This window comes from Neobacillus mesonae (assembly GCF_023715155.1).
GTDB lineage: Bacteria > Bacillota > Bacilli > Bacillales > Cytobacillaceae > Neobacillus > Neobacillus mesonae_A.
In genome coordinates this window covers 1-57,671 of the sequence record NZ_JAMBNQ010000021.1, presented here as the reverse complement: position 1 = coordinate 57,671, position 57,671 = coordinate 1, and the positions used below count along the sequence as shown (strand labels likewise).

The following is a 57,671-nucleotide window of genomic DNA, read 5'->3' as shown; positions in this document are numbered from 1 at the left end:
GGAGAATTAGAAAAAATGACCGATTGAAAAGAGCTGGAAGGCATCTCCCAGCTCTTTTCAATCTCATTTCTCTTCTTCATTTTCAACCATATATTTCAATATGGAAAGCTTGTTGCTCCAGAATTGCTCATAAAAGCGGCGAAGCTCTATTAACGGTTCCGGGTGAAGCCGATAAATTTTTTCTCTTCCCTTCTTTTGGCCGCTCACTAGCTCTGCCTCTGAAAGAATACGAAGATGCTTTGCGATGGCTGTACGGCTCATTGGAAAATGCGAGGTTATCTCCGAAATCGGCAAGTCTTTTTCCGACAGCAGCTTTAGTACTTCTCTCCGGGTTGGGTCAGCAATCGCCTGGAACACATCATGCTTATGCACAGGCTGTGACACTTACCCCTCCACAAGCTTCTTCAGCTTTTGCAGGATGCCTGTCCAGCCTTGAGACATCATATCGCGAATTTCTGAAGACTTTCTGTGAGCTTTTTCAATCATTTCATCAGGCTGTTTCCAACCGCCATGGATTAAAGTAAATTCCGTCTTTCCCCCAAGATCTTTTAAAATAAAGGAAGCAAACCAGCCCTCCGTATCCCATATAAAGGATAGCTTGTTAGGCGGGTCAAGCTCTGTCACTTTACATGGCGATGGGCCAAATGGTGATTGTAAATGAAACTCATATCCAACTTCCGGCTGGAAATCATTTGGCATAAACCATGAGGCGATTCCCTCTGAGGTAGATACCCTCTCCCAAACCTTCTGAATTGGTGCTTCAATGACTATTGATTGCTTAATATCTGGTAACGTCGTTTCCATATATTCTCCTGCTTTCTTTTTAAAATATATAACCTTTTGGTTTTACTTTAATAGTATATAAAACCATTTGGTTTCATGTCAACGCAAATCTTCTCCTACTCAGTATTCCATTAAAATAAAAGACTATGTTAAACTTTGCTGTTGATTTTCGCTCCAGGCACTTCGCTTTCCGCAGGCGTTCCGTGGAGTCTCCTCGCGCTAACGCCTGCGGGGTCTCCCCTTGATACATACTCCCGCAGGACACTGAATTTACATCATTGAATCCGCCCACGCACGAAGGAAATGCGTTAGCATTTACGAGGAGTCTTCGTGCCTTCCGCTGCAATCAACAGGGTTTTAAAAAATCAACACCACTCTTTAACAGCCAAATAAAAAAAACATCCCCTCACCACATAGTGAGGGGAATTCACATTAATGTTCTTCCTTTATAGCTGTTTTTCGAACATAACATGTTCCAGCAGTAAACATAAAATCAATCCGACAATCAATCCATTAGATACAATGTTTCTAAGCCATGGAGCAACACTTTCAAAGCTTTCAGCCGGCATAAACATGATGCCGACACCAACGATCAACGACAGCCCGATGACAAGTAAATTCCTGTTAGAAGGTTCTCTTCCCATTAAGTCACGAATACCAAAGCCCATCATTTGGGCAAAAGGGATAAATAATGAGGCATAAGCCACTTCCATCGGCAGAGTAGCTAAAAATCCGCCAATATACGGAAAGAAGCCTGCCGCCATAATCAAAACGGCCCCAATAATCAAAGGACGCATTTTTTTAATACCTGTCGTGCCGATAAACCCTGCACCAACTGAAAGAGGCACAACCCCGACAACAGAAAACATTCCGGAAAAAATTAAACCTATACCGTTCCCAAAAAGCCCTTTCTGGTATTGTTTTGATGTGATCTCCCTCTCCAATACAATACCAACTACTAAAATACTGGCAATTACATTAGAGATCAATACAATGGAAGTTATAACGGAAGTCAATATAATACCTATATTAAATTCAGGCATTCCCCATGCAAAAATCTCTGGAAGTTTGAACCAGTTTGATGGTTCATAGGTCTTTCCAGACTTAATTAAACCAAAGAAGTGAAACAATACCCAGCCGGCAATAATTCCGATTAACGGGCCCATGCTTTTTAAAATACCGTTTGCTTTTAAAGATAAAGTTAATATAATGATAATTTCCAATAAACAAATGAAAGTAATTTTTACATCGAGATGGCCTGTGGCCGTAATTCCAAGGAGGCTCTGAAGAAAAGGACCACTCATCTGGCAAACTAGTAAAATTAAATAAACCCCTGTGACAATCGGGGTAAAAAGGCCGCGGATTTTCTCAATAATCGGCAGCAGCCCTAAGATAGCTAAGAAAGCTCCAGCAACGATCAAACCAAGCTCCAATTGCTGCAGCAAATGGCTCCGTTCTCCTGGAACACTTATGGTCCCAAGAAGAATAAAAATGGCCCACCACATTCCTGCTGCACCTTCGACTATCGGAAGCTTGTGACCAAAAAAGATTTGAATTAAAGTGGCAGCACCGGTGATAAACAGCATTCTTTCCATAAAAGTTGAAATTTCAGCCGGCGACATATGAAAGGCCGCACCTACGACAACCGGGACAGCAATAATGCTGGTTAACATAAAGACAGCCCACTGAATGCCTTGCAATCCGGATAACCAGCCGCTTTCTTTATGGTTTAATTCCGTCATAAAATGAAAATCCCTTCTTTCTATAATGCAACAGATTCACGTTTTTCCAGCCTTTTATTATAATATCTCGCAATAAAGTGTCCAGCTAGGGATGCCAGAACCTGCTGAAAGAGCATTCCAATCACAACCGGAACCGCAACTGCAGATGGGAAATAGGTTACACCTATTACTGCGCCGGCACTGATGTTTCTCATGCCGCCGGAAAAAGTCATAGTAATGACTGTATTCCGTTCTTTTACCAAAAACTTTCCAATAAAAAAAGAAAATAGATAACCAGTTAGCGCAAGACAAAAGACAACGAAAGCAATTCCAACCAATTTTAAATTAATATTTTTTAAATAAGGTGCCACTACTGCCCCGTTCAGCATCACCACAAAGCCCAGGAAAATTTTTGAAATAGGGGCTAGGCGGGACCCCAGCTGTTCGTTTATTTTCCCTTTTGTTAGTTGATTTAACATCATCCCGATAATCGAGGGAATTACCACCATTCCCATTAGTCCCATCATGATGTCAAGGTAATCCATTTCAATTTTTTGACCCATGAAAATCGACAATGAATAGGGGACAATGAATGGAGAAAGGAATGTATCAATTAAGATGACAGATAAAACGACCGGAATATTTCCTTTATAAATCGATACCCAAATAAAGCTGGTGATTCCTGTTGGAATGACCATGGCCAAAATAAGACCGGTAATCGTGTAGGCATCACTTGGGTAAATGATATGCCCCACTCCCCATGCCCATACCGGCATCACAACATGTAAAATCATCATCGCAACAAAGATTGGAAAAGGATGCAAGATGACATCTTTTAATGATTGAAAATTCGAGTTTAAACTTCCCGCAAACGTCATAAAGGCAAAAATCCAAGGAATTAAAAACGAATAATCCTTTATATAAGTGCTTAATAAAACGCCTGCAATAACACTTACGGGCGTGATTAAGGGCATGATTTTTTCCAGTTGTTTATTTAGTTTTTTCAGCATACTGGGCAACTCCCACCATTTTCTTAAAGTGTTTAATTTCTGGAACTTTCAATGACTATCATAACATGGAATGAATAGTTTCGGGTATCGAATATATTATTCAAATACGACTCAAGTCGTATTTGGAATTCATTCCCTGGTGCATAGCTCTATGACAAAGGATTTTGTATTCTATATATAAGAGAAAACAGGTAAGGGGATGTTCATAAATGAAGAGGATTTTGGTTCTTTTTTTGGTGATTACTGGAGTATATATACTAGTTAATCAATCGTTTCAATCAGGATGGTTTGGTCTTGGCAATGAGGATGGAAAGGCGGCCGTTACCAATAATGTGAAAGTCATTAAAGTGGATGTTGAAAATGTTAATACAGAGATCATTCCTGAGGACAGAACAGATTTAAAGGCTGTCTATCACGGAAAACAAAAATTGATTGTTACGGAACAAGGGAATTTGGTAGAAGTTTCACTTAAAAAGAAATGGTTTGACTGGTTTAACTTTCCATCATTTTCACAAAAAAACAGGCTGAAAATCTATATTCCGGAAGATTATGACAGAAATATGGCACTTGATTTAGGATCAGGGAATATTAATTTTTATGGTCCAGAAAAAAACAAACCAATGAATTTGGATGTACTAGATGTTGAAATTGACTCCGGAAATTTGAACCTTAGCAATATGAAAGTGAAACAATTTAAACATGATGTTTCATCAGGGAACGCGGCAATCACTTCCCTAACAGCAAAATCCAGTAATATTAATATTGACTCAGGCAACACCACTTTAATACATTATTCCGGAGCAATCAAGGCAGATATTTCCTCTGGGAGATTAAAGGTACAGCTTGATAAATTGAATGATGCTATTGATGTTGATGTAAGTTCCGGGCTCACGGAGCTGGATTTACCCGATGATGCTGACTTCACCCTTAATGGAGAGGTCAGCAGCGGCTTTATTAAAAATGATTTTCCGCTATCATCCAATACAAGCAGCAAGAAACACATAAAAGGGATTCATGGTACTGGGAAATATAAAATTGACCTCGATGTATCGAGCGGAATTCTTAGAATTTATTAATGTCAAAACCGCCTGGATCTTCTCCAGGCGTCATTTCTTTTTAATCAAAAACTTCTCCGTTCATGTTCCTCCTCGTTCCATTTTCTGTCCCCTGCACGATAAGACATCCATTGCATGATTTGCGCTCCGGCATAGACCCTTGCTTCACTTACAATAGTAAACAATGCAGTGGCAATGGCAAGATGGAAGACAGCCCATGGAACCGCAACGAATGTCTTAATCACTACCGCGCCAATGATCATTTGCAGCACCACCATCAAGGTGCAGAACATCAAACGTCTGCGCAGGCTTCTTCCCCACCCCTTTGAATAAGACAAGTATGTCAATAGCAGAATATGGACCGCTGAAATAACTGCTAAGCCGCGGTGAATGGATTGGAGCAGTTCGGGGACAGCTGCGGGCAAAAATGATTGTTTGCAGTCCAGCCATCCGCAGGCTAGTCCATAGGTTTCATGTTTAATATAGGCCCCAAAAGCTAGTGTCAAAAATAGAAGAAACAATAATATATTGAGGTGCATTATGACTTTACGATGTTCTTTTGCCTTTAAGGGCTTCATTGCTGATTGTCCCTCGGTCTCTGAATATCTCCAAATCCAGATTAAGCAAGCCATAAACAACATCGCTGTGAGTAAATGAATCGTAATGATGATTGGTGGCAAATCAAGTACTACCACAACTGCTCCCAGAAGCACCTGAATGATTAAGAGCCCAAGCATCATCACAGAAACAAAACGCGCCGTATAGCCTATTTTTCTCCGCATCAGCTTAATAAATAATATGAGGGACATAATCCCAAGAATTGCCCCAATCCCCCGGTGTAAAAATTCAATTAATGTTTCTCCCCTTAGTGTTGGAAAGACCTTTCCATTACATAAAGGCCACTCTGGTCCACACCCCATCCCCGATTCAGATGAGGCAACATAACCGCCAAACACAATCAGAAAATAGGTTAGGATAATGCATATAAATGCCAACCGCCTAATTGTCACCCTTTATCCCCCTTAATTTTATGAATATTTAGAATCTAATATCAAATTTATCAGAATTGGACGATTATTTCGGTGATATGTATCACGTTTCTTTGCAAAAGTACAATGTACCAAACAAGTCCTCTAGTCATACCGTATATTGCCATGTGTCTTTTAGAATGGAAGGAGCATGATCATTAATGTATTACAACCCTTATCATTATCCTGCTGCTCCTTATTTGCAGCCATCTCCGGCCTATATGATGGGCGGCCATCTGCCTCGTACCTATCCTCCAGTCAATACGGAAATATTCTCGAAGTCGATTAAATCGTTTAAACTTTTAATAGATCAAGGAGCAATATTGCTGGACCGATTGGGGAATCTTAATTTTTCAAAAAAGCTGATGAATGCCGCCCAGCAAGGAAAACAAGCAGAGGTTGATCATTTAATAAAATCCCTCGGCTTAAAGGTACCTGTAAAAACGACATACTCCCCTTCTGGTGTAAAATTTGAGCTATCGACCAATTCTGACCCGGGTACAAATATTAGCTGCTGTACTTTGAATATCAACATGAAATGGGGGCATTAACTTTAGAAAAGTGCAGACGAGCCAATAACCTTTACCATAAGAATCTGTTATAAAATAAAAGACAAGGGGCATCCCCCTTGTCTTTTACTATACTAATCTATCATTTTTTCAGGCAAAACAAGCTTTAACTATTTTATCAGGCTTGTTTCAGCAGTAATCCTTCTACCTCCTCCGCAGGCAGCGGTCTGCTGAATAAGTAGCCCTGTCCTAGATGGCAGTTGTTTTTTTGTAGAAACTTAAGCTGTTCATCGGTTTCAATTCCTTCTGCAATCACTGTAAAGTTAAGATTGAGGCCCATATCAATAATCGTCTTTACCATCAGCCTTTGGTCAGTGGCCTGGCGGATGTCGTCTACAAAGGATTTGTCGATTTTAATTTTATCAATCGGAAGATGTTTTAAATAGCTTAGAGATGAGTAGCCTGTTCCAAAATCATCTATGGCAAGATAGACACCCATTGCTTTTAATTGATTCAAAGTGTGGATCGATTGCTCGATATTTTGCGTAATCGTTTCTGTTATTTCAAGCTCCAGATGATGGGGTTCAAGTCCCGTTTCTTCCAGAACCTCGCTAATATAACCGACAAACTTTTCATCCTCAAACTGGCGTGCAGAAACATTCACGGCAATTGGAAAATCGCCGGCTCCTTTTTGTTCCCATGCTTTTTTCTGTTTGCAGGCCTGTTTCACCACCCACTTACCGATTGGAATAATCAGCCCGGTTTCTTCTGCTAATGGAATAAATTCACAAGGCGGGATAGACCCTTTTTCCGAATGATTCCAGCGAATCAATGCCTCTGCCCCTGCAATCTCTCCAGTTGATACGGAGACCTGCGGCTGGTAGTGCAGCACTAGTTCACCTTTCTCCATCGCTTTTCTTAGGCCATTTTCCAGTTCCATTTTCCGGACAGATATCCCATTTAAACTGGAGGCATAAAAGACAACTTGATTCCCCCGTTCTTTTGCTTTATACATAGCCGTATCTGCATTTTTAATCAGTGTTTCTTCATCTAATCCATGGTCAGGGTAAAGACTGATACCGATACTAGGGGTGACAAAAAACTCCTGGTCCTCTACATACAATGGACTAGCAAATTCATTGATAATCCGGTCTGCAATTTTAACTGCTCTTTCCTTATCTGTATCTTCCAGGACAATAAGAAATTCGTCACCGCCTTGCCTGGATACAAGACCTGCAGTTTGAACAGCTGTTTCCAGTCTTTTGGCGACTTGCTGCAGTACCAAATCTCCCACTGTATGTCCCTTTGTATCATTAATGATTTTAAAACGGTCAACATCCAAAAATAAAACAGCTAATTGTTTGTCCCCTTGATTCTCCAAAATTTTATTCAAGTACTTTTTAAACTTATTTCGGTTCGGCAGTCCCGTCAATGAATCATAGTAAGCCATTGTTTTAATCGTCTTTTCTGCTTGCTTCCGTTCAGTAATATCTCGTCCGACCACTTGAACAGCAAATTTCCCTTCATATTGAATAGGTGTAATCGTCATTTCCACATCAATCGTATCACCATTAAGTTTTTTCACCTGGAACTCCATACTCAGTCTTTCACGGCCTTTATTTAGGTGGTTTTCCAGCCTTTTTTGAATCATTTCTATCAAGTTAATTGGTACGAATTTTAATGGAGATTGTCCAATTAAATCACCCATACATGCGGCACCAACCAGTTTCCAGCCTGCTTCATTAATATATTCGATTCGTTCACGGCTTACCACGGCTATAATATCAGGTGATGTTTCAACTAAACTGCGATAACGGTCCTCTGTTTCTTTCCGGTCCGTAATATCAAACAAGACGCTGGTAAAAAAGACAAGATTTCCTTTGTCATCTAAAGTTGGAAATCCCTTATCGAGAATCCAGCGGACATCGCCATTCTGCCGAATAATCCGGTACTCCGTCGTAACCGCTTTACCTATCGCCGTCTTTTTCTCTCTTTCATCAATCATTGGCAAATCCTCAGGAAAAATTACTTTTTTCCAAAGCGTTGAATCCTGATAAAAATCCGTCAAGGCATACCCATATAGTTTTTCAATTCCCGGAGTAATCAACAGTGTATTGGTCTTAAGATCGTGAGACCAAATTGCAACATCGAGTGTGTCAAAAATTTTATTTAAATTTACTTTGTTTTGTTCAAACTCCAAATCCTTTAATCTCATTCTTTTCACGGTAAATATGAAATATGGAATGATGGCGATTAGGATGATAATGGCTGAAAACCGAAAAATATTTACAGTTGGAAAAAGGAATGAGGCTGTTACGTCTGACAATTCCATAAGAACCAGCAGACAAAATAATAGAATCCATATAAATTTATGACTTAGTGCTTTCTTTCTCATGCGATATACTCCTTTTCCCGGGGCAAATGAACCTAGTTATCTTTAACATATCAAAATTAAATTTAATACTCAATTCTATTTTTATACATTGGGAAAGTTCTGTTTAATTAAAAAATGGAGCAAGAAAAAGTCAAAGGTATGCAAAGTAAAAAAGACGATTAATGTTCTCGTCTTTTTTGCATGATTTATTTTAATAAATATACCCTTGTTTCATAAGGCTTTAGGGTGAATTCTTTACACAGCTTTTTATGAGCTGTCTTATAATTATTTAGAACCAGCTCTGACCTTTTATACGACACGCTCGATGGCAAACTGAACCGTGTTTCTTTTGCACTGAAATTGTTGAGGATTATGGCCTTTCGTTTTCCTAAACTTCGCATATAAACAAACAGCCTTGTATGGTTTGGGAGCAGCAGATCATACGTGCCATAAACAAACAATGGGTAATCCTTGCGCAATTGAATTAACTTTTTGTAAAAGTTTAATATAGAATCTGGATCATTTAGTTGGTTTTCAACATTAATCTGCGGAAAGTTTGGATTCACCCTCAGCCACGTATGACCTGCAGTTGTAAAGCCCGCCATCTTAGAAGCATCCCATTGCATCGGAGTCCTGGCATTGTCACGGCTTTGTTTCCATATGACTTCCATAATTTCATCATGCGGCCGGCCTTTTTTCTTTTCAATTTTATAAAAATTAATCATACCGACATCATTATAATCTTCAATGGACGGAAATTGGACATTGGTCATCCCGATTTCCTGGCCCTGATAAATAAATGGTGTACCCTTCATCAGAAAGTATAATGCCCCAAGCATTTTGGCACTTTCCTTCCAATATTTCTGATCATCGCCCCAGCTTGAAACCTTGCGTGTATGATCGTGGTTTTCAATGAATAATGCATTCCATCCCTTGCCTTCAAGTCCTTTTTGCCATTTTGTCAGGTTCTTCTTTAAGGCCCGGACATCTGTCCCTCCCTCTGCATCCTTTTTCCAAAGATTTAAAAATTCAAACTGAAAAACCATATTGAAATAGCCGTTTTCTTCTCCTACCCACTTCTCTGCATCATCAAGTCCAACACCATTTGCTTCCCCGACAGTCATCACATCATAGTTTTTAATCGTTTTGCTTGCAAACTCAGTAAGAAAGATCTCAATCCCTTCCACATTCATCATATATGGAAAACATGGTACATATTCCAAACCTTCTGGATTTGGCATATCAGGCAGTCCTGGTTTCTTTTTAATATGTGATATGGCATCAATTCGGAAGCCGTCAATCCCTTTTTCAAGCCACCAATTCACCATATCATACAGCGCATTTCTAACCTCCGGATTCTCCCAATTTAAATCAGGCTGTCTCTCAGAAAAAATATGGAGAAAATATTGATCTGTTTGTTCATCATACTTCCATGCAGGACCATTGAAAATAGACTCCCAATTGTTCGGTTCCTTACCGTCTTTCCCGTCTTTCCCGTCTCTCCAAATATACCAATTCCTCTTTGAATTTTCTTTAGAGGAGCGGGATTCAATAAACCATGGGTGTTCATCGCTCGTATGGTTAATCACAAGGTCCAAAATTAATTTCATACCGCGCTGATGGATTTCTTTCAACAGTTCATCAAAATCAGCCATTGTACCGAATTCATCCATAATGTCCTGGTAATTGGATATATCATAGCCGTTGTCATCATTCGGCGATTTAAACATGGGTGAAAGCCAAATAACGTCAATGCCTAAATCCTTTAGGTAATCTAATTTGGACGTAACCCCTCTTAAATCGCCAATCCCGTCCCCGTTGCTATCCATAAAACTACGGGGATAAACTTGATAGGCAACACATTCTTTCCACCATTTTTTTGTCATATTGCACCTCGTTTTATTAAAAGGAGTTTTTTAGCATCGATTTTTGGTTTCATTCTCATTATCGGTGAATATTTTTGGATTTTATCAACAGTTTTTTATAATATTAGTAAATTCCAAACGGTTATCAGCCTGATTTTATTTGCAGCCCCTGCTTTCAAGATTCCATTACCCATACATATTCACATTTTCGCGAACCATGTATACGTCTTTAGCATAAGGAGGAACTAAGGAAAAACACCATTTTAATGGAATCACTGCTTTAAATTTGCAAGGGGTTAAAAAGTTATCAAGTATATCTACACAGGAATATAATCTGCTTTTAGTACGCGGTTTTTCTTCTTTTCCCTTCTGGCGCGCTCTATGAACTGCTCTTAGTTCGCGGTTTTTCACTTTTTCCCTTCTGGCGCGCTCTATGAACTGCTCTTAGTTCGCGGTTTTTCACTTTTTCCCTTCTGGCGCGCTCTATGAACTGCTCTTAGTACGCGGTTTTTCTTTTTTTCCCTTCTGGCGCGCTCTATGAACCGCTCTTAGTTCGCGGTTTTTCTTCTTTTCTCTTCTGGCGCGCTCTATGAACCTCTCTTAGTTCGCGGTTTTTCACTTTTTCCCTTCTGGCGCGCTCTATGAACCTCTCTTAGTTCGCGGTTTTTCTTCTTTTCTCTTCTGGCGCGCTCTATGAACCCCTCTTAGTACGCGGTTTTTCTTCTTTTCCCTTCTTGCGCGCTCTATGAACCGCTCTTAGTACGCGGTTTCTCTTTTTTTCTCTTCTGGTGCGCTCTATGGGCCGCTCTTAGTACGCGGATTTCCGCTTTTTCCCTTCTGGTGCGCTCTATGAACCCCTCTTAGTACGCGGTTTTTCTTTTTTTCCCTTCTGGCGCGCTCTATGAACCTCTCTTAGTTCGCGGTTTCTCTTTTTTTCTCTTCTGGTGCGCTCTATGAACCTCTCTTAGTACGCGGATTTCCGCTTTTTCCCTTCTGGTGCGCTCTATGAACCCCTCTTAGTACGCGGATTTCCGTTTTTTCCCTTCTGATGCGCTCTATGAACCCCTCTTAGTACGCGGATTTCCGCTTTTTCCCTTCTGGTGCGCTCTATGAACCTCTCTTAGTTCGCGGTTTTTCTTTTTTTCTCTTCTGGCGCGCTCTATGAACTGCTCTTAGTACGCGGTTTTTCACTTTTTCCCTTCTGGCGCGCTCTATGAACCTCTCTTAGTACGCGGTTTTTCTTCTTTTCTCTTCTGGCGCGCTCTATGAACCTCTCTTAGTTCGCGGTTTTTCTTCTTTTCTCTTCTGGCGCGCTCTATGAACCCCTCTTAGTACGCGGTTTTTCTTCTTTTCCCTTCTGATGCGCTCTATGAACCCCTCTTAGTACGCGGATTTCCGTTTTTTCCCTTCTGATGCGCTCTATGAACTTCCCTTAGTGCGCAGCATTTCCTTTTTACTCTTCTCATACGTTCTATAATCCGCCTTAATGCATGCAGTTCAATTTCCCTTTCTAACGTGCTTTATAAAGCTGTATCTGATTTTTCTTTTTTCACACGCCCTATAAATTTACCTAGTTAACCTTCATAATACGATTTTCTCCCAAAATACAGATCTAAATAAAAAAAGATCCCTCTACTTTACAAAGCTTGGGATCTTGCTTGTTATTTTATTCCGGGTCTGGTGTATTAACCATGATTCCGGCAACTTGTGTTAATCTGTCATAAAAAGCCGGCCCAGCTGGATTCTTGTCCAGGCCAATTTCTTCGAATGCCTCTTTCATGCAGCGAAGCCATGCCTTTGCTCTTGTAGGAGTGACTTCATGTGGAAGATGCCGCATTCTCATCGCCGGTGGTCCGTATACCTGACTGTATAGGGCCGGTCCCCCGAGAAATTGTGGTAAAAATAATTTCTGTTTATATTTAATTTCTTCCATATCCCCTTCAAATATTGGTGCTAAATCAGGGTCTGCGTAAACGCGTGGGTAAAATGCCTCTACCAGCTCATCAATTGTATCCAATCCGCCAATTTCATTGAATAATGATTTGAATTCATATTCCACTCTTCTTCACCATCCTCTTTTCATTTTCCCCTATTTTTCTTTATTATAATGGTATTCTAATTTGGTTTTCGTGATATATATCACACTTTTATCACCAAATAGATTTATTTCCATACTTTAGGAGACATTTTCCCTCCGTTGTTCAATACTTGCTTTATTCTAACATAATGTAAAAGTCCTATATTGGAAAATATATTGCTCACCATCAATTTGATAGAGGTGTGAACAGGAACAAAGCTTAATCTTCTTCATTTCGCTTATTTCCATAGATATACACAACACATATGTTGTCTTATAATTTGTTTTATCAGTATTCGTTTTGCAGCCAGGCGTACTTTCTTTGCATCAGTTGAAGATTCAGACACTTTTCTTAATTTTTACTTTCATAAGAGTGCTATATCTTTAAGATTTATTTAGTTCAACCACTCGTAGAAAAGATTCTGCGTTGAAAAAGGAGGGAGTTCCTATTCATTCTGAATAAATAGGAACTCCCTCCTTTAGTCTTATTTAACTAATTCGTGCTTAAATGACGGCTTTTTCCTTGGCTTTGCAAAATATTCATAAGAATATGCCAGCTGAAGAAGTCTTGCTTCATCCAACTGTTTCCCAAGTAATTCTACCCCTACTGGAATTCCATCATCCGTTAATCCACCAGGCATAGAAATGGCAGGCAATCCAGTTTGGGACGCTATTACCGTATTTGTTGGGTAACTAAGTACGGACAGATTACCAGAATGTACTTCCTCTTTTGTAGGTGGTAATACTTGGACATCCGGGAACAGTATAGCATCCAGCTGATGCTCAGCGAATACCTTTTCAATTTCTTGGCGGAATTCAGATTGACTTAGTCTCTGTTCAAAATACCCGGGTACTTCTTCTGGATTTTCCGGCCCTTTTGCAATTTCTATGAAAAGATCTAAGTCGTCATGATATTGCTTAGTTTCATATAGTTCGTCAACTGTCTTATTATAAGGTACATTTTTATTTCCTAAAAAGTCGTTAAAATCCTTTTTAGACTGAATCGTATACATGGATGTCTTTTCTATTAAAGCGGATAAATTTGGAATAGTAACTGGGTCAATAATTTCGGCACCGGCGTCTGATAGACTCTGTATGACTCTATTTGTTACTTGGTTTACTTCTGCTGAACTAGGATCAGAATCTGGACCAAAAGCGTCACGCAGGATTCCTATTCTAGCTCCTTGTAAACCTTTTGCTGTTAATTGTTTAGAATAGTTCCCGGCATCTTTTGCATTTACCGTTACAGCGGTCATACTGTCATTTGAATCGTAACCAACTATGGAATCTAATAAAATAGCCATATCTTTCACTGTTCGTGTCATTGGTCCAGCAGTGTCCTGAAAATGAACAAGAGGAGATGTACCTTTTCTACTAATAAGGCCTGTAGATACTCGCAGACCAAATAAATTTGTAAAACTAGCTGGTACCCTTATAGACCCACCAGTATCTTCTCCAATACCAACAGTGGCTAGATTAGCTGCGATAGCTGCTGCTGTTCCACCACTTGAACCACCGGGATCGCGATTAAGAGCGTATGGATTTTTTGTATCCCCCGTTGCAGAGGAAAACGTAAACCATGCGGTAGCAAAATCCGGTAAATTAGTTTTTGCGAGTATAATTCCTCCTGCCTGACGTAACTTCTTAATTACCGTTGCATCTTCTTCCGGTAAATAGTCTTTATATGCTATCGACCCATATGTAGTCGTTATATCCTTTGTTTCTAATTGATCCTTAACAACAATAGGTATTCCGTGAAGAGGTCCAACAAACTCCCCTGTTTGTTGAAAAACTCTATCTAATTCTTCTGCTTCCTGCAATGCTGTTGGATTGATCGTAATGATGGAGTTTAAATTAGGCCCATTTTGATCATATTCTTCAATCCGCCTTAGATAATTTTCAACTAATTCACGACAACTTAGTTCCCCTGATATAAAATGATCATGAATACTATCAATGGTGGCCTCTTCTAAATTAAATGTTGTCAAATAAATTCCTCCTATTAACTCAATATATTTAGACTAAATTTTCTGACATTTCTATACTAACATATTATTTAAAATTTTGGAAATAATAACTGTTAGCAAAATACGTTTTTGGAGTCAGTTATCATAAGAAATATGTTGAAGTTTTGAGGAGTCACAATTTATATTACTAGCTGCACTTATATTGCGCTGATGCCGGTGTTTGTAAAGAAAATGGTCGTATTTTTACTTTCAAAAGTCCTCCTGCACTATCACTTGGTGACTTCTTCATAAAATTTGCATTTACGAATCAAACAAAGAACAACGGCTATAAACCTATACAAACGGCCAGCATCTAAAGGCGCTGGATTTCATTTGCGTTAGCCCTGTGAGGAGTTATCCCGTTTCCTTTTCTAGATGGTTTTAAATTCATGCTGCCGCTCACATGTGTTCGCCAGTTGGAGAATCACATCATTTAAATAACGACGGTCAAGGGAAAGCATTTTCTTTAGCTCAATCCCTTCTAGAATATAAGAAGAAAATTCCCAAACTGATTGTTTAATATCGGAATCATTCCCCTCAGCTATTAGAATTAATGCCTTAAGAATTACACGTATAATCGAAATATCTTCATTCCCATAATGCCGTATTTGGTAAAAACAAAAATACAAGTAGTCTGAGAAAATCCATTGTTCTGAAATAAGCCGTAAGTTTCCACACTTATCAAATTCCATTGGTTTAGGAAGCTGCTTTTTTCCCAATTCCGACAATAAACTACCAATCTGCTCAATGCAGTTAACGGCAGTATTGGGATCGTTTACGGCCGGTGAAATTGCACGCAGCGCAATTTCCACAAGCTTTGTTAATCCAAATTCAATATTTTGATAAGGAGCCCGGTTGGGTTCAATTGAAATACAATTATATAACTCATGTATTATTTCATTACTATTTGCATTCCAAACTGAGAACAGAAGTGAATCACTATTTACAAAATCACCATGATTTTTCTCAATTCGTACAACACCATCATATCGTTCAGCAATTTCTTTTATTGTATCTTTATCAATCGAATTTATATACCCAGGCAACTGCGCACTAAGTTTTAGAGGTTCTTGGTCTTCTATGGAAACCAAATTTGTTTCCTCCAAGCCGGATTGTTCAATCTCTTTATTCTTTAATTTTTCCTCTATAATCTTTTTTGTTCCGGTGGATATGGTGGATATTAACACTCCGACTTGAATCCATTTAGATGTATGGTGAACAAAAAAGATAAACACGGTTAAACAGATAAACGTTACAAAGATGGCAAAAGAGGGCGCAAGAAACAGACTTTTCGTATCTGTTTCTCTTAATAATAAAAGAAGAATAACGGTATAAACAAAACCTCCAACAAAAATTCCCAATACACGCTGTGTACTATGATCAGTTATAAAGTTTTGTAATGTCCGTGGAGAAAAGTTGGACAAAAAAGTGGTTAATACAACAAGGATTGAAGAAAAGGTAATGGTTGTCATAGTTAAAAGAGCTGTCGAAATCGAACTCAACAGCGTTTGGGAAAGCGATTCATCTGCTAGTAAAAAATCTGGTACAAATTTACTAAAATCCTGATTAGAAGTAATAATGAAATCAAAACGAATAGTAATTAAGGCTAAAATAAATGCCGCAATACTATATAGAGCCGGCAGATACCAAAAACTCCCACGAATATTTCTCATTACTTTTAAAAACCTCATGAAGGATCTTCACCTGCCTTAAAATTTTTGCAAACTAAGTTAAAAATATTCTTTCCAAAAAATATTGAGTATAGTAATTTTTAAGGAAGATACTGAACATAAACATGGACAGTAAGGTGAAGGGGGGATGCGGTTTTTTAGTTAAAAAACAGCCATTTTTTCGTCTGAATTTACGAATTATTCCTAAAAAACCACAAGTTAAAATCAAGTTTTCCAACCAAAGCGGAACCGAAAAAACGAATACAAAGGCAGGACAAGGGGGGAAGATGCAAATCAGACCCGTAAATACCAAAAAAGTTATTTTCATGAAAGCCGAGCCCGAATTGCGGACCGAAATCTATGACCATTTTGGGCGGTCTATTTATTAGAATGGAATCCGAGAAAAAATCTAGGCTCTTTTTTGGATCATTTATTTTTCCGCTGTCGCTGTTTACATTTACGATTTATAATGATTCATTTTCTTTTGGAATCACCTCTTTAATACTTTTTATCAATAAAGTGATTTATGTTGCTGAAAAAGCAGCCCTTTCTTTATAATAGAAGAATATATAGTTTAAAAAGAAGGTGCTTGAAATGTTTAAAAAGATACATTACGGCTGGGTTATTTTAACCGTTTGTTTTATTGGAGTTTTGGCCGCTCAAGGAATTCGATACTGTTTTGGCGCCTTCATGGAACCGTGGGAACAGGAATTTGATGCATCAAGGGGCGCCGTTTCTGCGATTTCCTTTATCAGCTTTATCGTGTTTGCCCTGTCACAGCCGGTTATCGGAAAACTCATTGACAAGTATGGTATCAAGAAGATATTTGTATATAGCATTATTCTATTAGGTGTTACGACTATTCTTACATTTTTTGCACAAAACATCTGGCAGCTGTTTATTTTATATGGCGTCATTTCTTCGCTTGGTTTTGGCGGAGCATCCGGGGTTACTGCCTCCATTGCTGTAACAAAATGGTTTCACAAAAGACAGGGCCTCGCACTTGGATTGGTTGAAGCAGGTTTTGGTGCCGGCCAAATGATAATGGTTTCAAGCTCCCTGTTTTTAATCAGTGCTTTGGGCTGGAAATCTACCGTTTTCATTTTGGGAGGCTTTTTACTGTTAATAGTTTTCCCACTCTTGGCAATTTTTCTAAAATCAGAACCATCTGATATAGGCATACAGCCATTGGGAGCTGAAGAGGCCGGGGAAACACAGCAGCAGAATTTAACAGACAAAGAAACCTCTCCTGTTCCGAAAAAGAATTATCTTCTCCATCGTGGATTTTGGTTTTTGCTGATCCCATATGGTATTTGCGGATTTACAACAACAGGCCTAATGGATACCCATTTAATCCCTCTTGCCCAAAGCTGCGGCTTTTCAGTAGCAGCTACAGGTACCGCCGTCAGCCTGCTTGCAGCCTTTAACACAGGAGGGACGGTTGCAGCCGGGATTTTAGCAGACCGCTGGGATAATCGAAAAATGATTGCCGGAATTTACTTTCTTCGCGGCTTAACGATTGTTTTTCTAGCATTTTTCCTTTCAAGCGTAAAATGGCTTGGCGTTTTTGTTGAAAACCCTTGGCTGTTATTTGTTTTTGCTATTTCTTTCGGTATCGTGGATTTTGCCGTGGTTGCACCGACGGTCAAATTGCTGGCAAGTTATTTTAAAGGTTCTTCATTAGGAATCGTGACAGGTTTCTTGTATATGAGCCATCAGCTTGGCTCAGCTATCGGTTCATTTCTGCCGGGGGTCTTTTTTGATCAATTCGGCAGCTATACAAGTTCATTGGTGTCAGCTGCAGTATTATTGATGATTGGTGCGTTTATCAGTATATGCCTGCCGAAGCATGCTGCACAACAAGAAGCAAAAGCAGCGTAATTAGAAGGTTGAAATCCTCAGAGGAAACAAGGTGTCCTCCGAGGATTATTTTTTTCGCTATTTATTCGATTAATCCGCTTGCACCAAATACAGCCTGTCTATTTGTTTTTCACTTTATCCCGTATTAACGGCAGTAAGACTCTCTCAAGGTTTAGTATAATTGGGAAGCAAAAACGGGGGAACCTGCCTCATGCACCCGATTGATAAAATACATCGAAACTTACCGATGCATAAATAGAGGTTTATCCTCTGCCAATCGGGTGCTGACTTTTTATCGGAGCAATAAAAGCGATATTTGAGTCAATACAACAGGACTAACCATCAGTGGAGGATGAAAAGAAACCTCACCAATTGAAGTTTCACTTTATTTTTTCAAGCTCCTCTACAAAAGCCGGCCGCCTTTTATAACTTTCTTTTAATTTACTAATCAACTTTTCAGCATGTTCTTTACCGCAAGCCTGTTTGTACGTTTCGATTATACGGCAGACATTTTTGTATTTCCTACGATCGTTTGATTCCTTCGCCACTATTAAAATGTATTGAATAAAAAGATCAGTTAATTCTTCAAAATATTGTTCCATTAAATATGGATAGAGATGAGTCAGACTGGAAAGGTTCTCCTTACAATATTCCAGAATATGTTCTGTTAAATTTTCCTCCTTTAAAATGGATAGATAGGCTGAGGGCTGGTAAGGCTGTTTACGGAATTCCTCCACAATCTCATGTAACACGCCTTCCCATTCGCATGATGGATATAGTTCCTTTAACTTGGAATAATATTCAAAATCATTATCATAAAGAAGTTCTTTTGCTAATACCCGCTGTTTTTCAATATCTTCAAGCTGTTCATATGCCTGATATCTATATTCCTTCCACTTCTTAATGAGACCCGGCCAAGGATTATCACCTTCACCCTCTAAACAAAGGGAGATTACCTTGGTATAGTCCCGTTTTTCCATCTCGTGAAGAATCGCCTTTTCACGAAAATCAGAAAGCTGGATATTTTCATAAATAAATGTTTCCACTTTTTCAGATTCGTCATATCGTTCCATCATTCCCAGCTGAAGGAGTTTAAGTTCTTCCCTTTCATAATCTCTGCCAGTCTGATTTATCAAGCTTTCAATTTGTGATTCCAGCTTTGTCCGTAAATCATTGATTCCACAAAAATAAATACACACCCGGAGTAAACCAACTCGTACATCGCTCCAACCATTATACCTTTTATGTAATGCCTCTTTTAAAATCGTATTAAAAAGCTTCTTTTGTTTCGGTATTTCTAGTCTGGCAATACTGGTGCCAATTGCATTGTCAATCACTTCTAAACTATATCGAATGATATCCCCAATCGTTCCGTTCGAATCATCTGCAAATTGGAGCATATCAACCGCATGGGATAACACCACAATCCCTAAAGTGACTGCTGTTTCCACATCTCCTAAATCTATTTTCTCCTTAGCTTTTCGGATAACCAATTCGGCCCCCTGCAATGCATAATCTACTCTGTTCCATGGAATAAAACCACGATCCTTAGCTTTTCGGATATACTCTTTGACAAGTTTTTTACTTGCCGCAATCTCATCCTGATTGTGCGCAAACTGAAACAACAGTCGTTTTTCTATATCCGGGTTCTCATCAGCAAGGTCTAGAAGAATACTGATTAATTTTTGTTTTGATAAATTGGACAAAGTCAAATGTAAATCTTGTTCCATCACCTGTACCATATTATTCACTCCAAGTTTAAGATACTTCTATTTTACCCAAAATCGCTAAAGCAAAAAATGAAAATTTGGATATATATATCCGGAGGTGTGACATTCTAGCATAAAGAATTGGCAGAGTCTTTTTATACAACTCCCCATATTATTTTTCCAATATAGTGTCATTGACCGAAACGTTTGTTTATATTATTATAATAGTTTGTAAGATTGACAGTGGTTCGTAACCATCCCACTATAAAAAACTAAGGAGAATGATATATGGAAAAAATAACAAAACCATTTCCGCAGCAAATGACTGTAGAAAAAAATCAGCCTCAAGGGACACAATCCAACGTACAAGGGATTGTCATCAATGGAATTATTGCAGCATTGTATATTGCTGTATCAGCAGTCGTTTCACCTTTTGGGTTCGGTCAAATCCAATTCCGGGTTTCAGAGATTTTTAACCATCTTATTGTTTTTAACAAAAAGTACCTTTTCGGAATCATTCTCGGTGTGTTTCTAACAAACTTATTTTTCTCACCGATGAAGGCTTACGATCTTATTTTTGGTGTAGGCCAATCACTACTGGCACTGGTTATTGCCATTTTATGTGCCCGCTTTATAAAAGGTATGATAGCACGAATGATTGTCAATACTTTGGTCTTTACGGTTACGATGTTCCTGATTGCCATTGAGTTACATCTAGCTTTCGGCCTGCCTTTTCTATTTACATGGCTGACAACAGCGATTGGTGAATTGGTCGTCATGGCTGTCGGAATCCCGGTCATGTATTTTATCAATAAATCTGTTCATTTTGATAAAATGGTTTAATTTTAGAGCAGCAGCTTACATTGTAGGCAGCTGTTTTTTTTTGAAGAAAAAAGGTTATTTTATATGGTAAAATTACCCTATATGTGGATGATGGGGGGATCCAACGGAGTGGAAAATGAATATTTCGTCGGGTGGGGTACACTCGCATTAATTAATGCCGGATTAGCTCAAGGGAAAAACCGCAGCGGGCTTAATTGGTTTTTTATCTCTTTATTGCTCGGGCCATTTGCCACATTATGTTTAGTAATAGCTGAAAAGAAGCATAATTGAGGGAATGATCACAAAAGAACTCGAAAAAATTAATTCCGTTTTATTCTATATGTTTAGTATGTTTTTATGATAGGATGATAGAAAGACGGTTCCATTAACGAAAGGAGAGATTTTCAATGTTACAGCGCCCTAGTGAAAATGAGTATCCAAAATATTATCTGCCATATGTAAAGCTTGTTCCAGAAGGAAATATAGTTACAATCCTTAAAGAAAATTTGGAAAGCGTTATTGGACTTTTCGAAGGAATTTCTGAAGAAAATGCCCTTTTCCGTTATGCTGAAAATAAATGGAGCATCAAGGAGGTGCTGGGTCACATCACAGATACCGAGCGAATAATGAGCTACCGGCTAATGAGAGCAGGACGCGGTGATCAAACCGAATTAGCGGGATTTGATGAAAACTTGTATGTTCAAGGAGCCAAATCCAATCAGCTTTTACTCAAAGACCTTCTTGAAGATTTTATTGCAGCCCGGAATGCCACCATCCGCTTAATTAGAAATATGCCGGAAGACGCTTGGACTAACATTGGCTTTGCCAACAAAAGCGAACTCACTACAAGAGCCATCGCCTACATTATTGCCGGCCACGAAAATCATCATAGGAATATTGTGAAAGATCGATACCTTACAAAACTGTGAAATTTAAGGTGTCAGGCACACTAAGACATTCGTCCATGGCGGGTCTGACACCTAAAGCGGCAATAGTTAGTTTTTTATCCCAGCTTTGCCCTGGATGCTGCCGGCCTATATTTTCTCATCGGTCCAAAATCGAGGACCTCTTGGAGATATAGATTACCTTTTGGACTTGTTTTCTTAAGCAGTTCCATCAGATATGTAATATCGTCCATTGCTCTATGTGTTTGATGGTTCGTAATATTGTGTGCCTCCAACAGAGTGATGAGCTTACCATTCGGAAAGCCATATTGTTTCCACGGCACATTCCTCATTGTACAAAACCATTCTAAATCATTTACTTCCGGGTACATGTGATAGAGAAAACTGCGGTCAAAGGAAGCGTTATGAGCAAATACTGCATCGGCACGATGAAAATAGGTTTTGATCTTCACATCATAGAAACTTTTCCCTCTGACTGACTCGTATGGAATCCCATGAACTTGAAAAGCCCTGTCATAATTTCTTCTGGCTGATTCCGACAGCGGCTCGCGTAAAAAGGCATCTTCATCAAGAATATCAATGATTTCGCCGGAATCAGGATGGTAAGAAAATAACTTCAATGCTAACTCAATTACTTCATCCTTTGTTGGCCCCAAGCCGGTTGTTTCCACATCCAAAAGCAAACCATATTTTTCTAACATTGTCATCAATCCTTACTCCTATGCTTTTCCACTATTATAACAAAGCTTTTCTTCCTGATACATCTCCAAAATGCCCCATATTAACTATCTTTTATTAAAAAGAAATAGAAAAACTTTCCTGTAACAAATTGTTCATATCATTTTTACAAATATGTGAATCGTTGAACAATCTACTCTAATGTCAAAGTAAATCTGTTATATTTACAGTGTAATCATTAATTAAATCCTAAATTACTAAGGGGTGTTTCAAATGGTTGTTAATTGGTTAAGAGAAAATAAAGTTGCTGCTGGAATTCTTACAATCCTTCGCTTATATCTTGGTTATTCTTGGATAACAGCCGGATTTCATAAACTGACAGGCGGATTCGATGCTTCTGGATATTTAAAAGGCGCCATCGCTAACCCGGTACAAGGGACTGATGGCAGTCTTGTTTACGGCTGGTATGTATCTTTCTTAAAACATTTTGCCCTTCCAAACGTTGATATTTTTAATACAATTGTTCCGTTAGGTGAATTTTTAATAGGATTAGGTTTAATCCTAGGCTGTTTAACCACTGCTGCCATATTCTTTGGTCTTGTAATGAACTTTGCTTTCTTCTTAGCAGGAACAGTATCTCATATTCCGACAGACTTATTTATCGGTGCCATTATTCTCTTCGCTGGATATAATGCAGGCCATTTCGGTCTTGACCGCTGGGTGATTCCATTCATCCGCCGCACTGCTTTTAAAGAAAACAAAACGTTAAAACAAAATGCATAAAGTTTAGGCAAAAACGCCCTGCTCCCCATTATGGAGCGGGGCGTTTTCAATGAGAATGATTGAATTTTTTATCCCCTGCTGTATAATTATCCCTGAATCACCAGCTGAAGCCATTAGAAAGGGAGGTAGAAATGGAAAATACATCGATTATTCAATTTAAGAATGTCACCAAACAATATGATAATGATCCGCCTGTTCTTGATAATGTAAGCTTTGAAATTGAGCGCGGAAAATTTTATACACTTCTTGGTCCATCTGGATGTGGTAAAACGACTATTTTACGGCTGATCGCCGGATTTATCGAACCATCAAAAGGAGATATATTTTTCAACGGGAAAATGATTAATCAAGTTCCTGCCAATAAGCGCCAGGTTAATACTGTGTTCCAAGATTACGCCCTTTTCCCACATTTAAATGTCTTTGAAAACGTTGCCTTCGGATTAAGGATCAAAAAGTTAAAAAATGCCGATATTCATGAAAAGGTGAAAGAAGCACTCAGTTTTGTAAACCTTTTAGGCTATGAAAACCGGGAAATCCGGGAAATGTCCGGCGGCCAGCGCCAGCGTGTTGCCATTGCCCGAGCGATTGTGAACGAACCCGAAGTGATTCTTCTGGATGAACCATTATCGGCACTTGATTTAAAGCTGCGGACAGAAATGCAGTATGAATTACGCGATCTCCAGCGCAGGCTTGGGATTACCTTTATTTTTGTCACCCATGACCAGGAAGAGGCACTGGCCATGTCGGATGAAATCTTTGTGATTAACAAAGGAACGATTCAACAAAGCGGTACACCGACAGATATTTATGATGAACCAATCAACCGCTTTGTCGCTGACTTTATTGGGGAGTCAAATATCGTAAATGGGAAAATGATTAAGGATGAACTTGTAGAATTTGTCGGCCGGGAGTTTGAATGTGTGGATAGAGGGTTTAATCAAAATGAGCCTGTTGAAATTGTCATCCGCCCAGAGGATTTGGAAATCACTTCACTTGAGCGCGGAAAACTTCAGGTACGTGTAGATTCCCAGCTGTTCCGCGGGGTTCATTACGAAATCTCCGGGATCGATAAAGATGGTAATGAGTGGCTTGTACATTCAACGAAGAAGGCAAAGGTCGACGATGAAATTGGACTCTATTTCGATCCGGAGGCGATACATGTCATGCGTCTTGGGGAGACGGAGGAAGAATTTGACCGCCGCCTGGAAACCTATGCGGATGTGAATCGCCATGGAAAATAAACTAACCCGCAATTTATATAAGATTCCCTACCTGCTTTGGATTTTGCTGTTTGTTATCGTCCCAATTGCCCTTGTTCTCTATTATTCGTTTTTTGATATTGAGGGCCATGTGTCCCTTGAAAATTATCGTAAATTTTTCACACCAGTATACCTGCAGATGACACTCAGCTCATTTTGGTATGCTTTTTTAATCACAGCTATTTCCCTTATTATTGCCTATCCAGCTGCTCTGCTTTTGACTAAAACCAAGCATAAGCAGTTATGGCTGTTGTTAATTATTGTACCGTCCTGGATTAATCTGCTGTTAAAAGCTTACGCCTTCATTGGTATTTTTGGAACATATGGAATGGCCAACAGCTTCTTAAAAGTCATTGGGATTGGCCAGAGGCAAATACTATTTACCGATTTCAGCTTTGTGTTTGTGTCGGTCTATATTTTTATCCCGTTTATGATTTTGCCGATTTTCAACTCGTTAAATGAATTGAATCCAACCCTCATAGATGCAGCAAATGACCTAGGGGCATCTAAATGGACTACGTTCCGCAGGGTTATTTTTCCATTAACCATTGACGGTGTGAAATCCGGCTGCCAAGTAACATTTATTCCTGCACTATCGTTGTTCATGCTGACAAGATTAATTGCCGGAAACCGCGTGATTACGCTGGGAACAGCAATCGAACAGCATTTTCTCGTGACTCAGGATTGGGGAATGGGTTCAACTATCGCCGTGTTTTTAATCATCATTATGGTGCTGATCATGCTGTTGACAAATACCAGGAAGCGAGGTGTGTAATATGGATAGAAAAATAACGCCTTTATCAAAGCTGTTCTTAATCATCATCTTTTTAATCCTATACGCACCTATTTTGTTCCTTATTTTCTATTCTTTTAACAGCGGAGAGACGATGTATAATTTTAAAGGTTTTACCTTGGATTGGTACCGGGAGCTGTTTCATGATACTAGACTATTCATTATTGTTCTGAATACAATCGTGGTAGCTTTACTTTCCGCCCTTTTTTCAACGATTATCGGCATTTTAGGCGCTTTAGCCATTCATATGGCCAAAAGGCGGCAAACGAAAAATACGTTGTTATCGTTAAACAATGTGCTGATTGTCAGTCCAGACGTCATTATCGGGGCATCTTTTCTGATTTTGTTTACGATGGCTGGAATTAAACTTGGTTTTTACTCAGTCCTATTGTCGCATATCGCCTTTTGTATACCGATTGTGGTCCTGATGGTGCTCCCGAAATTATCTGAAATGAGTCCATCCTTAATTGATGCAGCCCGTGACCTTGGAGCGAACAGCTGGGATGTCCTGTCAAAAGTCATCATCCCGTTTATTTCACCTGGGATTTTTGCAGGTTTTTTCATGGCATTGACCTATTCATTAGACGACTTTGCTGTTACTTTTTTTGTAACCGGAAATGGTTTTTCAACGCTTTCCGTTGAAATTTATTCGCTCGCGCGCCGTGGTATTTCCTTAAATATCAACGCATTATCAGCGGTCCTGTTCTTGTTTACTTTTGTTTTGGTCATAATTTATTACTTTATTACCCAGCGCAATAAGCCAAGCGGACTGGGGGTGCGAAAACGATGAACAAATTAGTCCGTTTTTTCCTGATCATTGCTGTTTCATCTGCAGTCATACTATACGCTATCTCAAGTCTTAACACTTCACGTGGTTATTCAGGCGGTAATACATTGACGGTTTACAACTGGGGCGATTACATTGATGAGGATTTGATCAAACAATTTGAAAAAGAAACCGGCATTAAAGTCATTTATGAAACCTTTGATTCCAATGAAGCAATGATGACGAAAATTGAACAGGGCGGAACAAATTATGATATCGCGGTTCCATCTGAATATATGATTGATAAAATGAGACAGGAGGATTTATTAATTCCGCTCGACCATTCAAAGCTGCCTAACTTGAAAAATATTGATCCACGTTTCATGGATTTACCCTTTGATCCAGAGAATAAGTATTCTGTCCCTTATTTCTGGGGCACTGTCGGCATCGTTTATAATCCGAAAATGCTTCATGGCAAAAAGATTACCAGCTGGAATGACCTGTGGGACCCTGATTTAAAGAATCAAATCTTGTTAATTGACGGTGCCCGCGAAGTCATGGGAATGGGGTTAAACAGCCTGGGCTATTCATTGAATGATACGAATAGAAAGCATTTACTTGAGGCAAAAGCTAAACTTGACCGGCTTACACCAAATGTTAAAGCAATTGTCGGTGATGAAATTAAAATGCTGATGGCCAATGAAGAGGCCTCTATTGGTCTTGTATGGTCGGGGGATGCTTCTGAGATCATGTATGAAAATGAAAATTTGGACTATGTTGTTCCAAAGGAAGGCTCAAACCTATGGTTCGATAATATGGTTATTCCTAAAACAGCCAAAAATATTGATGCTGCCCATCAATTCATAAATTTCATGCTAGATCCAAAGGTTGCCGCCCAAAATACAGATTATGTCGGCTACTCTACACCTAACAAACAAGCACTGAGATTTTTAGACAAAGAGGTAGTAAAAGACGAACGCTTCTACCCATCGCCAGAGCTTACAAAAAAACTTGAAGTTTACGAAAATCTAGGCAAACGGAATTTGGCTGCTTACAACGAATTATTTTTGCAATTTAAAATGCATCGGAAGTAAAACAAAGGGATGGTTCTTCTGCTTTCCAGAAAAAGAACCATCCCCATTTTTTAGTAACTATTATCTTCCTTTAAACTACCTCTATTCACGTACCAATTCGTAACCTGTGTCAGAATCGCAAAGACGAAGAAGAAATTCATGGCCCATACGTTAATAAATGGTGTAATGCCGCCAAATTCAATGTTTGCATACCCCTTCAGCTTCATTACAATCAACGACTCAACAAAAATCAGAATAAACCCAAGTACCCCCGCTGCAGCAGCTCTAAACATTTCACATCCCCCTTTATCATTTTCCTTTGATTTCATTTATGACAAGCAGTAATTTTGACAATTCCGTGAACTCTTATAATACAATTATATTCTATTTTTCGTTAAACACAACAAAAAAAAAAATGGTTTACAGCACCATTTTCTTTCTTTTTTCAGGAATAGGTAGTGTGATTGAATAGGTTCGGTAGAGCCTAAAACAATCCTGTTTTAATACTATATTTCCACCAGTGTACCGACACCGGCTTTGATGGCCTTTTCATAGGCAGCTGCAGCAACGGCAATATCAAAGTAGGCAATGCCGACAGATTTAAAGAATGTGATTTCCTCGCCGCTTTCCCTGCCTGCAATCTGTCCAGCAGCTAGCTGGCCAATTTCCCCGTGCAGTTGTGAAAAACTCCAGGTTCCCCTGTTCGCTGGAATTATGAAGTCCCCGGCTTCATTCTTAACTCCTTCCATTGTATCTACGACAATCTTTGAGCATCGATGAAGGGTTTCTTCATCCACTTCCTGCATATGAGGCAGATAGGACCCGATACCATTAATATGTGTCCCCGGCTGAAGTGCTTTACCAGAGAATACAGGTATATTGGAACGAGTGCTGCAAATAACAATATCCGCTTTGGATACTGCTTCATCTACGTCATCCATCACCACAATCTCTCCACTGTATTCAGGATCCAGCTTTTTTATTTTTCCAGCAAATATTTGTGCTTTTTCCTTTGTTCGATTAAACAACATGATTGTTTTGATATCACGGACCACTAATAAAGCCTGCAGCTGTTCTTCTGCCATCGCCCCGGTGCCAATCACCACAATGGAAGAGGCATCTTTCTTCGCCAGATATTTCGTTGCAATACCGCTGACTGCGCCGGTCCTTAATCTTGTTAAATAAGAGGCATTTAAACATCCTAAATACTCGCCATTATTGGTATCGCTTAATAACACAACACCCTGGGTTGTTCGTTTGCCAATAGATGGATTATTCGGAAAAATAGTAACCACTTTAACAGCTGACTTCCCAACTGACTCAATGGCAGAGGGCATATACAATGCGGATGCTGATTTGTCAGGAAAGTCAATAACCGTACGGTGGGGATTGGCTATCTTCCCTTCTATGTAATCAAGCAGTGCCTTCTCTAAATCCTTTATCGCATCCTTCATCGTATATAGGGAGCGAATTTGTGGTTCTGAAAGAATTAGCATGCGAAAACCCTCTTTCTTAAAATATCGTTTGGTATAATTTTACCAAATTCACTTAGCTGTTTATTTTCTAAAAAAGGAAATAGATTGATTTATATAAATCTATCTTATAGATATGCATCAGCAGTAAAAAAACCTAAATATTGTATTTTATGGGTTTTTTCACTAATTGTTCATCTGTTGCGCGTTTCCTCCCCTTCCAGCAGCCTTGTTGTCTTATATATTAGACTATTACGCGGAAAACTGGTTTTATATTCTTTTATAATAGGCGAAAGAAATCACGGTGAAGCTCAAAGAAATCAATGACGTTTGGGGAACGAAGGGCCTCTCTGCTTGACTGAATCTAGAAAACCAATGGCGCTTGGGGAACATAGAACCCTTCTACTTAACCGAATCCAGAAAACCAATGGCGCTTGGGGAACGTAGAGCCTTTCTACTTGACCGAATCTAGAAAATCATTGGCGCTTGGGGAACGTAGAGCCTTTCTACTTGACCGAATCCAGAAAATCATTGGCGCTTGGGGAACGTAGAACCCTTCTACTTGACCGAATTCGGAATATCAATGGCCGTTGGGGAACGTAGAGTCTCTCTACTTGACCGAATTCGGAATATCAATGGCCGTTGGGGAACATAGATCCTTTCTACTTGACCGAATTTGGAATATCAATAACAGAGCAGCCGTATCCCTCAAGAGCCACACACAATAAAAAGAGCCGCTGCCATTTAAGGAACAGCCCCTCATCAAAATCATAAATCATTAATCACAATATAAGTTGCTTTAATCGGGCCATGGACTCCGACAACCAGATTCAGCTCTATATCCGCTGAGTTACTTGGTCCCGTGATAAAATTAATGCAGGATGCCACATGTCCAGTCTCTTGATACATCTCCCGTATTTTCACTGCCGCCTGCGTCATTCTTGGAACAAGGCTGCTCTTCGGAATCAGCATAATCGATGTTGCTGGCAAAAAGCTGACTGTTCTTCCTCTATCCTTATCGCTAAACAAGACAACTGTTCCAGATTCTGCGAGGGTAATTTCACTGATGGTAATCCCTACATTGGCGTTTTCTGCTTTATGAACATTCTCTTCGCCTAAATTATAATCCCATTCAAACACATCAATATTCTTAGATGGCCATTTTTCCTTCATTAAGGAATCAAGACCCCACTTAGAGAAACGCTCGTCCTTCCAAGTTACAACTGGACCGCCGCCGTACTCTGTAACAACCTCATTCATTACTGCTGGCAGTTCCGTCAAATCAATTGTATGAATCCTCGTATGGATTTTTTTACAATGCTCCTTCAAAATCTCAAGCAGTTCATCCTGAGAAGCACCCTTAAATACCTCATATTGCGGCTGGTATTTCCAGTTTGGTCTTTCCAACGGTTCTGAAATCCGAGGACGGTTCAGGGAGCTGGCAATTTGATTTAAAAATTTTTCTCGATTATGGATGGTGCCAATCATAATTTTTTATCTCCTTTTTCGCGATTTTTAAACCAATCTCTAAATCTCTCTTTATTAGGGGCCGGGAATTCCCGCGCTTCCGTCCAAGCCTTAAGCGGTCCCGGTCCTTTAGAGATTTTATCCCCTGAGGTAAATGGATTCATTGCGGCAGGCGCAATCTTAGAACCAATTTTATAAAGAGCAGGAGAAGCAGCCCCAAGCCCATATGCCTTCATTAATAATTTTTCCGAAACAGGTGCTTTTCCTTCTTTTTCTACAATTACTTCCCGATGTTTATGAAGAAGGTTATGCAGCGGAATTTTCACCGGACAAACTTCTGTGCAGGCACCGCATAGAGTGGATGCATATGGAAGTTCCTTATATTCATCATAGCCTCCAAGGAGCGGTGTGAGAACAGCACCGATTGGTCCAGGATAAATCGAACCGTAAGAGTGCCCGCCGATATGACGATATACCGGGCATACATTGATACATGCTGCACACCGGATACATTGCAATACCGACTGAAATTCACCTCCAAGAATTTTAGATCTGCCGTTATCCACAATGACCAAATGAAATTCTTCCGGTCCATCGACATCCAGTTCTTCCCGTGGCCCGGTTAACACAGTGATATAGCTTGTCAGTTTTTGTCCAACTGCATTTCTTGTCAACATACTGACGAGCACTTCCATTTCTTCAAAGGTTGGAACCAAGCGCTCCATTCCCATCACCGTAATTTGTGTTTTCGGCAGAGCTGTCACCAAGTCAGCATTTCCTTCATTTGTGACTAAACAAAAGGAACCTGTTTCAGCAACCGCAAAGTTACAGCCTGTTATTCCAATATCCGCAGCTAAAAACTTTTCCCGAAGAGTAACCCGTGCCTGATAAGCAAGTTCTTCAGGATTGGACGATTTTGTGTATCCTAATTTCTTTTCAAATACTTCCCGGACCTGCTCTCGATTTTTATGCAATGCCGGGGCCACAATATGGGACGGCGGATCATGCTCATCAAGCTGTAATATGTATTCACCAAGATCTGTTTCAATAACTTCACAGTCTTCCTCTTCCAGCATTGCATTCAAGCTGATTTCTTCCGTCATCATGGATTTGGATTTCACAATATTTTTCGCACTTTTCTTTTGCACAACACTTCTGATGTAATCATTCGCTTCTTCCTTCGTCTGAGCGAAAAAGACGTGCCCGCCTCGCTTTGCGACGTTTTCACTTAATTGCTCTAAGTAGTAATCCAAATGTTCAAGAACATGCTGCCTGATTTCTTCCCCATGATTACGCCATTCTTCCCAGTTTCCTAAGTCCTCGGTTGTCGCAGCCCTGCGCTTCATGCTCATTCCGTCCTGTGCAGAGGCAACTGCACCACGCATAAAGTCATCATGAATTCCGTTATCAACACGTTCCTTAAACTGTTCCGTGCCAATCTTTATTGCCATTGGAAATCCCCCTTATATTTTTTGAAAAAGTAAATACATTAATGGCTGTTCAATACTTCTGCAATATGCAGTACCTTTACTGGTTTTCCCAGCCGCTGCATCCGGCCGCCGATATTCATTAAGCAGGCTGCGTCGGCACCAATCAAGTATTCTGCTCCGGTTTCTTCAACATGGCGAACCTTTTCATCTACCATCTGCTCGGAAATCTGTGCCATTTTAACTGCAAAGGTGCCGCCAAAGCCGCAGCATTGTTCCTTACCGGGAAGTTCGGTAAATTTCAACCCTTTGACATTTTTTAATAGTGTCATAGGAGCTTCTTTCACTCCCAGCAATCTTGTCATATGGCAAGAGGTGTGATAAGTAACATTTCCCTCGAATTTGGCCCCGACATCCTCCATTTTTAAAACTTCCACAATAAATTGAGTTAACTCATATGTTTTATCTGCCAATGACTGTGCCTTCGGTTCCCAGACAGGATCACCCGCAAAAATATGAGGATACTCCTTAAACATAAAAGCACATGAACCTGAAGGAGAGACGACATATTCGGCATCGCTAAATGTATCAATCATCCGCTTCATAGCTTCTTTTGATTCCTTTACATAACCGCTGTTGTATGCAGGCTGGCCGCAGCAAACCTGAGACTCTGGGAAATCTATTTCACACCCCAGTCTCTCGAGCAGTTCAACTGTCGCCTTTCCAACATTGCTTTGGAACATATCAACCATACAAGTTGCAAATAGAGTAACCTTCATTTTTCTCTTCCCCTTAAAAAGATTCTTTTTATATAACTTAACAGGTCATCTGATGACTAAAAAATATTAATATTCTATATTTTACACCAAAGGAATCAAGATTAGAAAGAGCTTCCCAAAAAAAGTCTAGTCTCTTTTCTATTTAAAGATTCAGGAAAAGGGTTCTTATTAGGACCGGAGTCCTTTTGAATGTGAGTTTATTCCCCATTAAACTTTGTTGTGTGCTGGTAGTACTTTCCTAAAATCGCATTGACATTCTCGATGTGGAGGATCATGCTATCTCTTGCTGCCTCTTCATTTTTTGCTTTGATAGCTTCATAAATAGCAAAATGCTCTTTATATAATTGCTCAGTGGTAGTTTCTTTGGAAAACAGCCAAACCCTGCGTGTTTCCCTCATTGTTTCTATCATGAGCTCTGAAACATGATTCATTAAACTTAACAATAATTGGTTTTGAGCGGCCGCAGCCAGCGCCATGTGGAATTGCAAATCCGCAGTTTCTCCCAGTTCCTCGTCTCCTTTTGCCCCCAGCATCGCTTCAAGGGCAGCCTCCATCATTGATAGATGTTCATCATTTCTTTTTTGGGCAGCCGCCGCGGCCATTCCGCTTTCAACAATTTTCCGTACTTCAACTAATTCAGCAATATCTTCCTTATTCATTAAAATAGCAGTTGATAACGGAAAAGCAATTTGATCTTTCTCAAATTCCTTTACATATGTTCCTTCTCCCTGCCTCATTTCAATAAGTCCCATTGCCCGCAATGAAGTCAGTGCCTCACGAATGGCTGAACGGCCAACTTGAAAATTTTCAGCCAGCAGTTGTACCGAGTCAAGTTTATCACCAGGTTTAAGCTGGCCTGAGCGAATCATTTCATGGATTGCCTCAGCAACTTCCTCATATATTTTTTTTGGTTTTATTTTTTTATAATTCATAAAAGAGCCCCTTTAAATAATTCATCCACTAGGACGCAATAATATTATACCTATTTTCAAAAGGTTTTCATCTACTTGGTATATACCTTTCTGATTATCAAAATAAGAATATTAAAAAATAATAATTTTGATATTGTGATTTTAATAAAATCTTCCTTTTGGACATCAATCATCAGATTAACACCATTGTTCTCCAACTTGCAAAAGGTTAATGCGGAGTTAATCGGCATGAATCCAATTTTAGCACTCGCTGCTAACTCATCCGGCGGCGTTACCGGAAAAATGATTTCACCGCAATCGATTGCAGCTTCCTGTGCAGCCGTTGGTCTTGTTGGTAAAGAATCAGAGCTTTTCCGCTTTACGATTAAACATAGTATGTTCCTAGTTGTGATGATTGGAATCATCGTTTGGCTACTGAATACCGTCCTGACATTTATGATTCCTTAAATTTTGAATTTTGATAGGCTTTTTCCTTATGGGAATCAGCCTTTCTTCTTTTAAAAGATTTTTCTGCAAAGATTTGTTATAATTTTACTTGAAAATTGCTAATATTTCACGAAGCTGGAGGGAAATGTATGTATTCTAATATTTTACGACATCCTGGACCTACACCTATACCGAAAAAGGTACAGCTGGCGATGAACCAAGATATGATGAGCCACCGCAGTGAGGAGTTTGTGCAGCTTTACCGTGAAACAACGAATCGTGTAAAACCTATTTTTGGAACAAAGCAGGATATCTTACTCATCCCATCAGGTGGTACTGCAGCATTAGAAGCGGCTGCGGTTAATACAGTTTCCCCCGGGGAAGAGGTAGTTGTTATTACCGTTGGCGCCTTCGGCAACTATTTTGTCTCTATTTGCGAGAAATTTGGCTTCCAAGTACATAAGCTGGAAAAAGCCTGGGGCGAAGCTTGCAGTGCTGAAGAACTTGGGGCATTTTTAAAACCTTTATCAAACATTAAGGCCGTCTTTGCAACTTATAATGAAACCTCAACAGGAATTTTAAACCCTATTGAACAATTGGCTGAAGTTGTCCGCAATCAAACGGACGCTCTATTTATTGTTGATGGAGTCAGCTGCATAGGCGGTGCCCCTGCTGAAATGGACCAATGGGGCATTGATATTTTAGTAACGGGTTCCCAAAAAGCCATGATGCTTCCTCCAGGTCTTGCCCTTATTAGTGTGAGTGACCGGGCATGGGAAGTGATTGAAAAAAATCAGACCCCATCCTATTATCTAAATTTAGTCAGTTATCGCGAATGGGCCAAGAAAGGCATGACCCCAAATACTCCTGCCATATCACTGATTTACGGCCTTTCCGCGGTTTGTGATTTAATTGAAGAGGAAGGCGGATTTTCACAGACAGTCGCCCGGCATGAATTAATGAAAAATATGGTTCGTGAATCGATGAAGGCTCTTTCCATTGGACTGCTGACTTCTGATGAACATGCTTCACCGACTATTACAGCCATTCTAACCCCGGATGGATTAGACCTTAAGGCATTCTTAGGGCATTTGAAAAAGAAATACCATCTTGATTTTGCCGGTGGTCTTGGACATTTGGAAGGAAAAATGTTCCGCTTCGGCCACATGGGTTACTGCTTCCCTAGTGATATTCTCCAGGCCGTTTCCCTTTTGGAAGCTGGATTGCAGGATTTCAATTACTCCTTTGAACCCGGAGCAGGTGTGAAGGCAGCACAAAATGTGTTCCTGGCCGCACAGCAGAAATAAATTAATAGAAGGATAAATCCTGTTCTGAAACGTTTGTTCAGAACAGGATTTTTTAGATTGGTTTTGTTTCATAGGGACGTTGTTTAAAGAAAGGCTTTTCAGTTTCTTTGCTGGTTATCTATAAGGGGCTTTTTTAAAGACTGCTTTGCTGGTTCACCCGCTTGTTTTGTCCTCAAGACACCTCATTAAAGACTGTTTCATCGTTTTATCTTTGTCCTTAAGGCGCTCTTTTAAAGACTGTTTTGCCGGTTCCTCGCTTGTTTTGTCTTTAAGACGCCTTATTAAAGACAGTTTCATCGTTTTATCCACCAGTTTTGTCCTTAAGAGCTATTGGTGAGGTCTTACACACCATCAGGTTCAAAGAGATTTTGCAAAGTTCTGGCTTTCTACTTCGAATGCGTTGTCTTCAATTTCAAAGCCTAGGTCTTGAATCAATTGGTAGTCTTCTATTGCCGGCTGTCCGTCGGTTGTTAAATAGTCACCGACAAAAATGGAGTTGGCAATAAATAGGCCTAAGTTCTGAAGCGAACGTAAATTGAATTCGCGTCCTCCGGAAATGCGAATCTCTTTTGTTGGATTGATAAAACGGAACAAGGCTAAAATTTTCAAACAGCGAATAGGTGTTAGGTCATCCATATTCTCCAGTTTGGTTCCGGTGATTGGGTGAAGAAAGTTCACCGGGATAGAGTCCGCATCCAGCTCTTTTAAAGCAAATGCCATTTCTACAATATCATCTTCGGTTTCTCCCATGCCGCAAATAACGCCGGAACATGGTGATATCCCTGCTTTTTTCACATTTTCTATTGTATGTACCCGATCGTCATAATCATGTGTTGTAGTAATGTTGGCATGATGATTGGCACTCGTATTGATATTATGATTAAAGCGGTCAACACCTGCAGTCTTCAGCTTTTGAGCCTGTTCTTCTGACACAAGTCCCATGCAGGCACATATTTTGATTTGTTCAACTTCACTTTTAATTTCTTCTACTGCAGAGATTACAGTATCTACTTCATTATTGGTCGGCTTGCGCCCGCTCATGACAATACAATATGTACCAATTTTATTTTTCTTAGCCTCCTTTGCTCCTTCGACGATTGTTTGTTTGCTGATAAGGGTATACCGATCAATTTCCGTCTTGGCTTTAATGGATTGAGCACAGTAGCCGCAATCCTCTGGGCATAATCCACTTTTCGCATTAATGATGAGATTTAGTTTCACCTTATTGCTGTAATAATGTCTGCGAATTTCATAGGCTGCATTTACGAGAGAGAGAATTTCTTCGTCCTTTGAAAATAAAATTCCCTTTGCTTCCTCTTTTGTTAGTTCATATCCTTCAATTACATCTTCAGCCAGACTGGTCCAATTCACAATATCACCTCATTTTATTTTTGTTAACCTTAAAGTTAATATAGTTAACACATAATATTATAAAACAAGTTTTATAATATTCAAACTAATTTCTCGGGAATTTTGTCTTAAATAATTATTCTAGCCTGCTAAAAAAACACATCCGCTGCACCGTAAATGCAGCGGATATAATATATCACCTGATTAATTTCTTATATTGCTGTTCTGCTCTTCTGCCAAAAGTCAAGAATAAAATGATCATGATAGGCAGTGCCGCCCAAGTTGCCCCCCTTATTAAGGCAAATGGTGTTTCAAAAAGAAAAGCCTGCCAAAATTCAAATCCTGCCTTTTCCCATAACCCAGGTGTAAAGTATAACTCTTTTGGGTTTAATAGAGCTCCTGCATCGATAGCATTTGTCATGATTAGAGCAGCAAAAATTGGCAAATAACACATGGCTATGGAGATATACATGTTTGACAGCCTTTTGTATCTGCCCGCCTTAGAATCAACATCTGAAAAGATATCTTCACTGGCATACTCTCTAATCTTTTTAAAATACTGGGCACCTGAATTTTTCGTTCCGGCAATATGTTTCCATCCGCAATCCTCAAATAGTGTGCAATAATCAACAAAATCAGCCTGCTTTTTAAATGTCCGATAATCAATCTTTATATTCACATTTTCTGGCTTTGTCTTCATAAAACGATATCCCCAAGACTTTCCTGTTAATTCATAGCCATTAGCAGCCATTTGTTTTAACCAATTCGCTTCTTTCTCAAAGTCCAAGAAATGCTTAAATCTTCTCATTGTTTCACCTCATTTTTATGTTATGAATGTTTTTTCCGTTATTTGAATCATATGCTTCATTCTTTCAAGATCAAGATGCAGTATCTCTTTCCCTCTATCGGTTATTAAGTAAACTTTACGTCTGCTGTCATCACTCGGGACAGGCTGAATAAATTTAAGCTTTAATAGATTTTCAATGGCACCATACAATGTCCCGGCTGCCATCCTTACCTGCCCTCCGCTGAGTTCCTCCACTTTCTGTAAAATTAAATAACCATGTGCTGGCTCTAATAATGCCAAGAGGATATAATATACTGTTTCCGTAAGTGGAAGCTGCTTATCACGTTTCATTGATTTCTCCTGCCTTTAATTACGTCTAACTATATAGTTTAACTGTATAGTTATATTTTATACAGCTGAACTGTATATGTCAATCTGACATTCTAAATTGGGCCGTACAAAAAAAGAGCTGCGAAATACAGCTCCTTAATCCGTTCAATGTCATTTTATTAAATGATAAAAATAATCCTTTTTCTGCTGATAAAATACGGCTAAAATAGGCACCCTAGTACTTTTCCTTACGTTCTGAACCGGCAATTTCCCTATCAAAAGAAACACGATATGCTTTTGTATTAGGTCTTGAGCAATAATCTCGTATACAGATTGTTTCAATATTTATGTGTCTAATCGCAGATTATCCGGTTCCACCAGGAACCCTCCGCCTCCAAGTGCAATGATTTATCTCATTTCATTCTTCCTTTTGGCTAATCGACCTATCTTCCAAATAATTTACCTAAAAGCCCCTTTCTTTTCGCTTCAGGCTCCTTAGCTGCTGGCTGCACTGTTTCTTTCTCTTTGAGGATTCCCTTTGCTCTTGCTTCTTGAATCCAGCTTGGAAATTCATTTAATAAAGAATCATACAGCTCACTATCTGAAATTTTGTCTATCTCAGGGATATGTAAAAAGTTGGCATTATCTACGATTCTTCCTTCCAAAGTGTCTAATTTCTTAAGAAATTCAAAATTTCCATTGCCAATTCCGACAAACTGCCAAAAAATTGGATATTTAGCCGAGCTTTCAATTAACGGTTTAATTGTTTTCTTGCAGCCTCCGTCATTGATAAAAACAATATAGGCAGGATCCTCACTTTGTTCTTCTTCCAGATACTTTTTAATTACGTCCTTCATGACAGGCGGCTCATCATTTCTGCCAAATTTATGGACCAAGTCGTCCTCCAAAATAATCCGATTCACATATCCCTCAAAATCCCTTTCTGTCACGGGCTTTAACCTTGAAAACTCGTTATCATATACCCAGACATCCAAAAGGCCATCATCATCAAATTGGGAGGCGATAGCCAAAATACGCTCAACCACACTTTGAACAGTGCCACTCTTATACAAGTTTCGCATCGAGCCAGTTATATCAAGCACAAGACCTACTCTTGCCCTGACCTTGACCAAATTCTTCTTTTCTAAAACAATTTTTACACTTTTTTTCTGTAAATCAATTGTTGCCATTTAAAGATCCCTCCAAAAATTATTTGACAAGTCTTACATCAGTAAATGGAAAAAGTACAAATTCACTTTTACCAATAAGGGTATCATCTTTAATATATCCAAGACCATTGCGGCTGTCCCTGCTGTATAAATCGATTGTCCCCCATTACAAAATAGTGGTGTCGTGGAACAATGATGGGACCAAAATCTCCTGTTAACCGGCTTCCGAGTTTTTGTGCCATTTTCAAATTATGAGAAAGATATGGTTCCTTAAAAACCTTATCATTAATCAATAATTGGTCATTTTTCATCTCCGCCTTGTCTCCAGGAAAGCCAATTACTCTTTTTACATAATTATCCACCTGACCTTTAATAATTACAATATCCCATCTGGAAAAATCAACCGACTTATTCACAAACATCTTTTCCTGATTATGCAAGGCAGGTTCCATCGAAGAGCCTTCGACAATGTCAGGAGAAAAAAAGAAGTTCCTAACCGCTAACGTTATCCCCAGCGCAATTAAAATAGATTTCCCCCAGCTGATCGGTTCCTTTTTGACACCTCATCACTCCTTAACCAGTTTCCGTTTACTACTATTTCAACAAATTAAAATCCAAATCCTTCCTTTTCTAAAAAATGAAACAGGAAAACTTCTTATTATTAGCGAATAAAATAAATTATATCTTTAATATAGAAAAGAGGGGCATGGCTATTGGATTTATTCATGTGGTTAATGATTATTCCCTTGTTAGGGGTATTGTGGTTTTTAAATCTTATATCATTGTTATACAAACTAAGAAAGGATCATAGTATCCAAAATCAAGTGGTATTTGGAGCTGTCCTGACTTTTCTATTTCTCTTTAGCTTCATATTCCTGATCTTTTCATCGTTGTAATGGTTTGGTGATATAAATAAAGGTGTTATTATAGAGAGTGCTTTATGATCTTTATCGATTTTATCTTTTTGAGCTTAACCCATTGTGTTTTCTTAATCCCTGTTAAAAATTCCTCCAATTGATTATCAGTAACAGGTTTGGTACCAATTAAAATTTCTGAACTAAGAGCGGCAGCGAAAATACGATTGGCAAGTATCTTTCCATTTCCTAATTCAACCGTAATAATTTGTCCATACTTTAAGCTCTCTAAAACGGGGAACTTATTTGTAAAGTATTGATGATTATATCGATTAATTTTTCGATCAATCCATCCATTGACTAGAATAAAAAGGACGACACAAATAATGATGACCCACCAGCCGGCATCTTTCATAAAAATAGTGCCTAAGAACATAAGAAATGGGAGGAGTGCTATTTTTAACATCCAAAATACGAATTTCATCATAATCATCCCTTTTCCCTAAGAATTTTATATACCTTATTTTCTACGAAAAGAGCCATGGTTACAATTTTTAACCATAAAAAGACTGTCCTAAAAATTTTAGAACAGCCTGCTTCTGTTTATGCCACTTTAATTGCCTTTCCAAACGGGATTCTCGGTTTGAAAGTACCTGATACCAGCCAGAACATCTCAAAATCAACCTTTTCTATATCTTCTGGCAGGAAGCCGGTAACATCGGTAATATAGAACAAGGTATCTATTTTTTCCTCTTTGGCCCACTCGAGTACTAACGTATAAGAAGATTTCCCATGAGTATGATATTTAATGGTATTGCTTTTTACCGGGGCAATGCTTCTAATTTTAAAATCAGCCTGTACTAAAATCGTGTCCGGCTTTACGGTTTCAAAAAGTTTAACGATGTTATTAATAAGGATAACAGGGGCTTCATTACTTGAGGTATCCACTGCTAATGCTACTTTTTTATCTTGACGTTCTTGGATCATTGAAAGAATTTGTTTATGCCATTTCAACACTATTTCCCCCTTTTTATATTGAACCGATATTATTTTAGGTAAAAGTGCCGAAGTTTATGATTGGATAAAAGCGGAATGTTTTTGAATTAATACAAGCCCTGCATCAGGGAAATACTTAATATGAGGAGAAAAAGCCACAGCCATCGAACTGAGGCTGCGGCCATTATTATTCAAGGTTTATTTTCACAGGTTCCATTTCCTGCGGCATATTAACTGCCATTGAACCTAAATTCACTCTTAATACATATTTTTGGGGACTAAAATGTGAAAGTCCACTTATATCAAACGTACTCCGGAAGCGTAATTGTTTTTCATTCAAAACTTTAACCTTATGTTTAATAGGTTCCTCAAAGATATCCTTGCGGGTTTCTTTTACTAGTATAATATCGTTTCTTGCAAAGTCCTTGTAAAACATATCATACATGCCCATTTTATGTCCATTATTTATTTGAAAATCAACCATAAAATGCTTGTTGTTATACGAAACTTTTTCAATAGTAACAGATAAATCCTGCCTGCTTGACTGAATCCGGACAGGGGCTGCTTCAGTTAAAGAAACAAATTGATTAGGCTCAGAGAGGGATACTGCCGGTTGAACTTCTATGTACCTTGTTTTACCTTTTAAAGCTTGCGGGATAATGGTTCTTCCCTTAATAGTTACTTGATTCCCCTTCTCATTCTTTTCCAGACTCGTGTCTGATAACCAATGAATTGGACGGCCATTGTCGTCAAAAAACTCAAATCTTATGTCATCATATTTCCCCTCTTTTGGATGGGTAAATGAATAATTAACCGCTGTAGAAGCCTGACCGGTTATAATGGAATCAAAATGTACTTTCATTCCTTCTCTCGTTCTTTCTTGATTAACTGCCTTCGTTTCAAATGGCAGCTGCTTAACCGGCACATCAAATCTCCAGGAACCTTTTTTGTCACCAATGCTCCTAAATTCCAGCGGGAAAGTTGTATCGGCAGGCAGTTCAGCTTTCGGATAACTTAACTGAATCTTACCGGTAAATCCTGTTTCAGTCGGATTCATGTAGACAACCTCCTTGGTTTCACCAAGTGTTTTATCGCCATTAAAGATTTCATAAAATCCCTGAATCCGTCCGTCCTTTTCAGTTTTTACCTTTCCTTTTACATCAAACGTTACCCCCATCACAGCCCCATCATAATAGGCACTGGTAACGGTGACATCGATTCCTTTCACACTTACAGTTTCATTTAGTTTGGTAATCAGTTTTTGCGCCGCTAATTTTTCGCCTACCGAGTCTTTGTATAAATACCCAACAACAGGCATGTCAGCCATGACTTTTGAAAAAGAAGGAAACATAAAGCTGGAAGAAATAAAAAGACCTGCTGCAGCAGCTGTTGAAATGAAAATTACACGTTTTTTCCGGAGTTTCTTTTTGGAATTTGCTCTTCGTACCCCAGTTTTGATTGCCTGTACTACTTGATCTCTTGGCACTTCAATTTTTTCATATTGGTCATGAAATAGTTTCTTTTCCATTATAACCATCCCCTCCCAGCAGTTTTTTCAATTGGTTTTTCCCCCGATACAGATGAGTTTTTACGGTGTTTTCTGGTATATTCATGATTTCTGCAATTCCTGTTAAGGGCAAATCTTGATAGTAAAAAAGTATAATGGCATTTCGCTGAGGCTCATTTAATTGTTCAATGGCTCCGACTAAGTCCAAGGCCTCATCACGCTTTTCCCTTTTTCCAGGAATAAGTTCAATAATGTTCTCATCCGCTGGAACCTCTTTCTTTCTTTTTTTCAATACATCATAAGCACAGCGAATTAAAATTTTGGTCAGCCATGTTAAAAAGTAGCGTTCCTCCCGCAGCTGCTTTACTGCTAAAAAAGCTTTGCAGGCCGTTTCCTGGACAACATCCAAGGCATCTTCACGGTTGCCAACATAAAGAAAGGCTGTCCGGTATAATTGGTCACTATGTATTTCCAGCAGTTTTTCAAACGCCTTTTCATTTCCTTTAATCGCTTTTTGGATTAATTTACTTTCATTCAATCGCTTGACCTCCTTTCACTCATTAGAGAAAAACAAGCGGTCAAAAGTTTCAGCTTTTTAAAATTATTGTATCAAATGAAGGTTAAGGGATTGCTTTCATTTTTTATCTCCTTCACTCCTTTTGACCTTCAGCAGGAAACTGCCCCGCTCTTTTCAGCGTAAGGGCTTATGGACCTTTAATGAGAACTGGAGTTACTCTTTATCTTCCGTTTCTGTTCTCATGAACCCTTTTTGAGAACTGCTGCCCCTCTTTTCGGACGCTTTTCGTTCTCATGAACCCTCTATGAGAACTGGTACCGCTCTTTTTTGATGCTTTCTGTTCTCATGACCCCTCTATGAGAACTGGTACCGCTCTTTTTTGATGCTTTCTGTTCTCATGACCCCTCTATGAAAACTAATACCGCTCTTTTCCTCGCAGTTCTCCTGTTCTATTATCCTTTTACTAGAAATAAAACCTCACTTTTTTCACTGTTAACCCTTAACCCGCCAAACCCAAAAAAGCAGCATCCTTTTAAACGCTGCTTTCACTAACGCCGCGGCCAGCCGCCGCAGGTAAACCATGTTTTTAGTTTCATAAAGTCATACATAAGTGCTGCATTTCTGCCTTCCTCTGTATGTGGATTCCGCTTATATTCAAGACAGTTCATGAATTCAAAGTCGCATTCACATGGATGTCTCCCGCTTGCAAGACATCGATCATGCCTATAGCAGCATTCATCAACTTCATTAATCGGTGCCCCCGGCCCGCTGCAGCCTGGCCCTCACCAGCGGTATCCTGGAAATAGACAGAATGAAAACGGGCTTTTATGCCCACCATGCTCCAATATTTGCACCCCCTATTCCTCATTTTTGGACAAACCTTAATACTATTACAATATGAATTACAATAAAAAAATGAGATGGCAAAAACCTATATATATCTAAATTTTCAAAATAATTTAAGGCTTATCTTTAAAAAGATATATTCCTACTAAAAAATTAATAGTAAAATATAATTATTACATTTATAGGAGAAGATACCCCTTGGCCTTACTTCATTTGTTAAAATCATTGATAAAAAATCATATCATCATCTATTTATTAGTTACCTTACTGCCTGCTGCCAGTATTAGTTTTTACTTAACACAGCAAAAAGTGAAAATAATGGAGACGGCTGAAGAGGGGAAGGCACAAGAAATAGCTAATTCCTATGCTGCAAATATTGAGACCTTTCTGGGGGAAACAGTTGGCAGGTTAGAAATGCTGGCAACTTCTATTAAAGTAGAAAAAAATAATCTGGAAGATTTGAACGATATACTGTTAGAAACAGCCGGGAAGGATTCACGCTTTTCTGGATTTTATTGGGCTAATACAGATGGTGATTTGCTGATTAGCACTAATACTATGACAGAGCCTGTAAATATAGGAAAACGTCCTTATTTTCAGCAAGCAGTCAAAACAAAGGAGACTAGTTTTTCATCCCCGCACCTCGGGAGTGTTACCGGACGTCACATCATTTCCATCGCCACCCCGATTGTGGAAAATGGTCAGGTTAAAGGCGTACTCATCGCATCTTTAAGGTTGACTAAAATTGAAGAAAAGGTCCGGAATTTAGTGAAAAATGAAGCCGTAAAAGTCATTGATAATACGGGACAGACACTAATAAAAACTGGTCCGGTATCTGGGAGAGACACGACTAAAGCAAGAACAAGCGTCAACCAGGTACCTTGGACCATTACGGTATATAAGAATTCTAATCTTACTCAAAATTTTTGGCTGGCCTTTTTTACATACCTATTTGTTCTTCTAGCTATTTTTAATACATTATACTTACTTTTTAAAATTATACTATTAAGAAGAAATCTAAAAAAGGAACAGCAGGAAACAGAATTACAGAAGCTGGAGCTCATTGGAAAACTTGCAGCCAGCACGGCACATGAAATCAGAAATCCGTTAACTGGTATTAAGGGGCTTGTTAAGCTGTTAAGTGAAGAATATCGCGATGAGAAGGCGCAAGCCTATTTCAATGTCATCCAAACAGAAATTGACAGGATTAATTCTATTGTCAGCGAATTACTGGTATTAGGAAAACCCACTGCTTATCATTTAAAAACCTACAATGCCAATGAGATAGTGTCGGAAATAAAACCGATCATTCAATCGGAAGCCAATTATATGAATGTAGAATTCAACACTCAATACTCACCAGAACCTATTTTTATATCTTGTGTAAAGGATCAATTGAAACAGGTCATTCTAAACTTAAGTAAAAACTCCCTGCAGGCAATGTCTCATGGCGGAAAGCTGAGTATTCAGTTAGCTAAAGAAAGTGAGCTATGTGTAATAAGAGTGATAGATAACGGAAAAGGAATGACTGATGAACAAATAGCGCAGGCGTTTAATCCATTTTTTACTTTAAAAAAGGACGGCTCAGGTCTGGGATTAACTATTTGTAAACGAATCATTGAAACATATGGCGGCGAAATCTTTCTTAAAAGTGCTCCAAATCAAGGAACAGAAGTTAAAATAACTATACCAGCAGCATTAGAAATTACTATGTAAAAATCGCGGAGGAGTTCTCCGCGATTTTTTAATTTCAATTATGCCGCGGTATCCCGCATTTCTTTATCAAGCTTATAGCCTTCCCATTTGGAAATGACAATAGCTGCTAATGAGTTACCGACAATATTTACACATGTCCGAGCCATATCTAAGATCCGGTCGATGCCGGCGATGAATGCAAGGCCCTCTGCTGGAATACCAACACTTCCTAACGTAGCAAGAAGAACTACAAATGAAACCCCAGGTACTCCGGCAATCCCTTTGGACGTTACCATTAGAACAAGCACTAAAGTAATCTGATGGGTTATGCTCATATGAATACCGTACATTTGCGCAATGAACAATGCCGCAATTGCCTGGTAAAGAGTAGATCCATCCAAGTTAAAGGAATAGCCTGTCGGAATTACAAACGATACGATTGCCTTAGGACAGCCGAGTTTCTCCATTTTTTCCATAATCTTAGGAAGAACTGTTTCCGAACTTGATGTCGAATAACCTAATAATAATTCGTCCTTTAAATACTTTAATAATTTAAAAATATTGATACCCACAATTTTTGCTACTATCCCAAGAACGACTAGGATGAAAAAGATCATTGCACCATATACCACAATCACGAGTTTTCCTAAAGGAATCAGCGATGTAAGACCAAACTTTGAAACAGTAACACCAATTAACGCGAATACCCCAATAGGAGCGAGTTTCATAATTTGGTTTGTGACATAAAACATCGCATCAGCGGTTCCCCTAAAGAATTTTAAAAGCGGCTCGCCTTTTTCTCCAATCGCTGCAATACCAAGACCAAACATAACAGAGAAGAAAATAATGGCCAGCATATCGCCATTTGCTAAAGATTGGATTATATTTGTTGGGACAATGTTAACGAAGGTATCAACCATGGAATGACTTTCTGTTGTTTTTGCTGTTTCGACATAGGTATTAATGTCGGTTTTAGTCAAATGAGACCGGTCAATACCAGACCCTGGATGAAAAAAGTTCCCGGCAAAGAGACCGACAACGATTGCTATTGTAGTGATGATTTCAAAATAAAGTAGTGTTTTTCCGCCGAGTTTCCCTAGTGATTTCATGTCACCTACGCCGGCTACTCCGACAATAATACTTGCGACAACGATTGGTACAACAATCATTTTGATTAAGCGGATAAATATAGTACCGAACGGCTGCAGAATATTAACAACTTGAGGATTTCCATAAAAAATAGCACCGACAATAATTCCGAGGATTAGACCAATTAAAATTTGCCAGGCAAGACTAATTTTCTTTTTTTTCATTTGCACCTCTCCAATCTATATTGCTTGTTAAAAACAACGGCTTAACATAAAGATATTTCAAAATAACATTAAACCGTTTTCATCATTATTAAATTTTGGGGCACAATATTCATTGTATTTTCTTTTTTTCTTTTTATCAATAGTAAAATTTATCCCTTTACAATTAATTTTATTATTTCCTGAATGACAAATATGATTTTTATATAATTATGGTAAATATGAATTGTAATTTCCGCATAATAATTTTGTGTCCCAAAAGTTTAAAAATGAAATCTGAAGCTTACCATACTTTTTCATAAATGAAATAATCATGCTATAATGGATGAAAACTGGAATTTCCCTTGGGGGGCGGTTGAAATATCAAAGATTGCAAAAATCTTCTATATCATGTGTGGTTTTATTGCTTTAGCCGCTGGTGTCCTGGGCATCATTCTTCCTTTGATCCCTACAACACCACTTTTACTGCTGGCCTCTTTTTGCTTTGTGAAAGGGTCGGAACGGTTTGAGCGATGGTTTAAGGGGACAAAAATTTATAAACGTCATTTGGAATCTTTTGTGAAAGAACGAGCAATGACCTTAAAGCAGAAGCTGACAATCCTCCTGTTTGCGGATACAATGATTTTAATAGCCTTTATCTTGGTTAATAACTGGATTGCAAGAATCGTACTGATTCTTATCGTTTTATATAAATATTATTACTTTATTTATAAAATAAAGACGATCCCTGTCAATTACTCAAACACGAGCATTTAAAGGACAAAAAAACTTGGGCATGCCCAAGTTTTTTCATTCAGAAATAATAAATTAAAAAGGTTTGGTAATCATAAGCGCTATAATAATTAGGAAAATACCATTTTCAATATGTTCGGTTAGGAAAAGCTGCTTTGCTAAGCGTTTGTATTCATAAGGAATTTCTTCCCCTTTATGATTTTCTAAAAGAGTTTTAATCGGCTTAGATCTAGGTGATAATGCCAGCGGACCCATGGCAAGGGCAACTAAGTAAAGTATCAGACTCGTGACATACCACCCCATATGGAAAAGTGCAGTATTCAGGGTACCCATCAGTAAACCGGTAATGAGTAATAATACACCGCCAATCATCACATAAATATGCAGTTTATGTCTAATTGCATAAGAATGCCTCAACTCGCTCATTGTATCCCCCGATTTTACCACTGTTGTCAAAATAAACCCCGGCCCCATGCCTATAATCGCAGAAAAAATATGGATGAAAACTAGAATCTGATAGAAAGTCATCTCGCATGCCACCTTCCAGTCTTTACAACAACTAATTCTACCATAAACCATTTCCCCAAGATAATAACTTCGTCACACTCACAGCGTTATTTTCTGTAAAAATAAAATGAAAACGGACAAACAGTTTATAAACTACTTATAAAAGCCTGATATTTTGACATTAAAAAAAGGACTTGAGTCCAAGTCCTTTTCCAAACTTTTTAAACCCCTTCACTCTTCTGAAGAACTGCTTTCTTCTTAAACAGCGGAACAATGAACAGGATTCCAACGATGAATAACAAAGCAGTGGTTTCATACATTGCCACAAGAGAAAATGTTTTCTTCAGCCAGCCGCTAGCTGTCATCATGATCACCATAGTCCCCATAAAAATCGGGCTTAAGATTCCATTTACCCGGCCGATAAAGGCTGCTTCTGTATTCTTCAAAATCATCGTATTGATCCCAATTTGTATCGCCGGGTTAAACAATCCGCAGAAGAATTCTGCAGCCATTGTAATCCAGAAAAGTTTGGAAACCCCCATGACAAAAAATCCGATGGCACATGCCGACATACCAAGTGCCAATAAGATTTGCGGCGAAAGCTTTTTTGAAGCGCCAACTGTTACACCGCCGCCTAAAATCATGCCAATTCCAAATGCCGCCATCAGCCATTGCAGTTGTTCTTTTGGCAGTCCAAGCTGTTCCGTAACTAGAAAAACAGCTAACGGCTGAATCAATCCTAATGCCAGGCCAGCCGCTGCAAAACTGCCGCCTAATAATGTCAGCACCCGGCTTTTTAAAACATACTTCAATCCATCCTTCATTTCTTGTATAACACTCGTTTGTTCTTCCTTCTCTTCTACTTCATAGTCAGCAGGCAATAAAAACAAAATCCCCGCCGAAATGAAGAATGCCACTCCCATCACAGCAATTGACACATCAATGCCAAACTGCTGGTAGACAAAAGTCCCGAGAACCGGTCCAAGTATCATAAACAAAGCAAAAATAGTCTGGTAAATCGACATTCCCATTTGAATCAGTTCTTCCTTCACATGAAGCTTAAACAGCTTCATTCCAGAAGGCTGAGAAAATTGCGATAAAATGGAGGACACAAACGTTGCAAAGAAAATGGCCTTCCAGCTGCCGAAAACAAGTGTCAGAAGCACCACAAAAATGGAGACTGCACTAAGGAAATCACACCAAATCATTGTTCGTTTCGGTTTCCAGCGGTCGGCGAAAGTCCCACCAATAAAGGAGAATAGGAAGATTGGGGCAAACTCTGCCACTGAGATCAAGGACACAGCAACAGGGTTTTCATTTGTCTTCTCTACAACGAACAACAGAATAGAGTAATTTCTTACCCATATACCGATTTGCAAAAATAAGGTTGAGAGCAGCAAAGTCTGGATTACTCTATTCTTAAACAATGCTCCCATGGTCACATTCGCATTTTCCATAAAAAAACCTCCATATCCACTTATCCGGATAGGAGGAAATTCGGCACAAAAAAGACATAGCACACCACAAATGGATGTCCTGCATTTATAAAAAAAGGGCCGAATTTAATCCTATCCAGACTCATACTCGTTTAACCGAATTTTTTCTAACATAGGATTAATTGTTCATCGTCCCTTTAGTCACCCTTTCAAAATAATGTAATTTCATATTACTGGATTTATTTTTGAAATTCAAGGTAATTTTTGTATTTTGTGGTAATGCAGAATTTATTCTTATTGTAGAGTTCCATTTAGATTATGCTTTTTCATTTTTCTGATTAAAGTCGTATGCGAGACTCCTAATTTCTTGGCGGCTTTACGGATGCTTCCTTCCTGTTGAATCATGCTCTCGATTAAATTGATCTCCACCGTTTCAAATAGATTTTTTCCAGACTGCTCCTTCTTTAGCAATTTTGATAAACCCACATCTGCCATTTGCTTTTTGATGGGCAGATCATTAGGTTCTATTACATCGTTTTTCGTGATGAGGACAAGCCTTTCAACAATATTTGATAATTCCCTGATATTTCCGGGCCAATCATAGTCACACAGAATTTCTATAGCCGACCTGGACAGCAGTTTATTTTTATCATATTCCTTATTAAAATTTTGGAGAAAATGGCCAATTAATAGGGGAATATCTTCCTTTCTTTCCCTTAATGGCGGGATTTGAATAGGGATGACATTTATCCGGTAATAAAGATCTTCCCGAAATTCACCTTTTGCAACCATGGATTCTAAATCACGGTTGGTTGCTGCCACAATTCTTACATTTGCTTGAATAACTTTTGTCCCGCCAACTCTTGTAAACTGCTGATCTTGAAGGACCCTTAAAAGTTTCGCTTGAAGCCCCAAAGGGAATTCCCCAATTTCATCTAAAAATAATGTTCCTTGATCTGCCATCTCAAAAAGCCCCTGCTTCCCTTCTTTCCTTGCACCGGTAAATGCTCCGGTATCATAGCCAAAGAATTCGGATTCTAAGAGATCCTTGGGAATGGCCCCGCAATTTACTTTAATAAAAGCACCAGTATCTTTTCGCTTACTAGACTCATGAATTTCTCGTGCTAAAACATCTTTACCAACACCAGATTCGCCTAAAAGAAGGATGATGGAATCAGTCTGTCCAATATGATGAATCAGCTCAATCATTTCATTCATCTGCTGATTGGCCGTGATTATTCCCCGTTTGGAATATTGCTGACGAAGTTCCAAAAGTTCTGAGTAGTATTTGGCGGAAAGCATTTCAATTTCCTCCACCTTCTTTTTCATTTGAATTAACTCCGTTATGTCATGGGTAATCGATAGCATATAACTTAAACGGTTTTCATCATCAAACATGGGGATTGCCGTCACCAATACATTAACTCCATTTTGGTATTGCTGAAAGTCGGTTACTATTTGTTTTTCCTCTAGTGCCTTTAAGGTGACCGACGCCTTTTGAAAGAGGCCGCTGTCTACAATATCCCGTATATTCTTTCCTGTATAGGCTTCTCTTGGCAAGCTGCTCAATTTGACCATAGCCTTATTGACCAGCACAATGTTCCCATCCTGATTCATCAGCAAAATTCCATCATGGAAATTTTCAACGATCTCTCGATATAACTCTAAGTCAGGTTCCATTGTCAATTTCATCTATTCACCTGCCATCGAAAAATTAAAACCAGCTTCCATTCTTTACAGGATCTCCCGTGCATTAATCCCAAACTGTTTCATTTTATTAAGAACCAGTGTATGCGGTACTCCTATGGCCTTCCCGGTTTTTCGAACTGATCCATATTTCCTTAAGGCCTTAATCAACGCTCTCTTTTCTAATCGATTAAACATGTTAACCCCGTCTGCCGGATTTTCCCAATAGTGTTTAAAGATATCCAGATCACCTTTCAAATCATCCTGCGGGATTTTCGATATCTCTCCCATCTTGCGGCATTTACTTAAATGACTTGGCAGGTGATACCTTTCAATAACATCTTCGCGGCAGGTAAGAACCAGCCTTTCTACAATATTGGATAACTCCCTTACATTTCCAGGGTAGTGATATAATAACAATTGATTCTCCGCCTCTTTTGATAAGTGTTTCGTATATTGATATTTTTCATTAAATTGCGCTATAAAATGTCTAAGCAGCGGAATGATATCATTTTTTCTTTCTCTTAATGGCGGAATTCTAAACGGCACAATATTCAGGCGATAATATAGATCAGCTCTAAATGTTCCATTCTCCACCATTTTTTCAAGATTTCGATTAGTTGCAGCGATAATCCTTACATTAACCTTAATCGTTTGTGTCCCGCCTACCCTCCTAATTTCCTGATCCTGAAGAACACGCAGTAATTTCACCTGCATATCTAAAGGCAGTTCACCAATTTCATCGAGGAAAAGAGTTCCATTATCAACCAATTCAAAAACCCCTATTTTCCCCCCTGTTTTAGCGCCCGTAAAAGCCCCCTGTTCATAACCGAACAATTCGGATTCTAATAAATTCTGCGGAATAGCTCCACAGTTGACTTTCATAAAAGAGTCTTTTTTTACACGAAAGCTGTTTTCATGCAGCATTTTTGCTATAACTTCTTTTCCCACCCCAGATTCCCCTAATAAAAGCACGGTAGAACTGCTGGACGCAACATGTTTTACAAGACTAAAAATTTCCTTCATTTCCTGGCTGCATGCAATTATTTTGCTTTTTTCTTTACTATTTTTAAAGTGTTGCTTGGACTTAGATTTATTTGATAAACCAGCTTTACCTATTCCGATTACTTTGTTATTACTAAGCATGATTTCTTGTTCAAATGTTTTATTCTTATGTAATATAAAATCTTCTCCATCTACGCAGAAGAGGTCCTTATCCTGAAGCAGCTGATTCAATTGATTCTGGATATGCTGGCAGAGTTTCTCATTTCTAATACTGCCGCAGTAAATACCATCCTTTACGACAGGAAGAACCTGCGGCGAAAGAGGTAAGCGGTAAAATTCTTGAGAATCGTCGATAATAACGCATTTCTTATCGATGTACTTGTCGATGGATTGATTTGAATCAATCATTAATAAATCCTTAGCATGAATCATTCCAATAAAATGTTGATCAGACAAAACAGGAAGTTCATTTAATTGTGCTGCTTTCATGAACTCAGATACTTTCCAGATTGGATCAGTCCCATGAACTGCAGGAATAGTTTGATCAATCATTTTTGTCCATTCCACGTACATCACCTTTTGATTTAATAGTAGAGCACATCTTTGTAACTTTTAATATACAGAAAATGAAATAAAAAGGTTTCTAAAAATTATTCAAATTTTTGCAATATTTTATTTAAAATTCAAAAGAATCAATATAAAAAAATAAACGCCATTTCTATCATTAGAAATAGCGTTTATGGACCTTAGCAATAACATTATTAAATATCTATCTACATAAATAGTTCTCTTCTTAAATTGAAACTGATACACCCAATATATCTTTAAGCCTGCGCTCAAACAATTTAGTCACTCTATCTCTCCCCCGGACTTCAGGCGGTGTTGGGTACTCTCTTCCATCTACTATGATAGGCTGGTCATATCGGGTCAAGATAAGAGGCAGATATTCATCATACAATGCTCGAATTCGCTTTGCATGTTCCGGTTTACGTGCAAACAGCTTTAGCATACGCAGCCCAAAACCAACATGGCGGCCTTCATCTTCTTTAATTCTAGCATACCCTTCGGCCAGGCCTGGAAATAATCCCTTACTCCCGAAAACTGCATGGAATACATCATAGCCGGACATTGCTTGAACACCTTCAATAATTCCTTGATAATGGGTTAATCCTTCAACCAGTGCCTCTTCACGTTCTTCTTCATCCAATTCAAGAGCAGCCAGCATCTTTTTCGCACGTTCATCAAGCTTCTCCTGAACTGCATTTTTTACTGTAGGAATACGCTCACGGCCAAGTACTTCTTTAAAATAGCGCATGAAAAATTCAGTATGTTTAAATTCCTCAAGCAGCTGAGTACTTAGAAATGCCTGCTGTTCTGTGGAAGAACCTAACATAATCCATGGACAAAACTTTAATGCAACATTTTCCTCTGCGTCGAGAAATCCTGTACAAAAATGGATAAGATACCCTTTTAAATCCTCATCGAGTGTTTCAAAATCTTTCTTATCTTGGCTAAGATCAATCTTTGCAGGATCCCAAGTCCCAAATCGAATTGCTTTTCGATATAAATCCCATGCTACCTCATCTGTTGATTTATCTACACTTGGAATTAGCTCTTCTACATTATTTTGATTTTCGGACAACCTTATTTCCTCCTCACATATAATAGAATTTTAAACCTCTAATAAAGCTTGAAAAAGTATTTTAATAAAGCTGACGAAGCAGTTCTAAAATTTCTTCCACTGACGCACGGCGGGGATTAAATTTCCACATTCCGCTTTTCACAGAATCATCAGCAATTGCTCTAAGCTGATCTTCTTTTACTCCTGCATCCTGCAATCTTTGCGGCAGGCCGACATCATCACGTAATCTCGTAACCTCTTCAACCAATTGGTTGATAATTTTCCAGTTTGGCAGTGAAAGGTCAATATCTTCAAAAACGCTGGCCATTTCCACATACTTATCCGCTCTGGAAATAGAATTATAGCGGATGACTCCAGGCAAAAGAAGACCGATTGCCACCCCGTGACTGACATGAGCATGTCCGCTTAATGCACTCCCGACTGCATGTGTCAAACCAAGGTAAGACTGATTGAACGCCATTCCTGCTAATAGGCTTGCTTCAGCCATCTTGATTCTCGCCTCTATATCCTCTCCATTATAAACAGCGCGGCGAAGGTATCGGCTGATTGTACGCATAGCTGACAGTGCCAATGAATCGCTGGCAGGCTGTGAAATCCGTGATACAAAGGTCTCAGCTCCATGTGCGAAAGCATCGAACCCTGATGCAGCAGTAATTTTAGACGGCACGGTCATTGTCATTTTCGGATCAACAATGCAAATATCTGGTGCAACATATGGGCTTGTTACGGTAATCTTACGGTTCTCTTCCCAATCAGATAAAACGGCAAAAATCGTTACTTCGCTTCCAGTACCAGACGTAGTAGGAATCGCAATAAGCGGTATATTGGAAGCTTCTTTAATTAAATTAACACCTGCGTAATCGCGAATACTCCCGCCATTACTGGTTATCACGCGGACGCTTTTTGCTGTATCAATTGGGCTTCCTCCCCCAATGGCGATTAGTGCATCAGCCTCTTCCCGTTGAAAGACTTGTGCTGCCTTATGAATGGTTTCAACACTTGGATCCGGTTCAACTTCATCAAAAACAACATAGGAAATTTGGCTGTCTTCTAAAATCTTTGTTACATTCTCTATTAACCCTGAATTTAACACCCCTTTGTCTGTTACAATAAAAGCCCGTTTCACGTTAAAGGGCAGGCTGCCGAGAAGATTGATCTTGTTAAAGCCGAAATGAATCTTCGTTGGCAGATGGAACTCAAATGATGGATACATCAGCTATCCCCTCCTCTATTCATCAAATTCGATATTAATATGCTTGGTTTCGGTATATTCTAATAAACCATCAATTCCCCTTGTGCGTCCCAGCCCGCTTTCTTTGTATCCCCCAAACTCAGTCTGAGGGTAATTCTTGTTATAGGTGTTAATCCAAACCGTTCCTGCCTTTACTTTTTTAGCAACCCGCACGGCCCTGCTGACATCTTTTGTCCAGACCCCTGCTGCTAAACCAAAGTTTGTACCATTAGCGAGGGAGATTGCTTCATCCTCATCTTTAAAAACTTGAACAGCCAGTACAGGTCCAAAGATTTCTTCCTGAGCGATTCTTGATTCAATTTGAACATAATCAAAGATAGTTGGTTCAATAAAAAAGCCGTTATCAAACTCTCCACCAGTCAGCCTATTTCCTCCCGTAACAAGCTTTGTCTCCTGTTTGCCAATCTCGCAGTATTCCAAAACTTTTTTCAATTGTTCTTCTGAAATGACTGGGCCCATATCAGTAGATTCATTTAACCCATTTCCTACCTTCAGCTTTTCAGCCTCTTTACGAATTCCCTCCACCACTTCTTCATGGATGGATTCATGAACAATTACTCTTGTCCCTGCAAAGCACATTTGACCTGCGGAAATAAAAGCAGATTTCGCTAAAATGGGAATGGCCTTGTTCAAATCCGCATCCGCAAATAAAATGTTGGGAGATTTCCCGCCTAGTTCAAGCGCGAGTTTTTTTACCTTGTCCGCTGCTTTTTTCATTAAACTTTTCCCAGTTGTCGTGTCCCCTGTAAAACTAATAACATCTACATCTGGATTTGTTGTCATTTCATCTCCAATAAGCCTGCCGGGGCCTGTCACGATATTCACAATTCCAGATGGAAAATCAGCTATTCCTTCAATTAATTCGACAAGTTTAACACTTATAAGCGGCGTGCGGCTTGCAGGCTTTAAAATGACTGCATTTCCGGCAGCGAGTGCAGGAGCAGCTTCTCGTATCATAAGCAGTGCCGGCCAGTTCCAAGGTGAAATAATTCCTACAACCCCAATCGGTTCTTTATCAATAATTCCATACGATGTGGAAGAGAGATTTATTGATCTTCCAAACACACTGCGGGCCATACCTGCAAAATATTTCAGCGTATCAATACAGGCATTTAATTCCATTCGTGCCTCTTTAATGGGTTTTCCGTTCTCGAGTGTCAAAAGTCTGGCAATTTCCTCTTTCTTTTCCTTCAAATTAGAAGCCCATTGCATTAAAGCATCTGAACGCCTTGTAGAATTGGAACGCCAATCCGTGTTTTCAAATGCATTTTTTGCATCCCTTATAGCCAATTTAATATCTGCTAAACCTGACTTTTGTGATTCCCCTACAATTACACCGTCAGCAGGGTTAAATGATGTCATCGTTTCACCAGTTTCAGATTCTTTCCACGTGCCATTAATAAAATTTTTCGTAATCTCTAATTTAGTAAGCACTTCTTTTCCCCCTTCTTATGTTATTTGAGATTTCCTTTAGTCTCCGGAATAACCAAGCTTCCAATAATATAGAGAAGAAATATTCCTATTGCGAAAAATACTAGAGTATTAGGTATATTTTCAATTGCACCGCTCGTCAATGTGACAAAAGTAGGCATCATACCGCCGATTGCAAAACCCATGTTCCATGATAAACCTGTTCCTGTAGAACGAATGACAGTTGGAAAACGTTCATTAAGAAAAATTAGTATTGGTGCATATGCCGCATTCCCCAAAAATACAAGTCCAATAGCATTAAAATAAATAGAAAAAGTAGTAACTGAGTCTGCTAACGCCATATAAAAATATGGAAGACCAATAATATTTATTAAACCAATAAGTAAAAAGGTTTTCTTTCTTCCAATTATTTCACTAATGTGACCAAACAGCAGTGCCGAAATGATGACAACAACACTTGTTGTAATCAAGACCCCCGACAATACATGAGGCGATACTTTATTCACTACTTCCAGAAACGTTGGAATAAAACCGGATGTAAGGTAATAACCTGAACCTCCCCCAATAACGATCATGAGGTTTATAATTAACACACGAGAATATTTTTTAAAGAACATTTTTAGCGGCGACTTCTCTATTTCCACCACATTTGACGGTTTTTCCTTCTCTTCTTCACGTAATTGCTGCCACAATGGAGACTCATTAAGGGTCCTAAAAACAAAAATTCCAGCTGCGGCACCAATGATTCCTGTAAAGAACATCACCCGCCATCCCCACTCTTGAAAAGCCTCACCAGGGAAAATAGCGGAAACAATTGTAAACGTAAGGGAGGCGAACAGCGCCCCTAAACCTGAACCCCCGCCGCCAATTAAACCAGACATTAAACCGCGCCATTTAGGGGCAGCAGATTCGGTTCCAATTGTATGTGTAGAAGCTACAACTCCCCCGACAAAAACCCCTTGAACTAAGCGTAAGGCTAAAAAAATAAAGGTTGCGATTAATCCGATTTGCGGCACTGTTGGCAAAAGCCCAAAAGCAGCTGTACTGATCCCCACTCCTACAACAGCGACAATCATCGCTTTCTTTCTTCCGTTCTTATCAGCAAAAGATCCAAATATTGCTGATCCAAGCGGCCGCATCAGAAGGGTTACAGCAAAAGAAGCATATACCGCAGCTAGAGAAAGTGTTGGGTTGCTTGTTGGAAAAAATAAAGCACTTATCGTTGGAGCAACATAAAGCAGAAGAAAGAGATCATAAAGATCAAAAGACCATCCTAATACAGACGCAATGATAGCGGATCTAAACTGTTTTTTAGTCACAGTTACTTTTTGATGTGATGTCTGAGTGCTTACAGCATTTGACATAAGATTCCCCCCAATTTTTTATCATATTTTGTCATTTTTTTGGATTTTCCCTGCAAATAAATAATCCCTCCTTCAATTTTTACATTCTATATACTTGCAAGTTCTATACCAAAAATGAAAACGCTTTTAACATAACGTTTTTAAAGCTGATGAAAATTAAATTGGAACATATGCCGTTACAACTGGAACTCCTGCAGTTCCAAATAAAAACCCCCCTAAGTGATTTGTTGGTCCAATCAATGATGTGAACCCCCTAAGTTGGACTTAGAAATCCAAACTTAGGGGGTTTTTGTATGGTTAAGTTTTCAAGTGAATTCAGAGAAAAAGTTGTTTTAGATTATTTAACGGGAGGTGGAGGATCGAAATTATTGGCTAAAAAATATAGTATTGGCAGCCATAAAACGATTCTTAAATGGGTAAATCAATACAAGAAATATGGGGATAATGCGTTTAACGTACGGAACAATAAGGACGTTTATAATGGTAACTTTAAGTTAGGAGTATTAGAATGGATGAAGAGTAACAAAGCTTCATTAGCAGAAACTGCTCTCCATTTCAATATTTCCACAGAAAGTACCATCTGGACGTGGGAGAGAAAGTTCGAAGAGCAAGGTGTCGAGGCTTTGTTTAAGCGGAGAGGAAGGCCGAAGCAAATGACAGCCAAGAATAAAAGCAATAAGAAGAAAGTAGAGGAATCCT

The 57,671-nt window shown here is 39.0% G+C and carries 54 protein-coding genes, 1 pseudogene and 1 riboswitch; of the genes and pseudogenes, 17 read left to right on the top strand and 38 right to left on the bottom strand.

What is annotated here, in order from left to right:
- Nucleotides 1-63 precede the first annotated feature (63 nt).
- The 4 genes from M3183_RS16740 to M3183_RS16725 form a co-directional block, all read right to left on the bottom strand.
- On the bottom strand, nucleotides 64-384 hold the full coding sequence (locus tag M3183_RS16740) for an ArsR/SmtB family transcription factor (RefSeq protein ID WP_251471602.1): 321 nt from the start codon (nucleotides 382-384) through the stop codon (nucleotides 64-66).
- The gene (locus M3183_RS16735; protein WP_251471597.1) at nucleotides 385-804 is read right to left on the bottom strand and encodes an SRPBCC family protein; all 420 of its coding nucleotides are present in this window, start codon (nucleotides 802-804) and stop codon (nucleotides 385-387) included. It abuts the gene before it with no gap.
- 425 nt (nucleotides 805-1,229) lie between these two features.
- Entirely contained in the window at nucleotides 1,230-2,525 is a 1,296-nt protein-coding gene (locus tag M3183_RS16730; protein ID WP_251471596.1) for a purine/pyrimidine permease, read from the bottom strand.
- 20 nt (nucleotides 2,526-2,545) lie between these two features.
- Entirely contained in the window at nucleotides 2,546-3,514 is a 969-nt protein-coding gene (locus M3183_RS16725; RefSeq protein ID WP_251471595.1) for a bile acid:sodium symporter family protein, read from the bottom strand.
- Between the two features lie 209 nt (nucleotides 3,515-3,723).
- On the opposite strand from M3183_RS16725, the gene liaG reads away from it, so the two are divergent.
- On the top strand, nucleotides 3,724-4,590 hold the full coding sequence (gene liaG / locus M3183_RS16720; protein ID WP_251471594.1) for a LiaG family protein: 867 nt from the start codon (nucleotides 3,724-3,726) through the stop codon (nucleotides 4,588-4,590).
- A 44-nt stretch (nucleotides 4,591-4,634) separates the two neighbouring features.
- Here liaG and M3183_RS16715 read toward each other — a convergent pair whose 3' ends face one another.
- Nucleotides 4,635-5,579 carry a COX15/CtaA family protein gene (locus M3183_RS16715; protein ID WP_251471592.1) on the bottom strand — a complete coding sequence of 315 codons (945 nt, stop codon included), beginning with the start codon at nucleotides 5,577-5,579 and terminating at the stop codon, nucleotides 4,635-4,637.
- Between the two features lie 179 nt (nucleotides 5,580-5,758).
- Here M3183_RS16715 and M3183_RS16710 point away from each other — a divergent pair, with 179 nt between their 5' ends.
- On the top strand, nucleotides 5,759-6,148 hold the full coding sequence (locus tag M3183_RS16710; RefSeq protein ID WP_251471586.1) for a YuzC family spore coat inner layer protein: 390 nt from the start codon (nucleotides 5,759-5,761) through the stop codon (nucleotides 6,146-6,148).
- Between the two features lie 136 nt (nucleotides 6,149-6,284).
- On the opposite strand, the gene M3183_RS16705 is transcribed toward M3183_RS16710, so the two are convergent.
- The 6 genes from M3183_RS16705 to M3183_RS16680 form a co-directional block, all read right to left on the bottom strand.
- On the bottom strand, nucleotides 6,285-8,501 hold the full coding sequence (locus M3183_RS16705) for a bifunctional diguanylate cyclase/phosphodiesterase (RefSeq protein ID WP_251471584.1): 2,217 nt from the start codon (nucleotides 8,499-8,501) through the stop codon (nucleotides 6,285-6,287).
- A 185-nt stretch (nucleotides 8,502-8,686) separates the two neighbouring features.
- On the bottom strand, nucleotides 8,687-10,366 hold the full coding sequence (locus tag M3183_RS16700) for a glycoside hydrolase family 13 protein (protein WP_251471581.1): 1,680 nt from the start codon (nucleotides 10,364-10,366) through the stop codon (nucleotides 8,687-8,689).
- Between the two features lie 165 nt (nucleotides 10,367-10,531).
- Complete coding sequence (locus tag M3183_RS16695; protein ID WP_251471578.1) at nucleotides 10,532-10,756, bottom strand: hypothetical protein; 225 nt, start codon at nucleotides 10,754-10,756, stop codon at nucleotides 10,532-10,534.
- Nucleotides 10,757-12,011: 1,255 nt separating this feature from the next.
- Complete coding sequence (locus tag M3183_RS16690; protein ID WP_251471573.1) at nucleotides 12,012-12,404, bottom strand: globin domain-containing protein; 393 nt, start codon at nucleotides 12,402-12,404, stop codon at nucleotides 12,012-12,014.
- Between the two features lie 503 nt (nucleotides 12,405-12,907).
- Nucleotides 12,908-14,410 (bottom strand): amidase, encoded by a 1,503-nt coding sequence (locus tag M3183_RS16685; RefSeq protein ID WP_251471568.1) that lies wholly within the window; start codon nucleotides 14,408-14,410, stop codon nucleotides 12,908-12,910.
- 389 nt (nucleotides 14,411-14,799) lie between these two features.
- Nucleotides 14,800-16,119 carry a DUF2254 domain-containing protein gene (locus M3183_RS16680; protein WP_251471566.1) on the bottom strand — a complete coding sequence of 440 codons (1,320 nt, stop codon included), beginning with the start codon at nucleotides 16,117-16,119 and terminating at the stop codon, nucleotides 14,800-14,802.
- Nucleotides 16,120-16,692: 573 nt separating this feature from the next.
- Here M3183_RS16680 and M3183_RS16675 point away from each other — a divergent pair.
- A complete protein-coding gene (locus M3183_RS16675) occupies nucleotides 16,693-17,979 on the top strand; it encodes an MFS transporter (protein ID WP_251471563.1) in 1,287 nt (428 codons plus the stop codon).
- Between the two features lie 359 nt (nucleotides 17,980-18,338).
- Here the strand turns inward: M3183_RS16675 and M3183_RS16670 are convergent, their stop codons facing one another.
- Complete coding sequence (locus M3183_RS16670) at nucleotides 18,339-19,700, bottom strand: DUF6880 family protein (protein WP_251471560.1); 1,362 nt, start codon at nucleotides 19,698-19,700, stop codon at nucleotides 18,339-18,341.
- A gap of 204 nt (nucleotides 19,701-19,904) precedes the next feature.
- Nucleotides 19,905-19,949: riboswitch (PreQ1 riboswitch) on the top strand.
- A 39-nt stretch (nucleotides 19,950-19,988) separates the two neighbouring features.
- Between M3183_RS16670 and M3183_RS16665 the strand changes: the two genes are divergently transcribed.
- From M3183_RS16665 to M3183_RS16655, 3 genes are all read left to right on the top strand, one after another.
- Nucleotides 19,989-20,510 carry a QueT transporter family protein gene (locus tag M3183_RS16665; RefSeq protein ID WP_251471651.1) on the top strand — a complete coding sequence of 174 codons (522 nt, stop codon included), beginning with the start codon at nucleotides 19,989-19,991 and terminating at the stop codon, nucleotides 20,508-20,510.
- Between the two features lie 108 nt (nucleotides 20,511-20,618).
- Entirely contained in the window at nucleotides 20,619-20,780 is a 162-nt protein-coding gene (locus M3183_RS16660) for a hypothetical protein (protein WP_251471549.1), read from the top strand.
- Nucleotides 20,781-20,896: 116 nt separating this feature from the next.
- Nucleotides 20,897-21,418 (top strand): DinB family protein, encoded by a 522-nt coding sequence (locus M3183_RS16655; RefSeq protein ID WP_251471542.1) that lies wholly within the window; start codon nucleotides 20,897-20,899, stop codon nucleotides 21,416-21,418.
- Between the two features lie 74 nt (nucleotides 21,419-21,492).
- On the opposite strand, the gene M3183_RS16650 is transcribed toward M3183_RS16655, so the two are convergent.
- The gene (locus M3183_RS16650) at nucleotides 21,493-22,101 is read right to left on the bottom strand and encodes an exonuclease domain-containing protein (protein ID WP_251471538.1); all 609 of its coding nucleotides are present in this window, start codon (nucleotides 22,099-22,101) and stop codon (nucleotides 21,493-21,495) included.
- A gap of 244 nt (nucleotides 22,102-22,345) precedes the next feature.
- Here M3183_RS16650 and M3183_RS16645 point away from each other — a divergent pair, with 244 nt between their 5' ends.
- The 5 genes from M3183_RS16645 to M3183_RS16625 all read left to right on the top strand — a co-directional run bounded on the left by M3183_RS16645 (nucleotide 22,346) and on the right by M3183_RS16625 (nucleotide 26,767).
- Nucleotides 22,346-22,855 carry a DoxX family protein gene (locus tag M3183_RS16645; RefSeq protein ID WP_251471536.1) on the top strand — a complete coding sequence of 170 codons (510 nt, stop codon included), beginning with the start codon at nucleotides 22,346-22,348 and terminating at the stop codon, nucleotides 22,853-22,855.
- Nucleotides 22,856-22,986: 131 nt separating this feature from the next.
- Nucleotides 22,987-24,096: an ABC transporter ATP-binding protein gene (locus M3183_RS16640; protein ID WP_251471534.1), complete on the top strand. Its 1,110-nt coding sequence runs from the start codon at nucleotides 22,987-22,989 to the stop codon at nucleotides 24,094-24,096.
- Nucleotides 24,086-24,889 (top strand): ABC transporter permease, encoded by an 804-nt coding sequence (locus tag M3183_RS16635; protein ID WP_251471533.1) that lies wholly within the window; start codon nucleotides 24,086-24,088, stop codon nucleotides 24,887-24,889. Before M3183_RS16640 ends, M3183_RS16635 begins: the two co-directional genes overlap by 11 nt.
- 1 nt (nucleotide 24,890) lies before the next feature.
- A complete protein-coding gene (locus M3183_RS16630) occupies nucleotides 24,891-25,697 on the top strand; it encodes an ABC transporter permease (RefSeq protein WP_251471532.1) in 807 nt (268 codons plus the stop codon).
- Nucleotides 25,694-26,767 (top strand): ABC transporter substrate-binding protein, encoded by a 1,074-nt coding sequence (locus tag M3183_RS16625; RefSeq protein WP_251471531.1) that lies wholly within the window; start codon nucleotides 25,694-25,696, stop codon nucleotides 26,765-26,767. Before M3183_RS16630 ends, M3183_RS16625 begins: the two co-directional genes overlap by 4 nt.
- A gap of 50 nt (nucleotides 26,768-26,817) precedes the next feature.
- On the opposite strand, the gene M3183_RS16620 is transcribed toward M3183_RS16625, so the two are convergent.
- From M3183_RS16620 to M3183_RS16595, 6 genes are all read right to left on the bottom strand, one after another.
- Nucleotides 26,818-27,039, bottom strand: coding sequence for a hypothetical protein (locus M3183_RS16620; RefSeq protein WP_251471530.1), 222 nt, complete (start codon nucleotides 27,037-27,039; stop codon nucleotides 26,818-26,820).
- 213 nt (nucleotides 27,040-27,252) lie between these two features.
- Complete coding sequence (locus M3183_RS16615) at nucleotides 27,253-28,242, bottom strand: ornithine cyclodeaminase family protein (RefSeq protein ID WP_251471528.1); 990 nt, start codon at nucleotides 28,240-28,242, stop codon at nucleotides 27,253-27,255.
- A gap of 744 nt (nucleotides 28,243-28,986) precedes the next feature.
- Nucleotides 28,987-29,706, bottom strand: coding sequence for a LutC/YkgG family protein (locus M3183_RS16610; RefSeq protein ID WP_285880119.1), 720 nt, complete (start codon nucleotides 29,704-29,706; stop codon nucleotides 28,987-28,989).
- Entirely contained in the window at nucleotides 29,703-31,136 is a 1,434-nt protein-coding gene (locus M3183_RS16605; protein WP_251471524.1) for a LutB/LldF family L-lactate oxidation iron-sulfur protein, read from the bottom strand. Before M3183_RS16605 ends, M3183_RS16610 begins: the two co-directional genes overlap by 4 nt.
- A gap of 38 nt (nucleotides 31,137-31,174) precedes the next feature.
- Nucleotides 31,175-31,891, bottom strand: coding sequence for a (Fe-S)-binding protein (locus tag M3183_RS16600; protein ID WP_251471519.1), 717 nt, complete (start codon nucleotides 31,889-31,891; stop codon nucleotides 31,175-31,177).
- A gap of 197 nt (nucleotides 31,892-32,088) precedes the next feature.
- Nucleotides 32,089-32,823, bottom strand: coding sequence for a FadR/GntR family transcriptional regulator (locus M3183_RS16595; RefSeq protein WP_285880118.1), 735 nt, complete (start codon nucleotides 32,821-32,823; stop codon nucleotides 32,089-32,091).
- A gap of 186 nt (nucleotides 32,824-33,009) precedes the next feature.
- Between M3183_RS16595 and M3183_RS16590 the strand changes: the two are divergent.
- Nucleotides 33,010-33,270, top strand: a pseudogene (locus M3183_RS16590) (L-lactate permease); the annotation flags it as partial.
- Between the two features lie 128 nt (nucleotides 33,271-33,398).
- Entirely contained in the window at nucleotides 33,399-34,556 is a 1,158-nt protein-coding gene (locus tag M3183_RS16585) for a pyridoxal-phosphate-dependent aminotransferase family protein (protein ID WP_251471514.1), read from the top strand.
- Nucleotides 34,557-34,709: 153 nt separating this feature from the next.
- On the opposite strand, the gene M3183_RS16580 is transcribed toward M3183_RS16585, so the two are convergent.
- The 6 genes from M3183_RS16580 to lepB form a co-directional block, all read right to left on the bottom strand.
- Nucleotides 34,710-34,853, bottom strand: coding sequence for a hypothetical protein (locus M3183_RS16580; protein WP_251471512.1), 144 nt, complete (start codon nucleotides 34,851-34,853; stop codon nucleotides 34,710-34,712).
- 60 nt (nucleotides 34,854-34,913) lie between these two features.
- Nucleotides 34,914-35,927: a biotin synthase BioB gene (bioB, locus tag M3183_RS16575; protein ID WP_251471510.1), complete on the bottom strand. Its 1,014-nt coding sequence runs from the start codon at nucleotides 35,925-35,927 to the stop codon at nucleotides 34,914-34,916.
- A 175-nt stretch (nucleotides 35,928-36,102) separates the two neighbouring features.
- Nucleotides 36,103-36,714, bottom strand: a complete 612-nt coding sequence (locus tag M3183_RS16570) for a DUF2812 domain-containing protein (protein WP_251471504.1) — start codon at nucleotides 36,712-36,714, stop codon at nucleotides 36,103-36,105.
- A gap of 15 nt (nucleotides 36,715-36,729) precedes the next feature.
- Nucleotides 36,730-37,044, bottom strand: a complete 315-nt coding sequence (locus M3183_RS16565) for a PadR family transcriptional regulator (RefSeq protein ID WP_251471502.1) — start codon at nucleotides 37,042-37,044, stop codon at nucleotides 36,730-36,732.
- A gap of 422 nt (nucleotides 37,045-37,466) precedes the next feature.
- On the bottom strand, nucleotides 37,467-38,213 hold the full coding sequence (locus M3183_RS16560; protein WP_251471500.1) for a vWA domain-containing protein: 747 nt from the start codon (nucleotides 38,211-38,213) through the stop codon (nucleotides 37,467-37,469).
- Between the two features lie 89 nt (nucleotides 38,214-38,302).
- Nucleotides 38,303-38,701 (bottom strand): signal peptidase I, encoded by a 399-nt coding sequence (gene lepB / locus M3183_RS16555; protein WP_396953731.1) that lies wholly within the window; start codon nucleotides 38,699-38,701, stop codon nucleotides 38,303-38,305.
- On the opposite strand from lepB, the gene M3183_RS16550 reads away from it, so the two are divergent.
- Nucleotides 38,661-38,864: a hypothetical protein gene (locus M3183_RS16550; RefSeq protein WP_251471499.1), complete on the top strand. Its 204-nt coding sequence runs from the start codon at nucleotides 38,661-38,663 to the stop codon at nucleotides 38,862-38,864. The genes lepB and M3183_RS16550 overlap by 41 nt on opposite strands.
- A gap of 252 nt (nucleotides 38,865-39,116) precedes the next feature.
- Here M3183_RS16550 and M3183_RS16545 read toward each other — a convergent pair whose 3' ends face one another.
- From M3183_RS16545 to M3183_RS16530, 4 genes are all read right to left on the bottom strand, one after another.
- Nucleotides 39,117-39,533 (bottom strand): hypothetical protein, encoded by a 417-nt coding sequence (locus M3183_RS16545; protein ID WP_251471496.1) that lies wholly within the window; start codon nucleotides 39,531-39,533, stop codon nucleotides 39,117-39,119.
- A gap of 116 nt (nucleotides 39,534-39,649) precedes the next feature.
- Nucleotides 39,650-40,060: a vWA domain-containing protein gene (locus M3183_RS16540; protein WP_251471494.1), complete on the bottom strand. Its 411-nt coding sequence runs from the start codon at nucleotides 40,058-40,060 to the stop codon at nucleotides 39,650-39,652.
- A gap of 169 nt (nucleotides 40,061-40,229) precedes the next feature.
- Nucleotides 40,230-41,570: a DUF4179 domain-containing protein gene (locus M3183_RS16535; protein ID WP_251471490.1), complete on the bottom strand. Its 1,341-nt coding sequence runs from the start codon at nucleotides 41,568-41,570 to the stop codon at nucleotides 40,230-40,232.
- A complete protein-coding gene (locus M3183_RS16530; RefSeq protein WP_251471489.1) occupies nucleotides 41,548-42,087 on the bottom strand; it encodes a sigma-70 family RNA polymerase sigma factor in 540 nt (179 codons plus the stop codon). The genes M3183_RS16535 and M3183_RS16530 overlap by 23 nt, the downstream gene beginning before the upstream one ends.
- Before the next feature lie 1,023 nt (nucleotides 42,088-43,110).
- Between M3183_RS16530 and M3183_RS16520 the strand changes: the two genes are divergently transcribed.
- A complete protein-coding gene (locus M3183_RS16520) occupies nucleotides 43,111-44,628 on the top strand; it encodes an ATP-binding protein (RefSeq protein WP_251471487.1) in 1,518 nt (505 codons plus the stop codon).
- Nucleotides 44,629-44,666: 38 nt separating this feature from the next.
- On the opposite strand, the gene M3183_RS16515 is transcribed toward M3183_RS16520, so the two are convergent.
- Nucleotides 44,667-45,920: a cation:dicarboxylate symporter family transporter gene (locus M3183_RS16515; protein ID WP_251471485.1), complete on the bottom strand. Its 1,254-nt coding sequence runs from the start codon at nucleotides 45,918-45,920 to the stop codon at nucleotides 44,667-44,669.
- Between the two features lie 318 nt (nucleotides 45,921-46,238).
- Between M3183_RS16515 and M3183_RS16510 the strand changes: the two genes are divergently transcribed.
- Complete coding sequence (locus tag M3183_RS16510; protein WP_251471483.1) at nucleotides 46,239-46,673, top strand: YbaN family protein; 435 nt, start codon at nucleotides 46,239-46,241, stop codon at nucleotides 46,671-46,673.
- Between the two features lie 51 nt (nucleotides 46,674-46,724).
- Here the strand turns inward: M3183_RS16510 and M3183_RS16505 are convergent, their stop codons facing one another.
- From M3183_RS16505 to M3183_RS16470, 8 genes are all read right to left on the bottom strand, one after another.
- Nucleotides 46,725-47,177, bottom strand: a complete 453-nt coding sequence (locus tag M3183_RS16505) for a DUF2269 family protein (protein WP_251471481.1) — start codon at nucleotides 47,175-47,177, stop codon at nucleotides 46,725-46,727.
- A gap of 200 nt (nucleotides 47,178-47,377) precedes the next feature.
- Nucleotides 47,378-48,613 (bottom strand): MFS transporter, encoded by a 1,236-nt coding sequence (locus M3183_RS16500; RefSeq protein ID WP_251471480.1) that lies wholly within the window; start codon nucleotides 48,611-48,613, stop codon nucleotides 47,378-47,380.
- Nucleotides 48,614-48,886: 273 nt separating this feature from the next.
- On the bottom strand, nucleotides 48,887-50,284 hold the full coding sequence (locus tag M3183_RS16495; protein WP_251471478.1) for a sigma-54 interaction domain-containing protein: 1,398 nt from the start codon (nucleotides 50,282-50,284) through the stop codon (nucleotides 48,887-48,889).
- A 42-nt stretch (nucleotides 50,285-50,326) separates the two neighbouring features.
- Nucleotides 50,327-51,850 carry a sigma 54-interacting transcriptional regulator gene (locus tag M3183_RS16490; protein ID WP_251471472.1) on the bottom strand — a complete coding sequence of 508 codons (1,524 nt, stop codon included), beginning with the start codon at nucleotides 51,848-51,850 and terminating at the stop codon, nucleotides 50,327-50,329.
- Between the two features lie 226 nt (nucleotides 51,851-52,076).
- Nucleotides 52,077-52,925: a R2-like ligand-binding oxidase gene (locus tag M3183_RS16485; RefSeq protein WP_251471467.1), complete on the bottom strand. Its 849-nt coding sequence runs from the start codon at nucleotides 52,923-52,925 to the stop codon at nucleotides 52,077-52,079.
- Nucleotides 52,926-52,986: 61 nt separating this feature from the next.
- Nucleotides 52,987-54,138: an iron-containing alcohol dehydrogenase family protein gene (locus M3183_RS16480; RefSeq protein WP_251471465.1), complete on the bottom strand. Its 1,152-nt coding sequence runs from the start codon at nucleotides 54,136-54,138 to the stop codon at nucleotides 52,987-52,989.
- Between the two features lie 15 nt (nucleotides 54,139-54,153).
- Complete coding sequence (locus tag M3183_RS16475) at nucleotides 54,154-55,611, bottom strand: aldehyde dehydrogenase family protein (RefSeq protein ID WP_251471463.1); 1,458 nt, start codon at nucleotides 55,609-55,611, stop codon at nucleotides 54,154-54,156.
- A gap of 20 nt (nucleotides 55,612-55,631) precedes the next feature.
- Nucleotides 55,632-56,972: an MFS transporter gene (locus tag M3183_RS16470; protein ID WP_251471461.1), complete on the bottom strand. Its 1,341-nt coding sequence runs from the start codon at nucleotides 56,970-56,972 to the stop codon at nucleotides 55,632-55,634.
- 293 nt (nucleotides 56,973-57,265) lie between these two features.
- Here M3183_RS16470 and M3183_RS16465 point away from each other — a divergent pair.
- Nucleotides 57,266-57,671: transposase (locus tag M3183_RS16465; protein ID WP_251471460.1), on the top strand; the 406-nt coding region annotated here is incomplete at its 3' end.

Coding starts and splice junctions, on each gene's coding strand:
- M3183_RS16735 (WP_251471597.1), bottom strand. CDS start 804: ATGGAAACGACGTTACCAGATATTAAGCAATCAATAGTCATTGAAGCA.
- M3183_RS16730 (WP_251471596.1), bottom strand. CDS start 2,525: ATGACGGAATTAAACCATAAAGAAAGCGGCTGGTTATCCGGATTGCAA.
- M3183_RS16725 (WP_251471595.1), bottom strand. CDS start 3,514: ATGCTGAAAAAACTAAATAAACAACTGGAAAAAATCATGCCCTTAATC.
- liaG (WP_251471594.1), top strand. CDS start 3,724: ATGAAGAGGATTTTGGTTCTTTTTTTGGTGATTACTGGAGTATATATA.
- M3183_RS16710 (WP_251471586.1), top strand. CDS start 5,759: ATGTATTACAACCCTTATCATTATCCTGCTGCTCCTTATTTGCAGCCA.
- M3183_RS16705 (WP_251471584.1), bottom strand. CDS start 8,501: ATGAGAAAGAAAGCACTAAGTCATAAATTTATATGGATTCTATTATTT.
- M3183_RS16700 (WP_251471581.1), bottom strand. CDS start 10,366: ATGACAAAAAAATGGTGGAAAGAATGTGTTGCCTATCAAGTTTATCCC.
- M3183_RS16680 (WP_251471566.1), bottom strand. CDS start 16,119: ATGAGGTTTTTAAAAGTAATGAGAAATATTCGTGGGAGTTTTTGGTAT.
- M3183_RS16675 (WP_251471563.1), top strand. CDS start 16,693: ATGTTTAAAAAGATACATTACGGCTGGGTTATTTTAACCGTTTGTTTT.
- M3183_RS16670 (WP_251471560.1), bottom strand. CDS start 19,700: ATGGTACAGGTGATGGAACAAGATTTACATTTGACTTTGTCCAATTTA.
- M3183_RS16665 (WP_251471651.1), top strand. CDS start 19,989: ATGACTGTAGAAAAAAATCAGCCTCAAGGGACACAATCCAACGTACAA.
- M3183_RS16655 (WP_251471542.1), top strand. CDS start 20,897: ATGTTACAGCGCCCTAGTGAAAATGAGTATCCAAAATATTATCTGCCA.
- M3183_RS16650 (WP_251471538.1), bottom strand. CDS start 22,101: ATGACAATGTTAGAAAAATATGGTTTGCTTTTGGATGTGGAAACAACC.
- M3183_RS16645 (WP_251471536.1), top strand. CDS start 22,346: ATGGTTGTTAATTGGTTAAGAGAAAATAAAGTTGCTGCTGGAATTCTT.
- M3183_RS16640 (WP_251471534.1), top strand. CDS start 22,987: ATGGAAAATACATCGATTATTCAATTTAAGAATGTCACCAAACAATAT.
- M3183_RS16635 (WP_251471533.1), top strand. CDS start 24,086: ATGGAAAATAAACTAACCCGCAATTTATATAAGATTCCCTACCTGCTT.
- M3183_RS16630 (WP_251471532.1), top strand. CDS start 24,891: ATGGATAGAAAAATAACGCCTTTATCAAAGCTGTTCTTAATCATCATC.
- M3183_RS16625 (WP_251471531.1), top strand. CDS start 25,694: ATGAACAAATTAGTCCGTTTTTTCCTGATCATTGCTGTTTCATCTGCA.
- M3183_RS16620 (WP_251471530.1), bottom strand. CDS start 27,039: ATGTTTAGAGCTGCTGCAGCGGGGGTACTTGGGTTTATTCTGATTTTT.
- M3183_RS16615 (WP_251471528.1), bottom strand. CDS start 28,242: ATGCTAATTCTTTCAGAACCACAAATTCGCTCCCTATATACGATGAAG.
- M3183_RS16610 (WP_285880119.1), bottom strand. CDS start 29,706: ATGATTGGCACCATCCATAATCGAGAAAAATTTTTAAATCAAATTGCC.
- M3183_RS16605 (WP_251471524.1), bottom strand. CDS start 31,136: ATGGCAATAAAGATTGGCACGGAACAGTTTAAGGAACGTGTTGATAAC.
- M3183_RS16600 (WP_251471519.1), bottom strand. CDS start 31,891: ATGAAGGTTACTCTATTTGCAACTTGTATGGTTGATATGTTCCAAAGC.
- M3183_RS16595 (WP_285880118.1), bottom strand. CDS start 32,823: ATGAATTATAAAAAAATAAAACCAAAAAAAATATATGAGGAAGTTGCT.
- M3183_RS16585 (WP_251471514.1), top strand. CDS start 33,399: ATGTATTCTAATATTTTACGACATCCTGGACCTACACCTATACCGAAA.
- M3183_RS16580 (WP_251471512.1), bottom strand. CDS start 34,853: ATGAAACTGTCTTTAATAAGGCGTCTTAAAGACAAAACAAGCGAGGAA.
- M3183_RS16570 (WP_251471504.1), bottom strand. CDS start 36,714: ATGAGAAGATTTAAGCATTTCTTGGACTTTGAGAAAGAAGCGAATTGG.
- M3183_RS16565 (WP_251471502.1), bottom strand. CDS start 37,044: ATGAAACGTGATAAGCAGCTTCCACTTACGGAAACAGTATATTATATC.
- M3183_RS16560 (WP_251471500.1), bottom strand. CDS start 38,213: ATGGCAACAATTGATTTACAGAAAAAAAGTGTAAAAATTGTTTTAGAA.
- M3183_RS16550 (WP_251471499.1), top strand. CDS start 38,661: ATGTCAGGAGAAAAAAAGAAGTTCCTAACCGCTAACGTTATCCCCAGC.
- M3183_RS16545 (WP_251471496.1), bottom strand. CDS start 39,533: ATGATGAAATTCGTATTTTGGATGTTAAAAATAGCACTCCTCCCATTT.
- M3183_RS16535 (WP_251471490.1), bottom strand. CDS start 41,570: ATGGAAAAGAAACTATTTCATGACCAATATGAAAAAATTGAAGTGCCA.
- M3183_RS16515 (WP_251471485.1), bottom strand. CDS start 45,920: ATGAAAAAAAAGAAAATTAGTCTTGCCTGGCAAATTTTAATTGGTCTA.
- M3183_RS16510 (WP_251471483.1), top strand. CDS start 46,239: ATGGATGAAAACTGGAATTTCCCTTGGGGGGCGGTTGAAATATCAAAG.
- M3183_RS16505 (WP_251471481.1), bottom strand. CDS start 47,177: ATGACTTTCTATCAGATTCTAGTTTTCATCCATATTTTTTCTGCGATT.
- M3183_RS16500 (WP_251471480.1), bottom strand. CDS start 48,613: ATGGAAAATGCGAATGTGACCATGGGAGCATTGTTTAAGAATAGAGTA.
- M3183_RS16495 (WP_251471478.1), bottom strand. CDS start 50,284: ATGAAATTGACAATGGAACCTGACTTAGAGTTATATCGAGAGATCGTT.
- M3183_RS16480 (WP_251471465.1), bottom strand. CDS start 54,138: ATGTATCCATCATTTGAGTTCCATCTGCCAACGAAGATTCATTTCGGC.
- M3183_RS16470 (WP_251471461.1), bottom strand. CDS start 56,972: ATGTCAAATGCTGTAAGCACTCAGACATCACATCAAAAAGTAACTGTG.